The following is a 57,671-nucleotide window of genomic DNA, read 5'->3' as shown; positions in this document are numbered from 1 at the left end:
CGCCCGAAGCAGCGACCAGCAGGACCATCCGGCCAGGCGGACGACGGCGACGGCACGCGCGCCGGTGGGCCGCGAGCGCCACGGTGACGCTGGCCGCGCTGGCCGGCGCCGCGCCGGTCCAGGCGGCGCCGAGCTCCGGCATCCTGCCCGGTTCGCGGCTGACCGTCAGCGCGGCCGTCGAGGCGACGGCGCAGCACGGGGACACGCTGTACCTGGGCGGGCCGATCAACGACATCGGCGTGCGGGCGTCGGGCCTCGCCGCGACCGACGCGGCGACGGGCGCGCTCGACCGGGCGGTGCCGGAGCTGGAGAGCGAGTCGGTGACGACCCTCCAGGCGGCGACCCGGGTGGCGACCGACGGTCGTGGCGGCGCCTACGCGTTCGGCGTCCGGCCGAAGACGACGCTGAACGGGGCGCCGGCGCGCGCCAACTGGCTCCACTTCGGCGCCGACGGACAGGTCGACCGGGCGCTGACCCAGCGCTTCACCAGGGGCGACGGGCTGATCGCGAACGTCAACGACGTGGCCGTGGGCGCGGACGGCACGACCTACGTCACCGGCGACTTCGCCGCCGTCGACGGACAGCCCCGCGACGGACTGGCGGCGCTGGCGCCCGACGGCACCCTCGCGGCCTGGGCTCCGGCCGTCTCCGGGGGTGCCGTGCAGCGCCTCTACCCGGCAGGCGACGGGATCCTGCTGGTCGGGAGCTTCACCGCGGTGCTCGGACAGGCCCGGTCGGGCCTCGGCCTGGTCGCCGCCGCCGACGGCGGTCTGCGGCCGTGGTCGCCGACGGTCGACAGCAGCGCGGGTGTCGCCCTGACCGCGGTCAACGCGGCCAGTGGGGTCGCCACCGACGGACAGACCGCCTACCTGGCCGGCAGCGGCGGGATCTACGCCGCGCCGCTGACCGGTACCGGGATCGCCCGCGACCTCGGCGTGCGGCCCAGCGCCGGGATCGCTGCGATCGCCGCCGGGGCCGCCGGCCGGATCTACGTCGGCGGCAGCTTCAGCGCGATCGGATCGCAGCCGGCCCAGCCCTCGCGGTCGGGGGTCGCCGAGATCGACACCACCAACGGGACGGCCACGAGCTGGGCCCCGGCGTCGGCGTCGAGCAGCGGCGCGGCGCTGGCGGTGACCGCCGACGCGGTCTACGTCTCCGGCTCGCCGAGCTCGTCCAGCTGCGGCACCGCGGCCTTCCGGCGCAGCGACGCGACGAAGACCGGGTGGGACCCGCGACTCGGCCTCGGCAGCGATTGCCGTGGTGCCCAGTCGCTGGCCGCCTCCGGCGATCGGGTCTGGGCGGCCGGCGGGTTCCGCTACGCCAACCGCCAGGCCCGCGACGGTCTGGCTGCCATCGACGTGGCGCGCGACGAGATCCTGCCGTGGGCCCCGCGCTCCGGTGGCGCGGCGACCTTCGACATGGCGACCAGCACCGACGGACAGACCGTCTTCCTGGCCAACGCCGGCGGCCCGGTCAACGGGGTCGCCCGCAGCGGGGCGGTCGCGGTCAAGGCGACCGGCGCGGCCAGCGCGGCGGCCGACGTGCTGGCGTGGGACCCGGTGCCGGACGGCCAGGTCAACGAGATCGTGCCGGCCGCCGACGGCCAGACCGTCTACCTCGGCGGGAGCTTCGGCGACCTCCACGGGACGGCCCGGGCGAACCTCGCCGAGGTCTCCGCGAGCAACGGCGACGCGACCGCCTGGAACCCGAGCCCGGACGGCCCGGTCGACGCGCTCGAGCGGAGCCCGGCGGGCACCCTCTACGTCGGCGGCAGCTTCACCCAGATCGGGACGACGCCGGTCCCGCGCCGGTTCCTCGCCGCCTTCGCCCCGGGCTCGGCGAACCCGACGGGCTGGGATCCGCAGCTCGATCCCGCCGCCGGCGACTTCGCCACGGTGATGGACCTCGCGATCGGCGACGGCGTCGTCTACGCCGCCGGCAGCTTCGACGGGTCGATCGGCGGGCGGACCCGGCGGGGCGTCGCCGCGCTCGATCCGGCCACCGGGGCGGCGAGCACCTGGGACGCCGAGGTCGACGGCGACGTGGGGACGGTCTCGACGGCGACCGACGGAACGGTCTATCTGCTGGGCACCACGGCGGGGCTCACCGGCTCGTTCTTCACGACCGTTCGCGGCGAGTCCCGGCCGAGCGGGCTGGCGGCGGTGACCGCGGCGGGTGCCGTGACGGGCTGGAACCCCGGCGTCACGAGCGCGGGCGAGTCCTACTACTCGCCGCCGGACCGGTCCGAGACCAGCTGGTCGACCGAGATCCGCGAGGTCGCGGGCCGGCTCGTGGTGCCGATGGGCACCGTCAGCGGCTCGGGCTTCGACGGCGTCCCGCAGGCGGGCGTGCTCTCGTTCGCGCCGGCCTCGGCCCCGACCGCCGCCGATCCGGCGGTGCCTCCGACCGTGACCGGGCGGCGCCTGGTCGACCAGCGGCTGACCTGCGCCCCGGGCGTCTACGGCGGCAGCCGGCCGCTGACCCGCGCCTACCAGTGGCTCGTCGACGACCAGCCCGTCTCCGGTCAGACGACCACGACCTACGTCGCGCGGCCGGGGGACGCCGGCAAGGCGGTCGCCTGCCGTGAGAGCGTCACCAACGCCGCCGGCAACCTGGCCACGAAGAGCGCCGGCGTGGTGGTCAGCAGCGGCCGGCCGACGAACGGCCTCGCTCCGGAGATCACCGGCGGCCGGCGCTCCGGCGACCGGCTGACCTGCACCGAGGGGCTGTGGGCCAACTTCCCGGTCGGCTACGACTACGCCTGGTTGCGGGACGGCCAGCCGATCGGCGGAGAGACCGGCTCCGGCTACACCGTCGCCGGGGGCGACGCCGGGCGCGTGATCGCCTGCGAGGTCGTGGCGTTCAACGACGGGGGACGGTCGCAGCCGGCACGCAGCCCCGGGCTGACGATCGAGCGGCGCGACGACGGCGGGGGCAGCCCGACGACGCCGACCACGCCGACGACCCCGACCACCCCGGGCGGTCCGCCGCCGTCCCCGCCGACCCCGACGACGACCGCTCCGGCACCCCCGCCGAACCAGCCGAGGACGGGACCGAAGGCGACGGTCACGATCGTCAGGACCGCGGCGGCCGGCAAGCGCCGGCTGACCGTCACCGTCTCGCCCTCGGTGGCCGGCAGGATCACGCTGACCGCGAGCGTCAAGCGTGGCCGCAAGCAGCTGTCGGTCGCCACCGGACGCGCGACGGCGAAGCAGGCGGGGCCGCTCAAGCTCACGCTCTCGCCGACCCGGAAGGGCCGCAGCAGCCTGCGACCCGGCAGGTCGGTGACGCTGAGCCTCGAGTCGACGTTGACCGTCGCCGACGGCACCGTCGTCAAGACCACGAAGACGGTCAAGGTCAAGGTCCGGCGCTGAGGCAGACCGCGCGGGCCGGCTCGTCGGAGCCGGTCCGCGTCGCGGCTCCGGCTCCGGTTGACCAGAAGGTATCCGGAAGGCCACGCGATCTTCACGAGACGGGGGCCGGGGGAGACCAGAGTGCGCCTGGTCCGGACGGCGCCGTCGTCCGCGTCCAACACCCCCTCAGGAGCAGATCTCACGATGAGGATCACCACGGGCCTGCGCGTCGGCGCGGCCGCGGTCGGCGCGCTCAGCGCCCTCGCCATCCTGCCCAGCGGCGCGAGCGCCGCCTTCGACGGAGCGCACGCCAACCCGTGCTCCAACCCGGCCAGCATCGCCGGCCGCGGGGCGTCGTTCCAGCGCCAGGCCCAGCTCGCCTGGGGCTCCCAGCTGCTGGCTCCAGACCCCGGCGCGGCCGAGGCGAACGGCTTCGGCTACGCCACGACCCCGCAGGGTGGCTGCGCCGCGTTCGCGCTCGGCGGCAGCTTCAAGGTCACCTACGAGCCGCTCGGCTCGGGCGACGGTCGCAAGGCGTTCGGCGCCTCGACGGTCAACGCCAACCCGGGGGCGACCCCGCCGGTCGCCCAGGAGGCGGGCATCCGCGACACCCGGATCCAGTTCGGCGGCGCCGACGAGCCGCCGACGGCCGCCCAGCTGACGCAGGCCAACAACGGCCCCGACCACGTCGCCGGGACCGGCGACGACGCCGTCCTCCAGACGATCCCGGTCGCCCAGTCCTCGGTCGCCGTGGTCGTCAAGCTGCCCGCCGGCTGCGCGGTGCCCGCCGCCGGCCGCAAGATCTCGCGTCCGGCGCTCGACGGGGCCTTCGGCGCCTCGGTCGCCTTCCGCACCTGGGGCGCGATCCTGCCCGGGATCAGCGGTGCCGGCTGCAGCGACAAGCCGCTGACCCGCGTCGTTCGGCTCGACAGCTCGGGCACGACCTTCGCGTTCAAGAACTACCTGCGCGCGATCGCCCCGACCAGCTGGCCGACCTCGCTGGGCAACACCGCCTGGGGCAACGACAGCGGCGCCACCGCGACGGTCCGCCCGGCGGCCAACGGCGCCGGCTCGCTGCTCGACACGCTCAGCGCCCAGACCGCCAACGGCGGCATCGGCTACGCCGACCTCGCCTCCGCTCGCGCCCGCGGCTACGACTCGGCGACCGTCAGCGTCGGCGGCACGCCGCAGGCCGACGAGGCCGACAGCACGTTCTGGCTCTCGGTCGAGCGCAAGGACGGCGCGTACCAGAGCCCCGCGCTGAACGACCTCAAGGGGACCGCCGCGACGGGCTCCAACTGCCGCAACGTCAGCTACAGCGACCCGGCCACGGGCCTCCTGCCGAGCGTCACCGAGAGCTGGGCCAACGTCGACGGCACCGCGACCGTCGCCGACTACCCGCTCTGCGCGCTGACCTACGCGCTGGCGTGGGAGGACATGGCCAAGGCGTCGGTCGGCCACGCGGCCGGTCGTCCCGACTACACCCAGGACCAGGCCCGCGCCGTGCGGGACTACCTCGGCTACGTGCTGAACGTCAACGGCGGCCAGGCCGCCCTCGCGCCGAACGGCTACCAGGCGCTGCCGTCGGTCGACGCTGGCAGCGGCGCCCCGGCCGCCGGCAGCGTGCTGGCGATCGCCCAGGCCGGCCAGGCCAAGCTGACCTGGAACAAGCAGACGATCGTCGATCCCGGCCCCGGCGACGGTGGCGACCCCGATCCGGGCCCCGGTAGCGGCGGCGGAAAGCCGCCGGTCGTCACCCCGCCCGGCCCCACGCCCCCGGTCGTCGTCCCGCCGGTCGTCAAGCCGCCGGTCGTCACGCCGACGACCCGCGCGAGCGTCAAGCTGGCCAAGGCCGCCGGCGCCAAGGGCCGCGCCCTCGCGCTGACGGTCAGCCCGTCGGGCGCCGGCACCGTCTCGGTCTCCGCCACAACCGGGACCGGCAAGAAGCGGATCGTGGTCGGGACCGGGAAGGCGACGGCGAAGTCCGCCGGCGCGCTCAAGCTGACGATCAAGCCGACCGCCAAGGGCCGCAAGGCGCTCAAGGCCGGCCGCACGGTCAAGCTCTCGTTCCGGGTGACGTTCACCGCCGCCGACGGGACGAAGACCACGTCGACGACGTCGCTGAAGGTCAAGATCAAGCGCTAGTCCGCCGCTGATCGACGAGGCCCCGGGCCGGCGCGGAACCGCGCCGGCCCGTCGTCGTTCCCGGGGCCGGACGACGGCGTCTCCGAGCGCCGCGAGATCGCCACCGAGAGTTCCCATGATCTTCACCGGGGGCGATCAGGGCGACCGTAACCTTGCCGCTCGGTGCGCCGTCCACGATCGATACGAGCCCGGCGCGACGCGTCACTGCGCGGGCCGCTCCACCCCTGGATCGGCATCTCGCTGGTGGTCGGCGGCGTCCTGCTGGGCGCCCCCGTGGCCCCGGCCGGCGCCGCCTACGGGCCGGGGGCCGAACCCGCCTCCGCGCTCGGCAGCACGCTCGCCGACCAGCGCAGCGACGGGCCGCTGGTCTCCGCCGACGGCCGCTATGTGGTCTTCCGCACCAGCTCGTCGGTGCTGATCGGCAGCCCGCCGAATCCCGACGAACGCTACTCCGGCGGGATCGTCCGCAAGGACCTGCAGACGGGTGAGGTCGCGATCGTCGCGCCCCCGCGGCGGGTCCTCCGCGCCGACGGCCAGCCGGTCGAGGGCGACGTCGGCACCGATGTCGCGCCGTCGGGCATCAGCCACGACGGGCGCTACGTGCTCTTCGGCAGCAGCGCCCGGCTCTCGGTCAACGACGCCAGCGGCCAGAGCCCCGACGTCTACCTCCGGGACATGCACGGGCCGCTCTCCGGGCAGTCGTCGTACGAGCTCGTCTCCGCTCGCGACGGGTCGACGCAGGGCGCCGGCTACGCCGACGTCGCGGCCGGCGGGCGGCCCGGGATCGCGGGCTTCGCGCTGAGCTCCGACGGCCGCCGTGCCGTCTTCATCACCTCCGGCGCCTCCGACCTGCCGGACCGGAGCGACACGACGGCCCCGCCGTGGCAGGTCTGGGTCCGCGACCTCGACGCCCGCACGACCCGGCTGGTCAGCCGGGCCAAGGAGGACGACTCGCCCCGCGGAACCCCCGCGGTGGTGCCGGCCGATCCGACCGGGTTGCCGCAGGCGGCGATCAGCGGCGACGGCACGAAGGCGCTCTGGACCGCGGGCGAGGCGCAGCGGCAGACGCGGACCCTGCCCGGCGAGCCGGCCTTCGGCCCGTCGCCGTCGCTGCTCTGGCGGGACCTCGACCGGATCGCGGCTCCCGCGCGCCGGGTCGCCGGCGCCGCGGACCTCGACGACCCGGCCTGCGCGGCCACGACCGTGTTCGTGCCGAGCGACACGGCCACCGGCCCCTGCTACGGGCCCTTCACGGCGCCCGAGGGAGTCGACGCCAACGGCCAGACCTCGGTGCCGCAGATCGCCGGGATCAGCCGCGACGGCGGCCGCGTGCTGTTCTCGTCGTCGTCCGCGCAGCGGCCGCTCGACGCCACCGCGCTGCGGGCCGGCTCGACCTACCTCGCCGACATGACGGCCGGCCTCCCGCGGAAGCAGGGGGTCACGCTCGCCTGGTCGTTCCCGAACCTGACGGGCCGCTACTCGATCGACGGCGGCTGGCTGTCGGCGGGCGGCCGCTACGCGCTCTTCAGCTCGCGCGATCGCCAGTTCGACGGCCTCCAGCCGGTCGGGCCGTTCCCGAGCGGGGAGCTGCTGACGTTCAACGTCTACCTCGTCGACCTCCAGGCCCGCACGGTCGAGCGGGTGACCTCCGGCCACGACGGCGGCGACTACTCGACCGGGCTGATCATCCAGCAGGCGCCGAGCGACCTGACCGCCTCGGCGGATCTCGCCAGCGTCGGCTTCAGCGCGCCCGACGGCAACCTCTTCCTCGGCGACGCCAACGGCGTGGCGGACGTGCTGGTCGCGAGCCGACGCCGGACGACCGACCTCGACACCAGCGGCCGGGTGCTGCCCGGGCCGGCCCCGCTCGCGGGAACCGACGCGCGGCCGCTCGCGCCGCTCGGGTCGCGGTTCGTGGCCACGCTCGGACCGATCCGGGTCTCGAAGCGGACCGGGACGGCCAGCGTCCGCGTCTCGCTGCCCGCCGCCGGCGCGCTGGTCGGCACCGCCACCGGGACCGCGAAGACGACCCGCAAGCGGACGACGCCCGCCGGGCCACGGGCCGCCGACCGCGCGACCGCGGGGGCCAGCCGCAAGCCCACGGTCGTCGTCGGCCGCACCCGCAGGACCGCGAAGCGCGCGGGCACGATCACCGTCCGGATCCCGGTCGGCAGCGCGGCGCGGAAGCTCCTGCGCGGCTCGGTCCGGTCGCTCGCCGTTCGGCTCGAGCTTCGGTTCAGTCCGCGCGGAGCCGCGCCGACCACCACCACCCGCGCCTACGCGCTCCGTCGCACCGACGTCCTGCCGAAGCCGAGGGCCAAGGCCAAGTCCAAGACCACGCCGCGGCAGCCGGGCGCGACGCCCCGCACCGCGACGACCGGAGCTCCCCGATGAAGCGCCTCCTCACCGTCGTCGCCTCGGCCGCGCTCCTGGCCTGTGCCGGGACAGCGTCCGCGGCCGAGTGGCGGAACGTTCCGCTGCCCGCTCCGCCGGGCGGCCACTTCTCCGTCCCCGCCGGCTACGTCGGCGACCTCTCGTTCTGGTCCCCGAACCGGGGCCTGATGACCGTCGCCGGCAACGCCAGCGTGGCGGCCGGGCTCTACAGCTGGGACGGCGAGTCCTGGCACCAGCTCTCGACGGTCTGCGGCGGCGGGATCAACGCCCGGATCGCCTGGGCGGGACCGACCGAGTTCTGGACGATCAGCGCGCCGAGCGTGGGGTTCAAGATCAACGGCGCCGGCCTCTGCCACTACAAGGACGGCGCGGTCGTCGGCTCGTACAGCTACTTCAACGTGCCCGAGTTCGGGCCGATCGTCAACGCCGCGACCTGCCGGACGGCCGACCACTGCCTGTTCGGCGGGGTCGGGGCGCAGAGCACCGACGGCAGCCGGATCGGGGCCTTCCACCTGCTGTGGGACGGGACCGACCTCAAGCCGGTCTGGAACGGCCAGGGGCGCGGGGTCAGCGACCTGATCACCCGCCGCGGGACGATCCTCGAGAGCACCTTCGTCGGGACGCAGGCCGGTGGGCAGGGGACGATCCCCTTCCTCCGCCAGCCGGAGCCGGTGCCGGCACTGCTGCACCGCAACGCCGGGACCGCCTTCAGCAACGACCCGTTCGTTCCGCGACCGCTCGAGGGCGTGCCGGCCGCCGGCACCGAGCTGCGGGCGATGGACACCGACGGGACCACCGCCTGGGCCGTCGGCGGGGGTGCCGGATCCGGCCCCGCGACCGCCGACGGCAACGTCCAGCGTCCCCCGATCGCGCTGCGGATGGACGACGACCAGTGGCAGGAGCTGACGCTGTCCGGCGCGTCGCTGCCGTCGAGCCAGTGGTTCGGCGCGGTCACCGCCGTCCCGGGGAGCCGCTCGGCCTGGGCGACCCTCTCCGACATCGAGACCGCCGGCGCGGGCACCAGCACCTCCGGCGAGTACGGCCGGCCGACCGTCGCCGCGATCGCGCCCGACGGGCAGGTCGAGGTCGAGACCCTCGACGCCAACGACGGCCCGGCCGCCCGCGGCGCCGCGACCGCGATCGCCTGCCCGGCCGCCGACGACTGCTGGGTGGCCACGGCGAAGGGCTACCTCTACCGGCGCACGAGCGCGGGGCCCTACGCGCGGGACACCGATCCCGCGTTCCAGGGCACGATCTCGATCCGTCCGAACGAAGGCGCGTCGCAGGTGATCCCCGATGACCCGCCGGTCGACGACTCCCGGCTGCTGGCCCCGCCGGTGGAGCTCCCCGACCCGTCGCAGGACGGCCCCGCGACCTGCACCGACCTCCCGGCGCTGGTCTCGAAGGTCAAGGCGACCGGCAGCAAGCCCTCCGGCAAGCAGGCCCGGCAGGCGAACCCGAGGCTGCGGCTGACCGTCCGCTTCCGGCTCGCCCGTCCCGCCCGGGTCGGTCTCCGCGCCCGCCGCGGTGGGCGGACGGTGGCGACCGCCAAGCCCCGCCGCATGAAGCCGGGGACGCGCAGCGTCAGCGTCCAGGTCCGCCGCAAGCAGTGGCCCAAGGGCCTGCGGTTCGTCCTGACCGAGCTGACCAAGCCCGACTGCGGTGCGAGCTCCGGCGCGAACAGCGTCGGCACCGGAGCGACCCGGTGAACCCCGTGATCCGGAGGCGTCGCCGCGCTGCGGCGGCGCTCGTCGTCCTGCTCGCGCTCGTGGCGCTCGTGGTCCTCACCAGCCGCGACTCCGCCGTCCACGCGGACGAGGCGGCCGGGCCCGTCGGGATCGAAGCCCAGATCGGCCCCGGCAACGGAGCGATCCTGCTCGGGCCCGCGACGCAGACCGGCACGGCCGCCGAGACCTGGGCGATCACCAGCCAGGACAGCACGATCCCGCAGCCGAAGACCGTCGACGGGCACGAGCTGCCCGTGACCAAGCAGTACGTGCTGCGCTACCGCCCGGCCGAGGGCTGGCGCTACGTCCAGGCCCCGCTCGACGAGCAGGGCCGGCCGTACGCGGGCACGATCGCCGACGGCCGCGTGACCGCCCGCGGCGGCCTGCTGCTGGCGGGGACCGACACCACCCGGCCCGACGGCGAGCAGCGGACGATCCTCGTGCGCGACGCGGAGGGCCCGACGCGGGTCGTGCCCGCACCCGCCCCCGGAATCCTGAAGCCGCGCCAGGGCAGCGAGCCGGCCGAGACGCTCTCGGCCTCGGCGATCGCCGCCCGTGCCGGCGGCGACGGCCGGACCGAGGGCTTCGTCGCGATCGCGGGCCCGGCGCTCGAGTCCGGCATCGCCCGCTGGGACGGCTCGAGCTGGACCCGCGAGCCGATCTGCGTGGCCGAGGACGGCAGCACCGCGCCGGCCGGCTGCGCCGCCGCGGACACGCTCGAGGACTCCGGCTTCGGCCTGACCGCGGTCGCGCTCGCGACCACCGAGGGCGGAGACGCCTGGCTGCTGGCCCGCGCCCACGGCGACGCCGACCGCGGGCTGGTCCTGTTCGAGCGCCACGGCGACGGCAGCGCCGCCCGCTGGCGGCTCCGCGACCTCGGCGCTCCCCGCTTCGCGGCCGACGCGACGCCGGCCGACGCGATCACGGCCGTCACCCCGCTGGCCGGTGGCCACGCCGCGACGGCTACGACCGATGGGGTCTGGCTCGACGGGAGCTTCCAGCAGGACGGCCGCGAGCGCAGCGTGACCCTGAAGGTCACCGACTCGGGCACCACGAGCTGGTGCGACGGCGGGCTCTGCGACGCCCCGCTGGGCTTCGCGCTGCAGACCGTCGGCCGTTCGCAGGCGTGGGCCGGGACCGGCCCGGGCACCCGCGTGATCGGCCCGGTCGGCACCAACGCGGGCCGCTACGCGAGCTTCGACGGCACCAGCTGGTCGGTCTCGGCGGCCTTCGGCAACGCCCCGCTGGGGATCGCCTTCTCGAGCCTCGGCGAGGGCTGGCTCGGCGACACCCACCTGACCCGCGACCGCCCGCCGTCGCCGTTGGCGGCCTGGTCGATCCCGGTCCGCCGGCCGCTGACCGCGATCGCCAGCGCGCCGGGGACCCCCGGCGACCCGGCCACCCCCGCGCTCGCGGTCGGGCTCGAGGGCAACGTCCTCCGCTACACGCCCGGCCAGGGCTGGGACAGCGAGGTCCGCCTGACCGCCTCCGGCGTCGCCCGCGACAACCTCCGCGGGGTCGCCTGGCCCGAGCCGAGCACCGCGTTCGCGGTCGGCGACCAGGGCACGATCTGGCGCTGGCGGAAGCAGACGGGGCTCTGGGAGAGCGACCCGGCCGCCCCGTTCGACTTCACCGGCCACCTGACCGCGATCGGCTTCCAGCCCGGCGACCCCGATCGCGGCTTCGCGGTCGGCCGCGACGGCGTGCTGCTGCAGTACGGCAAGAGCTGGCAGCAGATGCCGCTGCCGGCCGAGGTCGAGACCAACGGACCCGGCGGCGGCCGGGCGGACCTCTACGCGGTCGCGTTCGCGGGATCGCAGGCGCTGGTCGCCGCCGGACGCGGGGGCGTGCTGGTCGAGAACGGCGGCGGCTGGAGCGTCGACGAGGGCGTCAAGGCCCTGCTCGCGCGCAGCGGCAACGGCTCGATCCTGACCGTCGCCGGGCTGCCCGACGGCGGTGCGGTCGCGGCCGGGATCGCCGGCGACCGTGCGGCGATCGTGCTCGAGCGGGACGGTCCGGACGGCCCCTGGCGGTTCAGCGACCAGCCGCTCCCCGCGGCCGTGATCGCCGCGTCGGCGTTCCGCGAGGACGGCCGGGTGCGCGCGCTCGTCTCGGTCTCGCCGATGGTCTGGCCGACCAACGTCGATCTTGCGATCCCCCCGAGCGACCCGGCGTCCCCGGCACCGCGGCGGGACCCCTTCAGCCTGCCCGCGGACGGCTACCTGATGCGCGAGACCGCGCTCGGCTGGCGCGACGAGGAGCGGACCAAGCTCGACTCGCCGACGACCGAGAAGCCCCGCAAGTCCGACCCGATCCTCGCCCTGCTCGGCGACGGTGCCGGTCGGGCCTGGACGGTCGGCGGTTGGAACGGGGCCACCGACTCGCAGTCGCGGGGACCGGACAGCGCCTCGACCGGGCTCAACGCCGCTCAGACCGCGTCGGTCAGCCGCTACGACCCGGCCGGCCCCCAGGGCTCCAGCAACGTCACCGTCCAGGCCCCGGCGATGGATCCCGGCCGTGCCCGGCTGCTGGTCGGCGGTCACGCCCAGTGCGCCGACGCCTGCGCGGACCTGGCCCCGATCGACACGATGCCCGACCGGACCCTGACCCGCGCGGTCGGCCTCGCCGATCAGCTCGGCGCCCAGCCGAACGGGCCGCGGGCGTTCGTCTACACCGGCGGGCGGATCGCCGGAACCGGCAACGTGCCGGCCAGCAACGTGGAGGCCCTGCGCTACGCCGGGCTGCTGATGGGCGGCGGCCTGCCGACCTTCCCGGCGCTCGCCGCGGGCGAGGCGACCGGCGGCAGCTCGTCGGCCTTCGAGTCGGCGTTCGCCGGCTACCCGGCGCCGCTCGGCAACGGGGTCGCGGCGGCCGGGACCACGCCGGTCGCGATCGGCGCCGCCCCGGCGCCCGGCCGTGCCCGCACCCACTACGCCGTCGACGTCGCCACCGGCGAGGGCGTCGTGCGGCTGGTCGTGATCGACAACGCGAGCGGCTCGCTCGCCCTCCGCAACGACGTCGGCAGCCCAGTCGAGGACCAGGGCGCCTGGCTCGCCGCGGTCCTGGCCGACGCGAAGGCGAAGCGGATCGCGACGGTCGTCTCCGGCAACCGCAGCCTCGACCCGCGCGACGTGGGGGCGGCCAGCGACGGGACGGCGGTCGCGGTGCTGCTGCGCGACGGCGGGGCCTCGGCCTACGTCTACGACGGCCGCGGCGAGCAGCGCCGGAGCGCGATCCCGGCCGGCTCGGCGGTCACGATCCCGACCTACGCGAGCGGCACGCTCGGCTACCGCACCGAGAGCGACGGCGAGGGCCGTGGCGTCCCGGGCCTGCTGCTGCTCGAGCTGGACCTGGCCCGGCGTGACGCGGTCACCAACCGCGCTCCGGCCGCGGTGCGGCTGGTGCCGGTGCTCGACGACCTCGCGCTCGAGGCGGTCGACGGGCGCGTCCTCAACCGCAGCACCCCGGCGCTCTTCGAGGGCCTCGGCCGGCGGCCACGGGCCGGCGCCAACTGGACCCTCGGGGCAGCCAACGCCGAGGGCACCGGCGCCGATCCGTACGTGACGTTCCCGAGCCCGATCTGCACGGTGCTCCGGCGCGAGACCTGCATCCAGACCCGGCTCGATCCGGACGTCCGCTTCCACTCCAGCGATCCCGACATCGCCGACTTCGTCCGGGTCGATCCGACGTCGACCAACCCCCGCAAGCCCTACGTCGATCCGGCGACCGACAAGCCGGTCCCGGACGCGAGCTCCGGGCTGGTCTGCCCGTTCAACGCGGGCACGACGACGATCTCGATCGAGGCCGGCGGCCTGCGGTACCAGACGACGATCAGCGTCCGGGCGGGCAGCGTGCTGCGGCCGTGCGGCACGGTGCCGCTGAACCCGTCGCGCTTCCCGGCCGCCAACGGCACGGCGAGCCCGCCGCCTCCGCCGCCCGCGCCGCCGGGATCGACGCCGTCGTCGACGCCGGCCGTCGCCCCGCCGCCGGCCCCGGCCGTGGGCCCGGTCGGCGCCCCGCCGGCACCGGTGACCCCGGCCGCGGCGACCCCGGCGGCGAAGCCCCTGGCCGCGATCCCGGCGGCGCTGCCGGCCTTCATCGCGCCGATCCTGACCCCGCCGCTGGCGGTCCCGCCGCCGCCCGCGGCCGCCTCTCCGGCCCCGCCGCCGGGCACCAGCGGCGCCAGCATCAACGTGCCGGTCTCGCAGCCCGTGACCCAGGCCGAACGGCAGAAGGACGAGGAGGTCGCCGAGGAGTCCTCGAAGGCCTACGCCCGCTACGACCCGCTGGCGGCGGCCAACCAGGGCTCCGGACCGGGGGACGGGGCGGCGATCGTCGCCGCCGTGCTGCTGGCCGCGCTCGGCGGCGGCACCGCGCTCGGCACCCGCCGCCGTCAGCGCACGCCCTACGTCTACGCCCGCGAGTCCGTACGGACCCGCGATCCCGAACGCCGCAACAGGAGGCCCCGATGAGGACCACCCCGCACTCGTCCCCGTCCGCCACGCTGCTGGCGGCGGCCGCGCTGACCGTCTCGGTCGTCGCGCTGGTCTTCGCGATGACCGGGATCGGCGACGCGAAGAAGCCCAGCGGCCTGCCGCAGACGGCCAGCGCGACCCCGCAGCCGAACGGGATCCTGCGGCTGGGCGGCGACCGTCGCTTCCCCGCCCGCGCGATCCCGACCGTCGACCGGGCGCGCACCGCCGACCGGCTCGGCAACGCCAGCGAGTCGGACCTGACCCAGACCTGCCCGGCGGCGACGATCGACCTCGGCAGCTGGTGCGTCCAGAGCAGCACCCAGGCGGTCGACACGGCCGACGCCGGCCGCAACGACTACTTCTACGCGACCCAGAAGTGCGTCGAGCTCGGCGGCTGGCTGCCCAGCGCCGAGCAGCTGATCGGCGCCGCCGACCAGATCAAGCTCTCGAGCGTCGTGACCGACAACCAGACGACGGCCGGGACCGACATCACCCCCGACGACGGCCTCAAGGACCAGCGCGAGATGAGCGCGACCCTGGTCACCACGACGGCGGGCAGCACGGCCGCCGGCAGCCTCGGTGCGAGCGCCGGGGCGAAGGGCGACCCGGGTGCGGGCGAGCCGGATCCGATCCCGCTTCCCGCCGACCCGGCCCCCGACACGCTCCAGTACGTGACGGTCTTCGACAACGGCAACAAGGGCGGCTTCGCCGGTGGCAAGCCGGTCTCCAGCCCGGAGCGGTTCCGGTGCGCGTTCGCCAAGAAGCAGGGCCCGAACAGCGAGGCCGACTGAGCATGCGCCACCGTCTGCCGATCGTCGTCGCCGTCGCACTGCTCGCGGCCCCGTCGACGGCGGTCGCCCTCGCCAGCGGTCCGGCCGAGACGACCACCACCAGCGACGGCAGTCCGCGGGGCGGCACCGTGACCACCCCGGACCCGGGGACGACGACCGTGGCGCCCGCCGCACCGGATCCGGCCGCCGCGGTCCCGGACGCGCCGGCCGCGACCGCGACGACCCCGGCCCCGGACGCCCCGCCGGCCGCGACCAACCGCCCGTCGGGGCCGCAGGACCCGGCCGCGGCGATCGACCCGACCCGGCTCGAGCCCGACCGTCCCGCGACCCGCCGGGAGGACACCGACCCGCGGACCGAGACCGGCGGGGGACGCGGCGAAGCCGCCCGCAAGCGCGACGCCAAGCGCCGCAAGCGGGCCCGCGAGGGTTCCGCACGGAACGCGGACGAGCCGAGGACGGCGAGCCCGGAGGAGACCGCCCAGGCGCTGCTCGCGGCGCCCGCCACCGGGCTCTCGGCGCTGTCGGTCGCCCGCTTCCGGATCCCGCCGTTCCTGCTGCCGGTCTACCAGGCGGCCGGGGTCCAGTACGGGATCCGCTGGGAGATCCTCGCGGCGATCAACGAGATCGAGACCGACTACGGCCGCAACCTGAGCGTCTCGACCGCCGGCGCCCTCGGCTGGATGCAGTTCATGCCCGCGACCTGGGCCCAGTACGGGGTCGACGCGACCGGCGACGAGACCAAGGATCCGTACAACCCGGTCGACGCGATCTTCGCTGCGGCCCGCTACCTGAAGGCGGCCGGCGGCGAGACCGACATCCGCAAGGCGATCTTCGCCTACAACCACGCCGACTGGTACGTCGAGGACGTGCTGCGGCGGGCAGCCTCGATCGCGAGCCTGCCCGCCGACGTGATCGCCTCGCTGACCGGCCTGACCCTGGCCCAGCTGCCGGTCTACGTGGCGCCCGCGGCGCCGGAGGCCAAGCCGGCGAAGGCCCGCGACCGGGTCGTGATCGCCGACGGCCCGGCGAAGCCGTGGGCCGAGGTCCGTGGTCCCGCCGACGCGCCGGTGGTCGCCGTCCAGGACGGCACCGTCACCCGCCGGGGGACGAGTCCCCGGTTGGGTCGCTTCGTCGAGATCCGCGACGCCTACGGCAACCGCTACACCTACGCCGGGCTCGGGACCCTGGCCAGCGAGCACCTGGTTCCGCGCCGGAGCGGGGACGCCGCGGACCGGCCGGAGCACGAGCACGAGCGGGCGACCACGCCCGCCGCGGCCGAGACCCCGGCGGCGACGAGCACCACGACGTCGCCGGCCGTCGGTCCCGCACCGCCCCGGGTGACGAGCGCGCCGGGCGGACCGATCGCGCCGTCCGCGCCGACGCCGGAGGGGGTAGACGCCGGTCTCGGCGTGCCACCGGTTCCCGTCCCGGCGACGACGGTTCCGGCGACGACGGTCCCGGCGACGACGGTCCCGACGACGACCGTCCCGACGACGACCGTCCCGACGACGGTGACACCCCCGGCCACCGCGGAACCGACCGCTCCGGCCTCGCTGCTGACCCCGTTCCCGCTGCTCCCGGCGCCCAGCAGCCTCGCTGCCGAGCCCGACCGCGACGGCCTCGGCGTCCCGCTGACGGCCCCGATCGCCCGCGCCCTGGACGGGTTGCGGGAGGCCGCGGCGGACGCGACCGCGGAGACGGTGCCCGACGCCGCCCCGCGGGTGACCGGGCAGATCGACCGCTATCTGGTGCGGGCCGGCAGCCTCCGCCGCTCGGACGTGCGGCTGCGGTCGCTGCGGGTCGGCAGCAAGGTCCTCGCGGGGACCGTGCTGGGGACGATGGCCCCGGACGACGAGCGGTCGGCCGCGGCAGGGGCGAACGACGATCCGTCGACGCGGCCGGTCGCCGCCGGCGGTGACCGGGCCGCGATCCGGTTCGCGATCCGGCCTGCCGGCGACGGCGCTCCGCGGATCGATCCGCGACCGATCGTCGAGGGCTGGCGGTTGCTCGACGACGCGGCCGTCTTCGGCCAGCCCGACGACAGCGCGCTGGTCGCCGACCGTGGTGACGAGCCCGACGTCGGCCGGCTGCTGCTGATGAGCAAGGACCAGCTCCAGCGCCGGGTCCTGGCCAACCCGTCGCTGACGATCTACCCGTCCGGGGTCGCCGACATCCGCGCCGGGATGATCGACCGGCGGGTGCTGGCGACGATGGAGTACCTGACCGCCAACGGGCTGAAGCTGTCGATCTCGTCGCTGAAGTCGGGCCACAGCATCCTCAGCGCCTCGGGCAACGTCTCCGCCCACAGCTACGGCTCGGCGATGGACATCGCGGTCGTCGACGGCACCCCGATCCTCGGCCACCAGGGCGCCGGCTCGATCACCGACCGGACGATCCGGCTGCTGCTGCGGCTCCAGGGCACCAGCAAGCCGAACCAGATCATCTCGCTGATGACCTACCCCGGCACCGACAACACGCTCGCGATGGCCGACCACGCCGACCACATCCACGTCGGCTTCCCGCGGGCGGCCGGCACCGGCACGGTCACCCTCGGCCGCCAGGTCGCGGCCGTGCTCGCACCCGGCCAGTGGGACGAGCTGGTCACGCGGCTCGGCCGGATCGAGAACCCGAAGGTCCGCCGCAGCGTCTCGGCGGCCGCGCTGCCCGCGAAGCCGAAGACGGCGCGTCCGGACGCGAAGCAGCGGTGACGCGCGGGACCGGTCGCGGACGCGGACGGCCGGGCGACGCCGGCGCGGAGCCTTGCGGCGGCCCGTGCCGTTGGGCCCGTACGCGGCCTGGGCTAGGATCGCGACCGTGATCCCCGCCCCGCCCGCCCGCTCCTGATGGCCACCGAACGCCGCCCCGCGATCGTTGCCGTCGACGACGAACCGACGGTCCTAGCGGCGGTCTCTCGCGACCTCCGCCGCCGGTTCGGCGAGCGCTACCGGGTCCTGCGGGCGAGCTCCGGCCCCGAGGCGCTGGAGCTGTTGACCGAGCTGCGGACCCGCGGCGACCAGGTCGCGCTGCTGATCGCGGATCAGCGGATGCCGGGGATGTCGGGGACCGACTACCTGGTCCAGGCGCGCGCGATCGTGCCCGACGCCAAGCGCGTCCTGTTGACCGCCTACGCCGACACCGAGGCGGCGATCGCGGCGATCAACGACGTCGCGCTCGACTACTACCTGTTGAAGCCGTGGGACCCGCCGGAGGAGCAGCTGTTCCCGGTCGTCGAGGACCTGCTGACGACCTGGGAGGCGGGCACCGCGCTGGAGGTCGGCGGCACCCGGATCATCGGCCACCGGTTCTCGAAGCAGTCCCACGACCTCCGCGACTTCCTCGCCCGCAACCGGGTCCCCGCCCGCTGGCTCGACGTCGAGCGCGACGGCGAGGCCCGCGAGCTCTTGCGGGTGGTCGGGATCGAGGCCGACCGGCTGCCGGTCGCGTTGCTGGAGGACGGCTCGGTGCTGGAGCGGCCGACGGTCCTGGAGCTGGCCGAGCGGCTCGGCGTGACCGGCCAGGCGACGCAGGACCACTACGACCTGGTGATCGTCGGCGCCGGTCCGGCGGGGCTCGCCGCCGCGGTCTACGGCGCCTCCGAGGGGCTGCGGACGCTGATCGTCGAGCGCGAGGCGCCGGGCGGCCAGGCGGGCCAGTCGAGCCGGATCGAGAACTACCTCGGCTTCCCGATGGGGCTGAGCGGCTCGGACCTCGCCCGCCGCGCCACCGACCAGGCCCGTCGGCTCGGGGCCGAGCTGCTGACCGTCCAGGACGCGGTCGGGCTGCGGGCGGAGGGTGCCGGCCGGCTGGTCGAGCTCGCCGACGGACGGACGCTCAGCGCCAACTGCGTGCTGGTCGCCTCCGGGGTCTCCTACCGCCAGCTCGACGCGCCCGGCTTCGCGGAGCTGACCGGGGCCGGGATCTACTACGGCGCGGCGATGACCGAGGCCCGCGCCTGCGCCGACCAGCACGTGGTCGTGATCGGCGGGGCCAACTCGGCCGGGCAGGCCGCGGTCTACTTCAGCTCCTACGCGGCGCGGGTGACGATCCTGGTCCGCGGGCCGGGGCTCGAGGCGTCGATGTCGCACTACCTGATCCAGCAGCTGGCGGCGCTGCCGAACGTGACCGTCCGGACCGGCAGCCAGGCGATCGCGGCGGAGGGTGAGGACGATCACCTGCGACGGCTGACGATCCGCGATCGCGACGGCACGGAGGAGGTCGTCGACGTCGACGCCTGCTTCGTCTTCATCGGCGCCTCGCCCCGGACCGACTGGCTCGACGGGACCGTCGCCCGCGACGAGCGCGGCTTCATCCTGGCCGGGGCCGACGCGCACGCCGCCGGCTGGCCGCTGCCGCGCGATCCCTATCTGCTCGAGACCACCGTGCCCGGGGTCTTCGTCGCGGGCGATGTCCGCGCCCGCTCGTTCAAGCGGGTCGCCAGCGCCGTCGGTGAGGGCTCGATGGCCGTCTCGCTCGTCCACCAGTACCTGGTCGACGGATGAGCGACGAGCCCGATCCCACGGCGGCCGAGGGCACGCCGTCGCCCGCCGTGCCGGCGCCGGTGGTCGAGGTCGCGCAGGATCCCGACGTCGCCCCGCTGACGCTCGCGGAGCTGCGGACGATCGACCTCTTCGACGACCTCGACGACGCGCAGCTGGGGGAGTGGCTGGCGGTCGCGACCGTCCGGGAGGTGCCGGCGGGCACGGTGATCGCCGAGCCGGACGGGGTCCCGATCGGGGCCCAGCTGCTGCTCGAGGGCGCGGTCCAGTCGCTGCTCGTCGACGGTACGCGGACCGAGCCGGTCGGCGCCCAGCACGCTCCGACCTGGATGGGCGCGATCGCGGTCCTCTCCGACGCGCTGCTCTACGTCCGGATGCGGACGACGACCCCCTGCCGGATCGCCCTGATCGGCGGCGAGCGGTTCCGCGCGCTCGCCTTCGCCCACCCGGCCGTCCACCGGCGGGTGATGCAGCAGGTCGCGCCGGTGATGGGCCGTCTGGCCAGCGTCGAGCAGGATCGCGAGCGGCTCGCCTCGCTCGGCACGATGGCCGCCGGCCTCGCCCACGAGCTCAACAACCCGGCCGCGGCCGCCCAGAGCGCCGCCGGGCAGCTGGCCGACGTGCTCGAGGTCGTCTCCGGCGCGTTCGGCCGCTTCGTCGAGGCCGGGGTCGAGCGGATCGACGCGGAGGGTCTGGTCGTGCTCCACGACGAGGCGATCGCGGGCGCCGCCGGCCGCACCGCGCTCGATGCGCTCGACGCCGCCGACGCCGAGGACACGCTGCTCGACCTGCTCGACGATCTCGGCGTCGCCGAGGCCTGGAAGGTCGCCGAGCCGCTGGCCGCGGCCGGGGTCGACGAGCAGTGGGTCCGGCGGGTCCAGGCGCTGGCCGGCTCCGCGACCGACGCGGCCCTGGCCTGGGTCGCCGCGGCCCTGACCGCCCGGGGCCTGGTCGAGGAGCTGCAGGAGTCGACCCGGCGGATGTCGAGCCTCGTCGGCGCGGTCAAGTCGTACGCCTACCTCGACCACGGCGAGATGGTCGAGGTCGACGTCCACGAGGGCCTCGAGACGACCCTCGCCGTGCTCGGGCACAAGCTCAGGCACCACACGATCGAGGTCGTCCGCGACTACGACCGCAGCCTGCCGAAGCTCACGATCCACGGCTCGGAGATGAACCAGGTCTGGACGAACCTGCTCCACAACGCGATCCAGGCGCTCGGCGCGGCGGAGGCGCCGGGCGGGACGATCACGATCCGGACCCGCCACGACGACAACTGCGCGATCGTCGAGATCGAGGACGACGGCCCCGGGATCCCGTCGGCGGTCCGCGACCGGATCTTCGACGCCTTCTTCACCACCAAGGAGGTCGGCGAGGGCACCGGCCTGGGGCTGGCGACCGTCCGCCGGATCGTCGTCGACCGCCACGCCGGATCGCTGAGCGTCGACTCGCGCACCGAGCCGCCGACGGGCACGGTCGTCCACGTGCGGCTGCCGATCTCGCCGGGCTGAGCGCGCGGTCGCGTCGGTCACCGATCGCGGGGCGAGCGAGCGGGACGAGCGACCCGCCGTTCCGGCTAACGCTGCTTGGCCTTCGGCAGCGTGATCACCGGGACCGCGTCCGCCGCAGCGTCACCGGGCGGCTTCAGCTCCAAGGCCTCGGCCGCGAAGCGGGTCAGCGCGAGCTGGTCGAGCGGGGTCGCGAGCGTGGCCCCGGGCCGCGCGTCGGCGCGGAGGACGACGGTCGGGGCGAGCGGCGGCGCGGGCGCGGGGGCGGCCGGGTCGACAGGCGGCAATCCCGGGGTGGGCGCGGCAGGGGCCGTGCCGCAGGGGTCGGTCGCGCCGACGGTGGTCACGATCAGGCTGCCGCGCTCCTGGTACTCGGTGCTCGACGTGATCGTGGCGACCGCGTCCTCGAGCTCGTCCGGCAGCGCGACCGCCGTACGGTCGGCCGGGGCGCAGCCGCCGAGCGCGGCGTAGGAGAAGGCGGGGATGTCGTCGCCGGCCGAGAGGTCGTTGCCGAGCGCCTCGAGGCTGGTGGTCGCGCCGGCGCAGCGGTCGCCCTGCTGGAGCGCGGCGATCCGGCCGAACGGGAGCCGAGCGGCGAGCGCGGTCGCGGCGGCGTCCCCGGCGGGCGCGACGGTGCAGGCCCCGGCCGGCACCGGCCCGCCGGTCGCCAGGCTGTCGACGTAGGCCCGCCAGCTGCGGTCGCCGGCGAGCAGCTGCTCCGGGATCGAGGGGGCGGGGACGGCGGCGCCCGGCGCGGTCTCCGGGGGCACGGCACCGGCGACCGGCCGGATCCCGGTCACCAGCGCGCTCGCGTTGGTCAGCGCGTCGCTGCCCAGCGCGCTGACCCCCGTCAGCCGCACGCCCTGGGCCGCCACGCGGTCGATCGCCTCCTGCGCCCGCGGCCCCTCGAGCGCCAGCATCCAGACGCGGGGCACGGTCGGGGCGGGGTCGGAGGCGGAGTCGCCCGGATCGTCCGCGGGGGCGTCGCTGCTGCCGCCGTCCGTCTCCGTCGGGTCGGTGGCGACGGGCTCGTCGGTCGCGGCCGGCGTCGCGTCCGCGGTCTCGGCGGGGGCGTCCTCCGGCGCGTCGGCGGCCGGCGTCGTGTCCTCGGCGCCGGTGTCGTGCTCGCCGTCGGCGGGTGCGACCGCGGGTGCGACGACCGGAGCCGCGGCGACGGTCGGGGTCGCCCGCAGCACGATCGCGGCCCGCGCCCCGCTTCCCCCGGTGCCGGTGACCAGCATCCCGCTGACCCCGGCGACCAAGATCGCGGCGGCGGCCGCGGCGAGCGGGACCGCCCGGGGCGCTGCGCCCGCGGAGGCCACGGTCTCGTCCCCGCCGGTCGCCGCCGCCAGCGCCGCTCGCCGGTCGGCGAGGACGGCCAGCGGCTCCAGCCGCCGCTCGCCGACCCGCGCCCCGCAGGTCAGGCAGTAGCGCTGGTCCTCGGCGGTCGGCGACCCGCAGTCGCGGCACGGCGTCCCGGGCGCGGGAGCGCTGCCGGGGGTGCCACTGGAGCCGGGGGCGACCATTCGACCCGGGAGCGTGGCAGCTTGCCGACGGCCCGTTGTGAACGTCTCGTCATCGACGATCGGGAGCTTCCGCGAGGGGCGCCAACCGGGTGAGAACGGGACGTCCACGCAACGTTCACACCAACACCACCGGATGTTCACAGACGGGCATCCGCGGATCCGCATGATGGTCGACTGACGCGCACCGCCCCTAGCGGGCGCCGTCCGTCTCGATGTTGCTCCTCCCTCTACTCGGAGACCGATTGACCATGCGCATTTCCGTTCCCGTCACCCGCCTCGCGACCGCTACGGCCCTGGCTGCCGCGATCGCCGCCCCGGCGGTCGTCGCTGCCCCCGCCTCGGCGGCCAAGAAGCAGACCATCACGATGAGCGGCTCGACCTCGGTCTACCCGCTGGCCAACGCCCTGCAGGCGAAGTACAAGAAGCTGAACAAGAAGGTCGACTTCCGGGTCGCCCAGGGCGGGTCCGACAAGGGCGTCACCGACGTCGCCAAGGGCGCCGTCACGATCGGCAACTCCTCGCGCGATCCGCGGGCCGGCAGCGACCCGAAGGGCCTGGTCTTCAACCGGATCGCCCGCGACGCGGTCTGCATCATCACCAACCCGGCCAACCGGCTCGCCAACGGGCTGAACCAGCAGCAGGTCGCCGACATCTTCTCCGGCAAGATCCGCAGCTGGTCGGACGTCCCCGGCTCCTCGCAGTCGGGCACGATCAGCCTCCAGGCGCGCAACGAGGCCTCGGGTACCCTCGACGCCTTCGAGAACCTCTTCATGGGCGGCGCGTCGCTCTCCTCGACCGCAGCGCGGCTCGGCAGCAACGGCCTGATCCAGGCCGCCGTCAAGCGCGACCCGGCCGCGGTCGGGTTCGTCTCGATCGAGTTCACGACCGGCGTCAGCACCGCGACCTACCAGGGCGTCAGCTGCACCGCCGCCAACGCGAAGTCGGGCACCTACAAGGGCACCCGCTCGTTCTGGATGGTCACCAAGGGCAAGCCGAGTGGCGAGACCGCTCGCTTCATCGCCTGGATCCAGACCAGCGCCGCCGCGCGCAAGGTCCTGATCGCCCAGAAGGCGGTCCCGCTGAAGTAGCCCCCGGTCGTCCCGCCACCGACCACGAAGCAGGAAACCCCGCGTGCTGCGCAGCCTCCGCCGCCCGCTGACCGACCGACGTGCCGAGCGACTGCTCGGTGCGTCCGCGGTCGCGGTCGTCCTCATCATCGTCGCGATGGTCGTGTTCATCGCGATCGCCGCCTGGCCATCGTTCCGCCACAACGGCCTCGCCTGGTTCGGGTCCGGCGGTGACGTCGACGCCGAGCTGGGCGACATGATCAACGCGGGGGCCGACGCGGGTGCCGACGCCTACCGGCTGCGGGCCTGGCCGCTGGTCTACGCGACCGCGCTGACGACCGTCCTGGCCGTCGCGGCCGGCGTGGTCACGGCCGTGCTGGCGGCGATCTTCATCGTCGAGCTGGCGCCGCCGAAGGTCCGCGCGCTGATCGTGCCGGTCGTGCGGCTGCTGGCCGCGGTCCCGTCGGTGATCTACGGCCTGATCGGGATCCTGGTCCTGGTCCCGTTCGTCAACGACGACCTGATCAACGAGGGCCAGCGCGAGTCGGTCGCCTACGTGATCCCGCTGACCGGGCCCGGGCTGCTCGTCTCGGTCGTGCTGCTGACGCTGATGATCACGCCGATCATGATCGCCCTGATCGTGGACGCGCTGAGCTCGGTCCCGCGCGGCTGGCGGGAGGGGGCGCTCGCGCTCGGGGTGACCCGTTGGCGGGCGATCATGTCGGTCTCGGTCCGGGCGATCCGGCCGGCGATCGTGGCCGCGGCGGTGCTCGCCAGCGCTCGTGCGCTGGGCGAGGCGATCATGCTCTCGATGGTCTCGGGCTCGAAGGGCTTCGCCCCGCGGCCGTGGGACGGGATGCTCTTCCTCTTCGAGCCGCTGCGACCGCTGGCGGCGACGATCGCCGAGCAGGCCGAGGGCATGCAGGCACCGGCCCTGAAGGCGAGCGTCTACGCGATGGCGCTGGTGCTGCTGCTCTCGTCGCTGATGCTCTCGGTCGGCGGCTCGATCATCAAGCGCTCGTTGCGGCTGGGGTCGGCACGATGAGCGCGCCGACGATGACCCCGCCGCCGGTCACGGGACCGCCGACCACCCGCGGGCGCTGGGAGCGGCTGCGCGGCGAACTGCGCCTCTGGCGCCCGCTCGACCTGCTCGGCGTCGCGGCGGCCTGGTTCGTCGGGCTGCTGCTGATCGCGGTCGCGGCCTCGTTGATCGGCTACATGGGCTTCCGCGGGATCCAGTACCTCAACCTCGACCTGCTGCTCTCGCGCCCCCAGGCCGGAGCCGACCAGTCGGACACCGGCGGGATCCTCGACCCGATCGCGGGCACGTTGATCATCATCGTGATCGCGACCGTGATCGCGCTGCCGCTGGCGGTCGGGACCGCGGTCTGGATCGTCGAGTACGGCCGGCCCCGCTGGCTGGCGCGGGTCGTCGAGTCGTCGATCGAGGTGATCGCGGGCGCGCCCTCGATCGCGATCGCGATCTTCGGCCTGGCGATCTTCCAGCTGCCGCCGATGTCGTGGGCGTCGTTCGCGGCCTCCGACGGCGGCGGCGTCTTCGGGCGCAGCTTCATCGCCGCCGGCACGGTGATGTCGCTGATCGCGCTGCCCTCGATCTTCGCCACCACCCGCGAGGCGCTGCAGTCGGTCCCGCGGCACGTGCGCGAGGCGAGCTACGGGCTGGGCAAGACCCGCTGGGCGACGATCCGCCGGGTCCTGCTGCCGACCGTCCGGCCCGACATCGCGACCGGCACCGCGCTCGGGATGGGGCGGATCGCGGGCGACACGGCGATCATCGTGCTGCTGCTCGGCGCGACCCTGCAGCTCCAGGCGGGCAGCGAGATCCCGGTGGTCGGGACGCTCCAGGGAACCGGCTCGACGCTTACGAGCTACGTCTACAACAACTCGCCGACCGGTGAGGGCAACGCGCCGGAGAAGGCCTACGCGGCCGCCTTCGTGCTGATGCTCCTGATCATCGGCCTCAACCTGCTCGTCTCGGCCTTCGGCCGCCGCCGCGCGGGCAACGACCTCCCGAGGTAGATCGCATGGCCACTCCTCCGTCCTCCGGCTCCTACCCGCCGCCCGTCCGCCGGATCGCCGCCGACCGCGAGCCCCAGATCGTCGACCCGGGCGACCGCGGCGGGGTGCCGGAGCCGATCGCGCGCGCCGTGCGTCCCGCGCTCGGCCCGGAGCGGCTGCGGATCGACGGCGTCTCGATCCACTACGGGGATGCGCCGCGACCGGCGGTCAACGCGGTCACGCTGCCCGTCCGGCAGGGCGAGGTGCTGGCCCTGATCGGCCCGTCGGGCTGCGGCAAGACGACGCTCCTGCGCTCGCTCAACCGGCTGGTCGAGCTGACGCCGGGCGCCCGCCGCGAGGGACGGATCCTGCTCGACGGCGAGAGCGTCGACGAGCTCGAGATCACCCGTCTGCGGCGCCGCGTCTCGATGATCTTCCAGCAGCCCAACCCGTTCCCGATGTCGATCTTCGACAACGTCGCCTACGCGATCCGCGAGCAGGCGATGCGGCGGCCCGGCAAGAGCGCGCTGCGGCCGCGGGTCGAGACGGCGCTGCGCCGGGCCGGGCTCTGGGACGAGGTCGCCGACGACCTCGGGCGGCCCGCGCTGCGGCTCTCCGGTGGCCAGCAGCAGCGGCTCTGCATCGCCCGCGCCCTGGCCGTCGAGCCCGACGTGCTGCTGATGGACGAGCCGTGCTCGGCCCTGGACCCGATCTCGACCGGGGTCGTCGAGGGCCTGATCCACGAGCTGCGCGAGAGCCTGGCGATCGTGATCGTGACCCACAACCTGGCCCAGGCGCGGCGGGTCGGCGACCACGTCGCCTTCATGTACCTGGGCGACCTGGTCGAGTACGGACCGACCGCCGAGGTCTTCGAGCGTCCGCGGGCCGACCGCACCCGCGAGTACGTGCAGGGAGCCTTCGGGTGAGCCGGGCCTCGGCACCCGGCCGGCTCGCGCTCGGCGCGCTCCTGGCCGCCGGGTCGGTGCTCGCCCTGACCGCCTGCGAGACGACCCAGGACCAGAGCGCACGGCTGAAGGCGAAGGCGACCGCGGTCGCGCAGCCGGGGCAGGTCGCGCTCGGCCGGCCCGACGCGGCGGTGCGGGTGCTCGGCCACCACGAGCTGCGGACGGGGGAGAAGACCGCGATCGTCGTCGAGCTGGAGAACCGCAGCGCGCGTCCGCTGGCCGGGGTGCCGGTCGGGATCGAGGCGGTCGCGGGTGGCAAGCAGCAGTACACGAACCTGCTCGAGGGCACCGACGACCTGCTGCTGCGGGTTCCGGTGCTGCCGCCGCGGACCCGAATCGCCTGGGTCAACGCCGACCTGCCGCCGCTCGCCGAGGGCGTGCGGGTCACGGTCCGTCCGGGCGCGGCCGTCCGCCGGCTGCGGACGAGCGTCCCCCGGCTGCGGATCAGCGGTCTCGCCCGTGACCCCGGGGCCCCGACCGCGGACGGGACCCTCGTCCACGGCACGGTCCACAACGACGGCCGTACCGAGCAACGGAACGTGCCGGTCTTCGTCGTCGCCCGCGACGGCACCCGCCCGGTCGCCGCCGGTACCAGCCGGATCGACCGGATCCCGGCCGGTGCACGCCGTCCGTTCCAGGCCTATCTGATCGGCGACGGGCGCGGTGGGCGTCTGGACGCCGTCGCCCTGCCCACGAAGCTGCGATCCCCGAGGTCCTCCCGATGAGCACCACTCCGTTCCTGCCGGCCGACGACCCGCGCGCCGGGACCTGCGGCTCCTGTGGCGCGCTGCTCGCCGCCGACCAGCGCTACTGCCTCTCCTGCGGAGCACGTCGCGACCACGCGCGCCTGCCGTTCCAGGACGCCCTGGTCCCGGCGGTGACGGCCCCCGCGATGGCCGGTCCGCCGCCCGCGCACTGGTACCCGCCGCCGGCCTCGGGACTCTCGATGCCGACGCTGCTCTCGGCGTTGGCCTGCGTGCTCGTCGCCTTCGGCGTGGGGCTGCTGGTCGGCGGGGGCGGGGGCAACGACCAGCAGCAGCCGATCGTCGTCGGTGCGACCCCGGGGGCCACGGCGGCCCCGGTTGCCGCGCCGACCACGACCGACGCGGCCCCGACGACCGACACGGCGAGCAAGACCACGACCGACGAGAGCGACGCGGCCGCGGAGAAGCAGGCGGACGCGAAGCGGACGCCGTCCGAGAAGCAGGAGGCGGCCGAGGTCGCCAAGACCCCGGCGAGGACGAAGGCGCCCGTGGCGATCGACGAGAAGACCAAGAAGGACCTGACCAGCAAGGACCCCGAGAAGGCCCGGGAGGCGTCGCAGGGGCTGCCCGACGCCGTCTCGACGGGAGGCTGAGGACGATGGCCGAGCATGCACGTCTGCCGTGGCGGCGCCCGCCCGCCGGGACCCCCGCACCGATGATGAGCCCGCAGCGGGCCGCGCTGGAGGAGGAGCGCCGGCGGCTGGCGGAGCAGGTCGCCGAGCGGACCTGGGACCTCGGTGGCCTGGCCTACGAGATGGCCGTCCGCGACCACTTCCGGGTCGACGTCCTGAGCCGCCGGGCGGCTGAGCTGCAGCGGATCGACGCCCAGCTCAGCGAGGTCGAGCGGCTGGTCGCCGACCACGCCGGGATCGCCGGCAGCTGCCGCTTCTGCGGATCGCCGCACGGTCGTTCGGCGGAGTTCTGCTGGAGCTGCGGCGAGCGGCTGATCGTCCGCCAGGCGCCCGACACGCTCGAGGGGACGGCGGCGACCGAGCCGGTCGTCCCGTAGCCTCAAGCCTGATGCCCGCCTGGTTGCCCGCCTACCTGATCCACGGCGACGACCACGATCGCGTCGGCGAGCGTCGGTCGCGACTCAAGGCGACGGCGGAGGCCGAGGTCGGCTCCGAGGGCGTCGAGCAGCTCGTCGACGACCAGGCGACCCCGGCCGCGGTCGCGAACACCCTGTCGGCGATGACGCTCGGGATCGGCCGCCGGTTCGTGCTGGTCGAGGGCGTCGAGCGCTGGAAGGAGGCCGACGTCGCCGCCGCGCTGGTGCCGGTCCTGCGGGCGCTCGACCGCGAGACCACGACGGTCGCGTTCGTGGCGATGGAGGACAAGAAGCTCCAGGCTCCGCCCGCGCTGGCGGCGGCGGTCGAGAAGATCGGCGGGACGCTGGTCTCCGAGCAGTCGCTGAAGGCCCGGGATCTGCCGCGCTGGGCGGTCGAGCAGGCCAACCGGCTCGGGGTCGAGCTCGACGGGGCGGCGGCGCAGGCGCTCGTCGCCCAGGTCGGCGAGCGGCGGGTGCGGCTGGAGCGGGAGCTGGAGAAGCTGGCGCTGGAGCACGGTCCGGGGGCGCGCCTCTCGACCTCCGACGTCGAGGGTGCCGTCGCCGACGGGGCCGAGCGCCAGGTCTGGGGCCTGGTCGACGCGATCATGGCCGGCGACCGCAACGGCGCCGTCTCCGCCTACCTCGCGTTGCGGGCGCAGGGCGAGCCGCTCGCCCGGCTGACCGGCCTGCTCCAGTCGCGGATGCGGGTCGCGCTCGAGATCGCCCGCCGGCTCGAGGCGGGGGAGGACCGGAGCACGATCGCCAAGACCGTCCGGATGCCGCCCTGGCAGCTCGACCGCCGGATCAGCGAGGCCCGCGACGCCGGACGGGCAGCGCTCGCGCTGGCCGTCGACCGGCTCGCCGGACTCGAGCTCGCCTCGCGCGGCGCGAGCACGCTCGACCCCGACACCGAGGCGATCCGGACCATCGGCGCGATCACCGCCCGACGCTGACCGCCGGCCGGCCCCGCGCAGCCGCCACCGCGAGCCGCGGGGTGTGGGTCATCGGGTCGGGTCAGGTCAGGCCGGCCGGGGGACGCTGTCGGGCCGGACACGGGTGGGACGGGACGCTGTCGAACCCCAACACCGATGGGACCGGATGCGGTCGGTCACGACACCTGGCCGGACCGGGACCGGGCCAGAACAGCGGTGGGACCGGACGCGGTCGGCCAAGACACGTGGCGGGACCGGACGCGATCGGGACCGAACGCCGGTGGGACCGGATGCCGTCGGACGGGCACCTGGCCGACGGCATTGGGCCGACAAGACGCCACCGAGCAGACGCCGGTCAGGGAACGAACGACGGCCCGTCGAGACGGGCCGTGGAAAGCAGGCGCCTACGACGGGCGCCAAAGGGGCGAGCGCGAGGCTCGCCCGGGCGGCTCAGGCCGCGGTCGCCGCCTTGACCAGGCGAGCGGAGCGGGCCTTCTTGCGCGAGCCGGTGTTGCGGTGCAGGGCACCGGACTTCACCGACTTGTCGACGAGGCTCGTGTACTTGCTCTGAGCAGCCTTGATCTCGTCCGCGTTACCGGCCTTGATCGCAGCCTCGAGCGAGCGGAACTGGGTCTTGAGCGCCGACGTGTAGCGCCGGTTCTCGAGCCGCTCCCGCTCGGAACGGAGGATGCGCTTCTTCTGCGATGCGATGTTTGCCATAAGCCGACGAGGGATAGTAGCGGCGACACGGTCATCGGTGCGTAGCGGTCCGGGCGTCGCTCGTTGCGACGGTGGTTCGCTTGGCGGGGAGCAGACCACCGCGGGCCAACCGCCGTGCCCAGTTCCGGGCTACGCCTCCGCGGCACGTAGGATCCCGCCTCGGTGAACTCGTCGACCGTACGCAACCGCGCTGCCGCGTCGGCCGCCCTCGCTTCGGAGCACGGAGAGACGGGGAGCATTCCCGCGGTCGAGGAGCGCGAGAGCGCGGAGGGCCGGGCCCGCAACACGATCATCTTCTCGATCGCGACCGGCCTCTCGCGGATCGCGGGCCTGGTGCGCGAGATGGTCTCCGCGTCGATCTACGGCGGCGGGGCCGTGGCGAGTGCGTTCACGCTCGCGTTCACGATCCCGAACCTGCTCCGAAGCCTGTTCGCGGATATGGCGCTCTCGGCCGCATTCGTGCCCGTCTTCACGGAGCTGCTGGAGCAGAAGAAGCGCCGAGAGGCGCTGCTCCTGATGTCGACGCTCTTCTGGGTCCTGCTGATCGGGCTCGGGGCGTTGTGCGCGGTGGCGATGGTCACGGCGCCCCTGTACGTGCCGCTGCTGACCAGCGACGCGCTGCGGGCGGAGGTCTCGAACATCGATTCGGTGACGGTCGTGCTGTCGCAGATCATGCTGCCGACGGTGCTGTTGCTCGGCCTGAACGGCCTGTTCGTGGGCGCGCTCAATGCGTACGACCACTTCACCATTCCGGCGCTTTCGCCGCTGGTGTGGAACGTCGTGATCATCGCGGTCAATCTGTCGCTGCTCTCCAGCTTCGGGCCCGAGGGGAGCCCGGAGCGGATCTACGCGCAGGCGATCGGCGTGCTCGTCGGGACGATCGTGCAGCTGCTGATGGTGGTCCCGGTCCTGCGGCGCTACGGCATACGACTGGTTCCGCAGATCCACCTGCGCGACCCACGGGTCAAGCAGGTGCTCGTCCTGATGGTCCCGGTCGCCCTGAGCCTGGGCCTGATCAACTTCAGCGCCGCGGTCGACGCCAAGCTCGGCGGCGAGGTCTCGGAGGAGGGACCGCGGGCGATCGAGGTTGCGTTCCGGTTGTACATGCTCCCGCAGGGGGTCTTCAGCGTCGCGATCGTGACGGTCCTCTTCCCGGTCATGGCGCGTGCGGTCGCTCGGGCCGATCACGAGGCCCTCCGGGGGCTGGTCAGCAGCGGGATGGCGCAGATCCTGGTGCTGCTCGTGCCGGTCGGCCTGCTCTTCAGCAGCCCGCCGATCGCGCACGACATCATCACCGTGCTCTTCCAGCGCGACCAATGGACCACGAGCGACACGGACGCGGCGACCGTCGCGCTCGTGTGGCTCGGGGCGAGCCTCGCGCTCAACGGCGTCAGCCTGCTCCTGAGCCGGACGTTCTTCGCCCTCCAACGGCCTTGGGCGAACACGGGCCTGGCCCTCGGGAGCCTCGTCGCGAACGTCGTGGCGTCGCTGGCGCTCTACCGGCCGCTCGGGATCGCGGGCATCGTGCTCGGGACGTTCGTCGGCAACGTCGTCCTCGTCACGCTCCAGATTCGACTGCTCCGGCGCGAGACGGGAGGACCTCTCGGTCTGGCACCGGTCCTCCGCTCGCTGCTCCAGGTGTTGGTGGCGTCGGTCCTGGCGGTGTTCGCGGCGACGGGCGTCGTGGTGGTCGGAGGGGTCGGCAGCGAGGCGATCGGTGGCGGGACGCCGGGCTCGATCGTCACGATCTTCTACCTCGGTCTGGCGGTGGTCGCTGGCGCGGTCGTCTACGTCGGGATCGCCCACGAGATCGGCCTGACCGAGTTGGAGCGGGCGGGCGGCCGCTTCGTACGCCTCGGAATCCGGCTCCGGGCGCTGGGGTCGCGGTTGCCGGGGGCGTCCGGGCTGGCTCGCGCCGGTCGGCGATCGGCGGTGCGACGGGTGCGGCACGTGGTGGTCTCGGTGATGGAGATCCTGGCGCTGCCGCTCCGGCTCGTCTCGGTCGTCGCGGTCGTGCTCTCTCGGGTGCTCGTCGGTCTGGTTCCGGCCTCGGCGGTGGCGATCGCCGGCCCTGCGGCCTCCGCCGGGATCGGTACGGGTCGAGCGGGCGGTGCGGTGTCCCGCCGGGGTACCGGGCGCGCGCGACGGGGGGCGACGCCGGGCGGAGGCGAGCGACCCCGAGCGGATCGCGGGGCATCGCGGTACGACGAGGCCGGGACCGAGGCGCCCACCGCGGACGACCGCTTCACGGAGGCGCCCTACGGCGACGGGCCGCACGCCGACGCGCCGCACCGCGAGGAGCGCGGTGCCGGCGAGCAGGCTGGCGCGGGGGAGCCCGGGCTCTACGATGCGGCGGACGACTGGCCGACGGCCGCCCATCGCGGCGGCGGCGAGACGCTCGACGTGCCGTGGCCGGCGGGCGAGGTGCCGGCGGGCGAGCCCTCCGCGCAGGAGCTGCGCCACGAGGAGGCGCTGCGGATGATCGCCGAGCGCGAGGCCGCGCTCGAGCGGATCGCCGAGCGCGAGCGTCGCCGCCGCGAGGGCCCGCCGCCCCGCGGCGGCGGTCGCCGCGGCCGCCGCGGGCGCTGAGAGCCCGCTTCGGTGCCTACGCCTGGCGCTGGTACTTGCCGAACGCGCGGTTGGCGACGATCAGGCAGAGGATGACCAGGAGCGCGAGCGCTCCGACCCGCAGGCCGATCGCGCCCCAGTCGGCGCCGCCGGCCGCGGCGAGATTGGTGGGGACGTCGAGCGACGCGCTGCGGCTGGCCTCGATCGCCCAGTTCAGCGGGTTGAAGTTGGTCGCCGTCTGCATCCAGTCGGGCATCAGCTGCTTCTGCTGGAACGCCGTCGAGACGAAGACCAGCGGCAGCATCACGAAGTTGAGGATCGCGATCAGGGTCTCCTCGCTGCGGGTCACGAGCGCGAGCGCGTAGGAGAGCGCGCCGACCGCGGTCGAGAGCAGCAGGCAGATCAGCAGCAGTACCGCCACGCCCACGACGCCGCCCGGGAAGGTCGCGCCCAGCAGCAACGCGAGCATGACGATGATCAACGACTGGATCAGCACGCTCAGGGCACCCTGAGCGACCGCGCCGAGCAGCATCGCCGTGCGGGTCGCGGGGGTCACCAGGAAGCGGTCGATCACGCCCTCGTTCATGTCGTTGAGGATGCCCATCCCGGCCCAGCCGGAGGCCATGAAGCCGGTCATCACGATCACGCCCGGCGCGATGAACTGGACGAAGTCGTCACCGGCGAAGCCGGGGATCTCGGTCGTGCTCTTGAACAGCGCGCCGAACAGGACCAGCCACACGATCGGCTGGACGAGGGTGATCGCGATCCACCACGGCTGGCGAATCAGCGATCGCAGTTGGCGACCGGCGAAGAAGCCGGTCTGGGCGACGATCGTGCTCATCGGGCGTCCTTCGGGTCGTTCTGGGCTGCGGTGCCGGCATCGGCCTCGGCGAACGCGCGGCCGGTGTAGCGGAGGTAGACGTCGTCCAGCGAGGGCCGGGAGACGGTGATGGTGGCGACGGCCAGCGACGCGCCTTCGAGTGCCTGGAGGACCTGCGGGGTCGCGGTCGCGCCGTGGTCGACGCGGGCCCGGACGGTCCGTCCGTCGACGGAGATCTCGCCGATCCCGGCGACCGCGCCCTGGAGCAGGCCGACGACCGATTCCGGCGCCGGTTCGGCCAGCTCGACCGTGATCGCATCGCCGTGGAGCTCGCCCTTGAGCTCCTCCGGCGAGCCCTTGGCCACGATCTGGCCGCGGTCGACGATCGCCAGCTGGGCCGCCAGCTGATCGGCTTCCTCGAGGTAGTGGGTGGTCAGCAGGACGGTCATCCCGTCGTCGCTGAGGCCGCGGACGATCTTCCACAACTCGGCACGGATCTCCGGATCGAGGCCGGTCGTCGGCTCGTCGAGGAACAGCACCTGCGGCCGGTGCATCAGCGCGGTGGCGATGTCGACCCGCCGCTGCATCCCGCCGGAGAATCCGCGCACGACGCGGTTCTTGGCGTCGCCGAGCGCGAACCGGTCGAGCAGCTCGTCGGCGCGGGCCTTGGCGTCGGCGGCCGACATCTGGTGGATCCGGCCCTGGAGGACGAGGTTCTCCCGCGCGGTCAGGGCCTTGTCGGTGCCGGACTTCTGGGAGACGACGCCGATCCGGGCGCGGACCGCGGCCTGCTCGGTGCGGATGTTCGCGCCGGCGACGGTGGCCTGGCCGTTGGTCGGCGCGGCGAGCGTGGTCAGGATCTTGACCGTCGTCGACTTGCCGGCGCCGTTGGGGCCGAGCAGGCCGAAGACGGAGCCGGTTGGGACCTGGAGGTCGAGGCCGCGGAGGGCCCGGACCTCGCCGTAGGTCTTGACGAGCCCGCGGGCGTCGATCGCCAGCGTCGGATCGACGGCGGGGGAGCCGGTGGCGGGAGCCGTGGTCGAGGCGGTGCTCATGTGATCGGGGTCCTCTCGGTCGGGAACGGGACGGGGGAGGCTGGTTCGGGGGTCGGGCCGCGGTCGCGGCCGTGGCGGCGTGGGGCGTCGGTCATCGGGGTGGGACCTTGCCGTCGATCGAGGACGACTTCGGTCCGCGATCCCTCGGTGTGGTCGTGACCGGCTTCAGGTGGTCGGGCGCCCGGAGGATCGCCGCGGGGTCGCAGAGCGCGTCGATCTGGGCGTCGAGCTCGTCGTGCCAGGTGATCTCGGCGGCGAGGCGCAGCTCCCACTGGCGGAACGAGAGCTTGGCGGTGGCCGGGATGCTGGCCAGGCGGGTGTCGCGCTCGCGGTGGTGGACGAGGTCCTCGTGCTGGACCTTCAGTCGCATCCTGCGCTCGTTCAGCAGCTCGCGGAGCTCGTCGGGGTCGCTGCCGGGGGCGGTGAAGACCAGTGCGAGGTTGACCGCGGGATCGAGGCTGGCCTGGCTGAGGGCGATCTCGCGCAAGCGGCGCAGCTGGTACTGCCCGGCCTCGGTCAGGGCGTAGACGGTCCGGGGCGGCCGGTTGCCCTCCTGCTCGCTGCGGAGGGGGACGATCTCGCCCTCGGCAGCGAGCCGGCGGAGGGTGTTGTAGATCGCCCCGGTCGAGACCTCGGCCCACTGGCTGAGGTTGACGATCTCCGAGATCCGGCGGATCTGGTGGCCGTGCATCGGCTCCGTGTTCAGGAGCGCGAGCACGACGAGGGTCGCGTGGTTGACTTTCACACGACTAGTTTTGCAGAACTAGTTCCCGAAGTGTGGAGGGGCTGGGGCGTCGGGGATCGGCATGGCGGAGTCGACCGGCCGGCGCGGGATCCGGTGGTGGGCCGCGGGCCGGCCGGCGTCGGCCGCCCGGCGGGGCGGTCGCGCGATCTGCGGTCGCCCGGGCGGTCGAGGGAGATGCCCGATGTGCGGCAGCGGCCCGGGGCGCAGGATCGGGTCGATGCGAATCGATCCCGAAGCTCGTCCCGACCGTCGGCCGCCGCGACGCCGTCGGCCGACCTACTCCGGCGTGGTCGCCACGATCGCGCTGTTCGTCGCACTCGGCGGGACCTCCGTCGCTGCCGTCCAGCTCGGTCGCGGGCAGGTGCAGACCCGCCATCTGGCGAGCGGCTCCGTGACGTCGGGGAAGGTCAAGGACGGCTCCCTGCGCAGCCGTGACTTCCGGAAGGGCGAGCTGAAGGCGGGCGTCGCTGGGCCCGCCGGCGCCGTCGGTCCGGCCGGAGCGACGGGCGCGAGCGGTCGTGCCGGCGAGCGGGGCGAAGCGGGGGAGCGGGGGCCACAGGGGGAGGCGGGAGCTCGTGGTCCCGAGGGGCCGAGCACCGGGCCGGCGGGCGGGGTCCTGACCGGGACGTTCCCCGCTCCGGGCCTGGCGGACGGGGCGGTCGGGTGCTCGGCGCTCGCCGCCGGAGCGGTCGACACGTCGCGGGTCGCCAACGGCAGCCTGCGACTGGAGGACCTCTCCGTCTGGTGGGACGCACTCCAGGTCGGGCCGACCACGATCGCCCCCGGCCGCTGCGACACGGTCGGCTACGACCGGCCGGTGGGCGGGCAGATCCGTCTCGGTGACGTGGTCGTCGTCACCACCGGGAACGACCCGCCGCCGCCGGGAATCGCCGTCGACGGCGGCCTGGTCCGGCGCGGGGACAAGCTCGAGGCCGAGGTCCACATCTGCAACCACGCTGAGACCGCGATCACGATCCCGTTCCCGTTCGTGCCCACCGCCCACGGCCTGCGTATGCGCGACTCAGCGGGCTGAGGCGGAGGCGGCGACCGATCCGGGCTGGCGGTGCGCCCCGTGGGAGAAGTCGGCGTGCTCGACGCCGCGGACCGGGGCGTGCTGCTTGCTGAGGCGGCCGAGCGCCCGGTCGACGTCGGACAGCAGCAGCTCGGCGAGGTCGTCGCTGAACCCGTTGCGGATCACGATCCGCAGGACGTGCAGGTCGTCGCGGGCCTCCACGAACGGGTAGGCGGGGATCAGCCAGCCGCGTTCGCGGAGGGTCGCCGAGACGTCGTAGACCGAGAACGCGTCGACGTCGTCGGCGAGCGTGACCGCGAAGACCGGCAGCTCGTCGCCGCGGGTCAGGGCCCGGAACGCACCCGTCTGCTCGAGCGCGCCTGCGATGTGCGTCGCGGTGTCGCGGCAGCCCTGGTGCACGCGACGGTAGCCCTCGTGACCGAGTCGCAGGAAGGTGAAGTACTGGGCGACGACGTAGGAGCCGGGGCGGGAGAAGTTGAGGGCGAAGGTCGGCATCTCCCCGCCGAGGTAGCTGACCCGGAAGACCAGCTCGTCGGGCAGCGCCTCGGCGTCGCGCCACAGGGCCCAGCCCACGCCGGGGTAGACCAGCCCGAACTTGTGGCCGGAGGCGTTGATCGACGCGACCCGCGGCAGCCGGAAGTCCCAGACCAGCTCGGGGTCGAGGAACGGCGCGATGAACCCGCCCGAGGCCGCGTCGACGTGTAGGGGGATGTCGAGTCCGGTCTGCTCCTCGAGCGCGTCGAGGGCGGCAGCGATCTCCGCGATCGGCTCGTAGCTGCCGTCGAAGGTCGAGCCGAGGATCCCGACCACGCCGATCGTTCGTTCGTCGCACTGGGCGACGGCGGTCTCGGCGTCGAGGTGGAAGCGCTCGCCCTCCATCGGCACCAGGCGCGGCTCGACGTCCCAATAGCGGGCGAACTTGTCCCAGCAGACCTGGACGTTGGCGCCCATCACGATGTTCGGGCGGTCGATCGGCTCGCCGGCAGCGCGGCGGCGCGCCTCCCAGCGGCGCTTGAGGGCGAGGCCGGCGAGCATCGCCGCCTCGCTCGATCCGGTCGTCGAGCAGCCGACGGCGGTCGTCGACGGGCCGGACTCCGGGGCCGACCACAGTCGGCCGAGGATCGCCACGCAACGGGACTCGAGCTCCGCCGTCTGCGGGTACTCGTCCTTGTCGATCATGTTCTTGTTCAGGCAGCGCGCGATCAACGCCTCCGCCTCGGGCTCCATCCAGGTGGTGACGAAGGTCGCCAGGTTCAGACGGGCATTGCCGTCGAGCAGGAGCTCGTCTTCCACGATCCGCTCGGCGAGCCGGGGGTCCATGCTCGAGTCGGGCAGTGCGTATCGCGGGACGGATCCGACCCGGGACTCGTAGAGCGGATTGACGGAGAGCTCGGTCGTGACGTGCTTGCGGGACGGCTGGTGGAGGGCCATGCGCCGACCATACGCCGTCCACGTGGGGCAATCGCGGAGTCCGCGAAGTTGGCACGGTCTCGGTGCGTGATCGGCACCGTCTGCCCTTGTCTCGGTGCTGGGCCTCGCGGCATCGTGGGGCCATGACGTCGCCCGCTTCCCCGGATCGCTCGGATCCTGCCGGCAAGCTTGCTTGGCCAACCTGGCCAAGTAGTGGTAGCGTCGAAGCCATGCCTGATCCGTTCAGCATCGGCGAGGCCAAGACCCAGCTGTCGCGGCTGATCGCAGCCGCGGAGCGGGGGGAGGACGTCACGATCCGTCGTGGCGATCGGCCGGTCGTGCGGCTCGTGGCGATCGACTCCGTCGGCACCCCGCGCCGCTCGCCGATCGGAGCGCTGGCCGGCCGGATCGAGATCGCGGAGGGCGTCGACGAGCTCGGGCCGGAGTGGGATCCGTACCGGTGACGGCGCGGTTGCTGGACACCCACCCGCTGTTGTGGGCGCTGGCGGGTGACGCGCGGCTGCCCGCCGCGCTGGCCACGGCGATCGCCGACGATCCGTCGCGATTCGTCGTCAGCGATGTCGCGTTCTGGGAGATCGGGATCAAGCGCTCGGTCGGGAAGCTGCGGGTCCCCGAGGACCTGCCCCGGCTGGTCGCCGAGCTCGGCTTCGGTGCGACGCCGATCACGCGGAGTCAGACCTGGTCGGTGGCCGAGCTGCCCCTGCATCACCGGGATCCGTTCGACCGACTCCTGATCGCGCAGGCGCTCGACCTCGGGATGTCGGTGGTCACCGCCGACGCGGCCTTCGCGGCCTACGGGGTGACGGTCGACTGGCCGGGGGAGGGCGCTGCGGGGTCGGGCCTGGGCGACGATGTGTAACTCGGGGGTTGCATGTGCGGGGCTGATGTGTAACCCTGCGGTGACACAAGGCGGTTCGCCGCACGACGCAAACGAGGAGCTTCACCATGGTTACCGATCAGATCGAACGTGAGATCAGCATCGCCGCCCCGCTCGAGCGGGTGTGGGAGCTGATCACCGAGGCCGAGCACATCGGCAGCTGGTTCGGGGACGCCGGCGCGACCGTCGACCTGCGGCCCGGCGGCGCGATGGCCTTCCACTGGAAGGAGCACGGCACGGCCCTGGCCGAGGTCGTCGCGATCGAGCAGCCGCGGCGGTTCGCCTACCGCTGGGTGCCGGTCCCCGGGGTCCGGAACGTGGCGCCGACGGCGACCAACTCGACGCTCGTCGAGTTCACGCTCGAGGCCGAGGGCGACGGGACCCGGCTGCGGGTCGTGGAGAGCGGCTTCGCCTCGCTCGAGATCGCCGAGGACCAGCAGCTGCAGGCGGTCGAGGGCAACACCCGCGGCTGGCGGGCGGAGCTCCAGGAGCTGGTCGACTACGCCACCCGTGTAGCCGCATGAGCGCGGTCGCCCCCGCGACCGTCCCGCCGCCGACCAACGAGGTCTTCGCGGCCCTCGCCGACCCGACCCGTTGGTCGGTCCTGAGCCTGCTCGCGGAGCGGGGCGAGGGGACGGCGACGACGCTGGCCGGCGAGCTGCCGGTCAGCCGGGTCGCGGTGGTCAAGCACCTCGGTGTGCTCGACCGGGCGGGGCTGGTCGAGGGGCGACGGCGGGGGCGCGAGGTCCGCTACAGCGTGCGTCCGCAGCAGCTCGACGCGACCGCGCGCTGGATGGCGGAGCTCGCGTCGCAGTGGGACACGCGGCTGGCGGCCCTCAAGCGACTGGCCGAGCAGTAGCCGGCGCGCTCGCTGCGAAGCGAGCGCGCACGTCGATCGGCCGAGCGGCGGGCGGGGCTGGCAGCACGTCCGTCGCGGTCGCCCGTGCCGCTCGCGGCCACCGACGACGTGGCTTCCGCACGCCCCGTCGCGGTGACCGCCGGGCAGGCGGGGTGGGGGCGCACGTACTCTGTGTGGTTCCAGATGGCTGACCAGTCCAAGATCCGCAACTTCTCGATCATCGCCCACATCGACCACGGGAAGTCGACGCTGGCCGATCGCATCCTCGAGCTGACCGACACGGTCGCCGACCGCGACATGCAGGAACAGCTGCTCGACTCGATGGAGCTGGAGCGCGAGCGCGGGATCACGATCAAGTCGCAGGCGGTCCGGGTGTACTTCGACGCCGAGGACGGCGAGACGTACATGTTCCACCTGATCGACACCCCCGGGCACGTCGACTTCACGTACGAGGTCTCGCGTTCGCTCCAGGCCTGCGAGGGCGCGCTGCTCGTCGTCGACGCCTCGCAGGGCGTCGAGGCCCAGACGCTCGCCAACACCTACCTGGCCGTCGACGCGGGGCTGGAGATCATCCCCTGCCTCAACAAGATCGACCTGCCGGGCGCCGAGCCCGAGCGGGTCGGGGGCGAGGTCGCCGACCTGCTCGGTGAGGACGCCGACTCGATCCTGCGGATCTCGGGCAAGACCGGCGAGGGCGTCGACGCGGTCCTCAACCAGCTCGTCAAGACCGTGCCGGCCCCGGGCGGCGACCGCGATGCGCCCGCCCGCGCCCTGATCTTCGACTCCGAGTTCGACCAGTACCGCGGCGTCGTCGCCTACATCCGGGTCGTCGACGGCGTCTTCAAGAAGGGCGACAAGATCGCCGCGATGGCCGCGGGCACCGAGGCCGACGTCGACGAGCTCGGCATCTTCAGCCCGCAGATGGTCCCGATCTCGGAGCTGGGCCCCGGCGAGGTCGGCTACGTGATCACCGGGATCAAGGACGTGATGCTGCTGCGCGTCGGCGACACCCTGACCCACCGCCCCGGCGTCCGCGGCGGTGGCGAGAAGCTGGTTCGCGCCGAGGAGCCGCTGCCCGGCTACCGCGAGATCAAGCCGATGGTCTTCTGCGGCCTGTTCCCGACCGACACCGCGCAGTACCCCGACATGCGCGACGCGCTCGAGAAGCTGTCGCTGAACGACGCCGCGCTGGCCTGGGAGCCGGAGACCTCGGACGCGCTCGGCTTCGGCTTCCGGATCGGCTTCCTCGGCCTGCTGCACATGGACATCGTCCGTGAGCGGCTGGAGCGGGAGTACGACCTCGACCTGATCGCGACGATGCCGTCGGTGGGCTTCGAGCTCCAGCTCCAGGACGGCACGATCGAGGAGATCCACAGCCCCTCGGCCTATCCGGATCCGACCTTCATCAAGGAGATCCGCGAGCCGTTCGTGAAGCTGAACGTGCTCACGCCGACCGAGTACGTCGGCACGACCATGGACCTGTGCCAGGACAAGCGCGGCGAGCACCAGGGGATGCAGTACATCTCCGCCGACCGCGTGCAGCTGAGCTACGACGTGCCGTTGGTCGAGATCGTGCTCGACTTCTTCGACCAGCTGAAGTCGCGGACCCGCGGCTACGCGTCCTTCGACTACGACCCGATCGGGCTCCGGGCGAGCGATCTGGTCAAGCTCGACATCCTGCTCTCCGGCGAGCCGGTCGACGCGCTCTCGTTGCTCGTCCACCGCACCAAGGCGCAGGAGATGGGCAAGAAGTTCACGGAGAAGCTCAAGGAGAAGATCCCGCGTCAGCAGTTCGACGTGCCGATCCAGGCGGCGATCGGCGGCCGGGTGCTGGCCCGAGAGACCGTCAAGGCCTACCGCAAGGACGTCACCGAGAAGCTCTACGGCGGCGACATCTCGCGGAAGAAGAAGCTGCTCACGAAGCAGAAGGCCGGCAAGAAGCGGATGAAGCAGGTCGGCCGGGTCGAGGTCCCGCAAGAGGCGTTCCTCGCCGTGCTGGAGCTGGGCGACTCGAAGTAGGTCGCGGCGCCCGGCCGATCGGCCGGCTGCGCGAAGATGGCGGCATGGACCTGGAGCTGACCGGAGAAGCCGTCGTCGTGACCGGGGCGTCGAGCGGGATCGGTCGCGCGACGGCCGAGCGGCTGGCGGCCGAGGGCGCGCTCCTGCTGCTGGTGGCCCGGGACGGCGGGCGGCTGGAGCAGGCCGTCGCCGCGCTGCCCGGCGGCCCGCACGCGACGCTGGCGGTCGACGTGACCGCGGACGGCGCGGGGGAGCGGATCGCCGCCGCCTGTCTCGCGGCCCACGGGCGGCTCGACGCGATCGTGGCCGCGGCCGGCACCTCGCAACGGATGGCGCCGGAGGACCTGACCGCCGAGGAGTGGGACCGGCAGTGGCGGCTGAACGTGCTCGGCCCCAACGCCCTGCTGCTGGCCGCCGCCGATGCGCTGGCCGCCGCGCCGGGCGGCGGGCGGGCGGTGCTGGTCTCGTCGTCGTCCGGCAAGCGGCCGTCCTCCAGCAACATGGCCTACGCCGTGACCAAGGCCGCGCAGCTCTCGCTCTCGCGGGCCTGGGCCGAGCACCTCGCCGGCCGCGGGGTGCGGGTCAACGCGATCGCTCCCGGCCCGATCGACAGCGAGCTGTGGATGCAGCCCGGCGGGCTCGCCGAGCAGGCCGCCGAGGCCGCCGGAGTGACCAAGGACCAGGCGCTGGCGGCGGCGAAGGGGCGGGTCCCGCTCGGCCGCTTCGGGACCCCGGAGGAGATCGCCGACGTGATCGTCCTGCTCGCCTCGCGCCGTGGCGGCTACGTGACCGGTGCCGCCTGGTCGGTCGACGGCGGCTCGGTGCCGAGCATCGTGTAGCCGGCCGCTCGCTCGCGGGCTCCGGCCGGGGTGGCGTCAGTCGACGGTCGGGGTCGGGACCGCCGCCGGGACGCTCAGGCAGGCCTCGATCGTCTGGGCCAGCAGCTCGCAAGCCCGTTCGCGCTCGAGCAGCCCGGCGAGCCAGCGGGCGGCGAGGCCCTCGACCGTGGCGGTCAGCCGCTGGGCACAGGCGTCCGCGTCGATCCGCCGGTCGATCGAGCCGTCCTCGCGCCCGATCTCGATCGTGCGGGCCACGAGCGCGGCCCACGCCTCGCTGGCCGCCCGCAGCGCCTCGCGGATCTCCGGATCGAAGACGGCGGAGGCAACGACCTCGCCCCAGACGACAGCGGTCTCACGTGTTCGCTCGTCGTCGTCCAGCTCCGAGAGCAGGGTCGCGTCGACCAGCTCGCGACCGTTGCGCCCGTGGGCGGTCGGGACCCGCATCGCCTCGATCGCCCGGTCGTTGGCGTGCTGGAGCGTCGCCCGGACGAGGCCCGCGCGGCTGCCGAAGTGGTAGTAGAGCAGCGAGACGGCGACCCCAGCCTCGGCGGCGACGGCCTCGACCCGCAGCGCCCGCACGCCGTGCTGCGCGACCACGTGGATCGCCGCGTTGAGGATCGCGGTCCGGCGGTCGGTCATCTAGCGCCAGGGTAGAGCACCGTCGGCGCGCGAAGGCCGTCCGCGCCGGGGCTCGGGGGAGGGCCGGCTCAGCCCGGCGACGGAACGGTCAGCAGCCGGACGATCTTCGTCTTCGACTTCTTCGGCAGCTTCACCCGCACGCGCAGCTGCGGCCCCGGGGTCGGGTTCCCGCGCTGGCCGCTGCGGACCTTGACGACCTTGCCGACGGCCCGCGGGGGCAGGCCGGAGAGCAGGGCGACGTAGGTCGCGCCGGTCGGCGACTTGAGCGTCAGCTTGCGCTTCAGCGCGCCCGCCGACAGCTCCTGGCCGACGACCAGGTTGCCGCTCGTCCCGATCCCGTAGGTCGGCAGCCGCAGCTCCGCGGTGATCGCGCTCTTGCGCTCGTTGGTGACCGTGTAGGTCGTGCGCACGGAGGAGCCGGTGAGGGTGTGGGAGACCTTCAGCAGCACGCTGTCGGCGCTGTCGGCCCCGGTCACGGTCAGGCGCTTGCCGAGCGGCTTGGACGCGTTCTTGGCCGCCTTCGGGAGCTTGAGCCCGGACTGGGCCTTGCGGCGGACGCCGGGCTGGGTCTCGATCAGGGTCGAGGGGCCGGCGGACAGTCGCAGGCCGAGGCTGCCGTCGCGGTTGCCTCCGACGCCGGTCAGGGCTCGGCCGCGGGCGTCGAACAGGCGCGACGGCTCGAGCCCGCCGACTTGCAGCGGCGCCCACGGGGCGAGGAAGGCCGTGGCGTAGCGGGAGGTCGAGACCGCCAGCCGGCCGAGGTCCTCGTCGTGCGCGTAGGCGTTGGGCAGGCGGGTCGCGGGGCCGTTGACGGCGGCGAGGCCGCGCTCGGCCAGCTCGGCGGTGGTCGAGGCCAGCCGGGCGGTTCCGGTCAGGCCGTCGAAGTTGTCGGAGACCAGCGCGCTGCCGCTGAACCCGTAGGCGCTGGCGGGCAGGATCACCGAGTTGCTGTCGGCCGCGGCCTGCTGGTAGTGCTGGATCGCGGCCTGGGTCAGCCAGCGGGCGGTCGCCTGCTGGTTCGGGAGCAGGCCGCCCCCGATCGCCCCGGTGGTCCCGGCGGCGAACCCGCGCAGGGCCAGCATCCAGTACTGGGTCAGGTACAGCCGCTGGACGCTCTTGCCGGAGTCCCAGTTGAGGTAGCCGGCGGTCGTCCAGTTGCCGTACGCGATCCGCCGGGTCCAGTCGCGCAGCAGCTGCTGGTCCTTCGGCGGCAGCGGCTGCATCCCGGCGGCGAGCGCCTGGTCGTAGTAGGCGAGCGCACCGAGGGTGATGTTCGCGTACTCGGCGGTGTCGGAGAGGTTGGTCTGGTTGGTCGGAACGCGGTTGGGCAGGTAGTGGAAGCCGAGGCCGCTCGCGAGGTTCGAGGTGCCGTTCGGGTACGCCGGCCGGCGGGCGCTCTGGATGAACCAGAGCAGCTGCTGGCGGTAGTCCTGCTGGAGCAGGACCGGATCGCCGGTCACGGTCGCGTCGGCCGCGTAGACGTCGGCGTTCCAGTTGATCTGGTTCAGCAGCCGGCTCGGGGAGCGCCAGAACGGCGAGCGGGCGACGGAGACGACCCGGTCGTAGATCAGGTTGCGGGCATCCTGCGAGAGGCCGGCGACGTCGCGAGCGCGCCAGGCCGCGGCCAACGCGCGCATCACGATCGCATCGAGCGCCTGGTGCTGGGTGACGACGGCCCCGCCCGGCTCGGTGAAGCCCGGGCCATGGACGGTCTGGCTGTGGCCGCGATCGGGGGCGGGGGTGACCTTGCCGTCGAGGGTCGCGAGGTACATCGGGCCGGTCAGGAGTCGGACGAGCGGCTCGATCCGGTCCGGGCGACCGGTCACGCCCTGGTGGCCGGTGAGGGCCGCGTAGGAGTGCGCCAGCAGCATCTCGGCGTTGAGTCGCGCACGGGGGGCGTTGCGGATCAGGTACGCGCCGCGCTCGGCGCTCCAGAGCGCGTCGATCGGGGTCGCGGCGGCGTCGGAGACGGCCCACAGGTCGCCGGGGGCGGCGGCCTGGAGCCGCTGCTCGCCGGTGATCAGCGCGTTGGGGTCGGCGCCGGCGGTGCCACCCGGAGCGGCTGGATCGCGGTCGGTCGCGCGCGGGCTGGCGAGCCCGGACGACAGCTCGTGCGGGTCCAGCTCGCCGCCGGCGGGATCGCTGGCGGACGCCGCCGATGCGCCGACGAGCGGCACGGCGAGGGCGAGCACGAGAAGCGACCGGCGGAGCGGGGGGAACACAGGCACGACCGGGGATGGTGCCGGATCGGCCGGCGGCGGCGCGCCGCTCGGTACGCGGCCTGCGGGTCGGGGGCGTGTCGCCTGGTGCTTGGCCGGTGGGTCGGGGCGTGCCGATCGGTGGGTGGGCCGCGGGTCCGGCGGTGTCGATCGGTGGGCGGGCTGCGGGTCCGGGGTGTGTCGATCGGTGGGCGGGCTGCGGGTCCGGGGTGTGTCGATCGGTGGCGGGCCGCGGGTCCGGGGTGTGTCGATCGGGCTTCCGGTGTTCCGCGTCGGGGAGGTCGCCCGTTCGCTCGCGCAGCGACGGCGTTCTCGTGGCCTGAAGTCTGACTTGACTGAATTTTCAGTTCGGATAGGCTGGCGCCCATGACGACGATCGATCCCTTGTCGCGGTGGGCGGAGTTCGGGGAGAAGCCGGACTATGCGGGCCTGTTGAGCTTTGCGGGGGTGCCGTACTCGGAGGATCCGGCGGACCTGGTCGGGGTCGACGTCGCGGTCGTCGGGGCGCCGATGGATGATCTGGTCTCCGATCGTCCGGGGACGCGGTTCGGGCCGCGGGCGATTCGCGCGGCGAGTTGCCCGTCGGGGCCGCATCTGGAGTGCGGTGTCGATGCGTTCGACGTGTTGCGGGTGATCGACTTCGGGGATGCGCCGGTGTTGCCGGCGGATCCGGTCAGGTCGCATGCGGCGATCGAGGCGACCGTCGCGCAGGTGCTGGCGGCCGGTGCGATCCCGGTGATCCTCGGCGGCGATCACTCGATCGCGGAGCCGGACATGCGGGCCTGTGCGGCGAAGTTCGGGCCCGTCGGGCTGGTGCACTTCGATACGCATACCGACACCGGGCGTGAGGTCTTCGGCGTCGAGCGCTCGCACGGGACGCCGATGTTCCGGCTGGTGGAGGAGGGCGTGATCGACCCGGAGCGGTACGTCCAGATCGGCTTGCGCGGCTACTGGCCGGGTGAGGTCGAGTTCGGGTGGCAGCGGGAGCGGGGGATCACGTCGCTCTTCATGCACGAGATCCGCGATCGCGGGATCCGGGCGGTCATCGCCGATGCGGTCGCGGTGCTGTCGCGTGATGGCGGTGACGCGAAGCCGGTCTTCCTGTCGGTGGATGTCGATGTGCTGGACCCGGCGTTCGCGCCGGGGACGGGGACGCCGGAGCCGGGCGGGATGACCTCCAGCGAGCTGTTGTGGGCGTGCCGTGAGGTGGCGTCCAAGCTGTCGTTGGTCGGGATGGATGTGGTGGAGGTGTCTCCGGAGCGGGTCGGGGCGCGGGACGTGACGGCGCTGGTGGCCGATCGGGTGGTGCGGGAGGCGTTGACGGGGATCGCGATCCGCCGCCGCGGCTGAGCGGCCGTTCGAGGCGGACCGGACCCGGGCGAGAGCGGGCTGATGCGGATTTGCTGTCGTATAGGCGGTAAATCCGCATCAGTCCACCCCGCCACCCGTATCGCGATGTGTTGTCCACCGTGGCGGTGGCGAACACATCGCGAACGCCCCGGTCACCCGCCGCGCCCCTGCCCGCCCATCTCGCCCCCCCCGCGCCGCGCCGGTCGCCCGCCGCGCCGGTCGCCCGCCGCGCCGGTCGCCCGCCGCGCCGGTCGCCCGCGACCCGGGCCTGCCCGCCCGCCGGCAGACCCGACGGGCGTGGGGTGGGCGGGGACCGGCGCGACGGATAGCATCGGCCGCCTTCCGTGGCGGTCTCCGGGCGGTTCGCCCGGCCGCCGCCCATCCGACCCGAGGAACCGTCCAGCGTGGCTGACATCACCGCCCCCGTGGGCAAGCGCTATCCGCCGGTGAGCTACGCCGTCGGCCGCGAGAAGATCCGCGAGTACGCGCGGGCGGTGGGGGAGACGAACCCGCTGCACCTCGACCTCGCTTCGGCCCGTGCGGCCGGCTTCGCCGACCTGGTCGCCCCGCCGATGTTCGTCGTCGTCTACTCGTCGCCGGCGATCGGTCCGGCGATGCTCGATCCCGAGGTCGGGATCGACATGGGGCGGCTCGTCCACGGTGCCCAGGAGTTCGTCTGGGAGCGGGTGCTGGTGGCCGGGGACGAGGTCAGCACCGAGGTGACCCTCGACGAGGTTCGCGTGGTCGACACGGTCGACCTCACCTACTACGTCTTCGGCGCCCGGACGACCGACGCCGACGGCGCGCTGGTCTCGACCGGGACCTGGACCAACATCGTGCGGGGGAACGGCTGATGAGCGACGAGACGACCACCACGCCCGACGCCGAGCCGCTCCCGACCTGGGCTCCGGGCAGCGAGCTGCCGACGCTCGAAGTGCTCCCCGACCGGTACCTGACCGTCCGCTACGCCGGCGCCTCGGGCGACTTCAATCCGATCCACGTCGACGACGAGTTCGCCCGCCAGGTCGGGCTGCCCGGCCGGATCCTGCACGGGCTCTGGACGATGGCCCAGGTGGCCCGTGCTCAGACCGAGGCCGTCGGTGGCAGCGAGGCCCCCGGGTCGTTGCTGCGCCTGAAGGTCGACTTCCGCGGGATGGCCGTGCCCGAGCAGGAGATCGTCGTGACCTCGAAGGTCAAGGCGGTCGAGGAGGACGTCGCGACGGTCACGGCCGTCGCCAAGCAGGGCTCGGCGCGGGTGATCCGCAACGCCGAGGCGCGGGTGCGGTTCCGGCAGAGCCAGCTGCTGGCGCCGCGAGCGGCCGATCCGTTTGCCGTTCCTGGCGGGTCCGCTCGGTAGGGAGCGGGCGTGCACCATCGCCGGTCGGGCTCGCGATGACGCCGCGCCCCGCCGGCGCCGGCAGCGGAGCCGCCACCCCGGGCAACGTCCTCAGGAACGCGTCCTCGGCGTCGTCGGAAACGACGGCTAGGAGGGGCCGGGGCCTCTCGCGGGCTGCGCACCATCCTCGTCGGGACGCCCGACCTCGACCTCGGCGTCGCCGTCGGCCGGCGCCTCGGTGCCGACCGGCGACGATTGGTCGTCGTCCGCCGCCGTCTCGTCCTCGACCGGTGGCGTCTCGCCCTCGGTCATCGCCCTCTCGTCCGCGTCCGCCGCCGTCTCGCCGTCGGTCATCGCCGTCTCGTCCGCGTCCGCCGCCGTCTCGCCCTCAGCCGCCGCCGCTTCGTCCGCGCCCGCCGCCGCCTCGGTGGCCACCAGCTCGGGGTGGCTGGTCCCGACGACCTCCGGCCCATCGGCCTCGAGCACCGCGTCCGCCTCGTCGGCGATCGCGGCGTTCAGCTCGGCGCCGAACAGCAGCGCGCAGCTCGACAGCCAGAGCCAGATCACGACCACGATCGCGCCGGTGAACGCGCCGTAGAGGGCACCGACGTTGACGACGTTGGAGATGTACTGCGAGAGCAGGTACGAGACCAGCAGCCAGGCGCTGACGCCGAGCACGGCCCCCGGCGTCACGAGATGGAACGCTCGGTGCTTGTAGTCCGGGGTCACGTAGTAGATGAACGAGAAGCCGAGCATCGCGCTGGTCACCGCCGCCGGCCAGCGGACGGCGGCCCAGAGCGTGGCGGCCCCGCGGTCGAGCCCGATCAGGTCGAACAGCTCGACGGCCAGCTCCTGCCCGACGACCACGAAGACCATCGTCGCCAGCACCAGCGTCATCAGCACGAAGGTCGAGGCGACGTCGATCGTCTTGCGCCGCAGGAAGCTGCGCCCGCCCTCGACCCGGAAGGCGACGTTGAGCGCCCGCCGCATCGACTCGAGCACGCCGGTGGTCCCGTAGAAGGCGATGAAGATGCTCAGGATCAGCCCGGTGGTGGCCGTGCTCTTGTTCCGCAGGGCGATCCGCAGCGAGCTGTCGATCGGCTGGACGACGGACTCCGGCGCGACGGTCCGCAGGTACTCGACGATCGCGTTGTAGGTCCGCGGGTACTCGCCGACGACGCCCAGCAGGGAGAGCGCGAGCAGCAGCACCGGGAACAGCGACATCAGGCTGTAGTAGGTGATCGCAGCGGCATGCTGCGTCATCTGGTCGCGGTAGAACGCGATCGCGGTGCGCGTGATGACGGCTCGGACGCGGCGCATCGGAACGGAGAAGCTTGAACGACGCAGGCGAATCGGGGGTATACCCCTGCCCGGGCCGCCCGCGAGGTGGGGCGCTAGCTCGCCCGCCGGGGGCCCGGGACGCCGACCAGCAAGCCGCCGACGAGCGCGACGACGGCGGGCGGAGCGAGCAGTTGGGCGAGGAACCGGGCCGGGCCGCCGGCGCCCGTCACCAGCCGCGACCCGTCGGTCGCGTCGAGCCCGCCCCGCCACAGCAGCCAGATGCCGGCCACGAGCGCGAGCACCAGCAGGGCCCGGGGCAGGTCGCGGTGGTCGACCTTCGACGGCAGCAGGCCGACGCTGGCGCTGAGAGCGACGTACAGCCACAGCAGGCCGCCGACGGTCGGGCCGCGGTCGACGAGGGCCGCGGGCAGCCGTTGCGGCAGGTCGCCGACGGCCACGCCCGGCACCAGGGCACAGCCGGCGACGTAGACGACGGCCGGCACCAGCAGCAGCGGCGCGAGGCCGATCGCCGCCCGCCCGACCGGGCCGCCCAGGACCGGCAGCCGCGAGGGTCGGTAGCGGACCTCGCCGAGCAGCACCCCGCCGTCCGGGGTCGGCCGCGGCCGGAACGGGACGAACCGCTCGACCCGCCCCAGCAGCACCGTCGCCATCGCCGCGTGGGCGCCTTCGTGGAGGGCGACGCCCGGAGCCAGGAAGGCCCAGACCAGCCCGCGGCGGAGCCCGCCGACCCGCACGGCGTGGCCGACCAGGCGGTCGAGCAGCCGGCGGCCGAGCACGTAGATGCAGACGAGCTCGAGCGCCAGCAGGGCGAAGACGATCATCGGCCCGCCACGATCGCAGGCGTACCGAAGGGCGCGATCAGCGATGGGGCCGCACCGGCGGCTCGGACGTCGCGATGACAGCCGCCGTGGCCTGGGCAGAGGGACGCCGCGGGGGCTCGGTACGATCGCAGGACGAATGCTCACCCCCCGCCAGGAGCTGATCCTCGGGAAGGTCGTCGCGCGCTTCCGCGAGACGGGTCTGCCGGTGGGCAGCAAGCTGCTCTCCGCCGATCCGGATCTCGACTTCGGTCCGTCGACGATCCGCAACGAGCTGGCCCTGCTCGAGGAGCGGGGCCTGTTGGCGCACCCGCACACCTCGGCGGGGCGGTTCCCGACCGACGCCGGCCACCGCTACTTCGTCGACCACCTGCTGCCGGCGACGTCCGAGGGACCGGGCGTCGAGCTCGAGATCGTCCAGCGCGAGGTCGACGCGGTGATGCGGATGACCAGCGAGACGCTCTCGACGGTCACCGACCTGCTCGCCGTCGTGACCGCGCCGCCGGTCTCGACCGCGACGATCCGCCACGTCGAGGTCTTGCTGCTCCAGCCGCGCGCGGTGATGGTCGTCGTGATCACCTCCGCCGGCGAGGTCGCCAAGCGGGTCGTCGGCTTCCCCGGACCGGTCGACTCGGGCCTTGCGTCGTGGGCCAAGGAGTACCTGAACGAGCGGCTGGTCGGGATCGGGCTCGGGGCGCGGATGCTCCGCGTGCGGCTCGACGATCCGGGCCTCGGCGTCAGCGAGCGGCGCTTCCTCGATGCCCTGCGGCCGGCCTTCGACGGGCTCGGGACGACCAGCGGCGACGCCGGCGGCGGGGTCTACATCAGCGGCGCCGCGCGGCTGATGCACGAGTCGCGAGCGGCCGACGTCGCCCATCTCGACGCGCTCGTCGACGAGCTGGAACGACGGGCGACGATCCTGCATCTGCTCCGCCACGCGCTCCAGAGTCCCGACGTCGTCGTGCACATCGGAGCAGAGAACCCCGTCCCGGCCCTACGATCCCTGGCCGTGGTCGCGGCCGGGTATGGCCCGCCGCAGCGCAAGTTGGGCAGCGTGTCGGTGATCGGCCCCGTTCGGATGGACTACCCGCAGGCCATCCGCGCGGTACGTGATGTCGCCTTCCAGCTGTCCCGGTATGTCGAGGAGCTGTACGAGAACGTATGAGTCAAACCGTCCCGCGTGACCCGTACGAGGTGCTCGGCGTCGATCGCGACGCCGACGAGGCGCAGATCAAGAAGGCCTTCCGGCGCCTGGCCCGGACGCTGCACCCGGACGTCAACCCCGACGATCCCGACGCGCAGGACCGCTTCCGCGAGGTCGCCGAGGCCTACGAGATCCTCTCCGACGGCGAGCGCCGGGCGACCTTCGACCGCTACGGCCACGACGGCCTGCGGCAGCGGGGGATGGGGTCGAACCCCAACTTCGAGGGCTTCGGGTCGATGTCGGACCTGTTCGGGGCCGTCTTCGGGCAGGCGTTCGGTGGCGGAGGCGCCTCGGGCCCGCGGGCCGGGGGCGACCTCGCCGTCGACGTCGAGCTGACGCTGGAGCAGGCCCTGACCGGGGCCAAGGTCCCGGTCGAGGTCGAGATCGTCGGTCGCTGCGAGACCTGCTCGGGCTCGGGCGCGGCCAAGGGCAGCAAGCTGACCCGCTGCTCGCAGTGCGGCGGCCACGGGGTCGTCGACCAGGTCAGCCGGACGCCGTTCGGGGACATGGTCCGCCGCGCGACCTGCAGTGCCTGCGGCGGACGTGGCCAGGTGCCGGAGCAGCCGTGCGACGACTGCGACGGCCAGGGGCTGCGGCAGACGACGCGCAGCCTGACCGTCGACGTGCCGGCAGGGATCGCCGACGGCCAGCGGATCCGGCTCAGCGGCCGCGGTCACCAGGGCGAGCCGGGGGCGCCGGACGGTGACCTCTACGTCGTGGTCAGCGTCACCCCGCATCCGCGTTTCGTGCGCGACGGCGACGACCTGATCACCGTCGTCCCGGTGCCGGCCCCGCGGGCCGCGCTCGGCCAGACGATCACCGTCGAGGCGCTCGACGAGCCGCTCGAGGTCGAGATCCCCGCCGGGACCCAGCCGGGCAAGACGATCCTGCTCAAGGGCCGCGGGATGCCGCGGGTCGGCGGCGGTCGTCGCGGCGACCTCCACGTCGTGGTCGACGTGGTGATCCCGCGCCGGCTCAGCGAGCGCCAGCGCGAGCTGCTGCGGGAGCTCTCCGACTCGCTCGACGAGCAGCAGCTGCAAGAGGGCGACGAGTCGGTCGTCGGCCGTCTCCGGCGTCTGTGGCGCAAGTCATGATCCGCCGCGCGGTGCGGGTCCGTCGCGACGACGCCGAGCTGGCGTTGGCGGCACTGATGGACCTGGCACCGGCCGGGGTCGACGAGCGCGACCTCGGCGAGGTCATCGAGTACGGCTTCTACGGCAGCGAGGACGAGCTGCCCTCGACGGCCACGCTCGAGGCGACGCTGGGCTCGGCACTGGTCGAGATCGTCGGCGAGTCCGTCGCCGACGACTGGGCCGACCGCTGGCGCTCGTTCCACCAGCCGGTCCTGATCGCGGGCCGGCTGCACGTGCGTCCGCCGTGGTCGCCGGCCTACGACGCCGCGGCCGCCGGCGACGCCGAGCCGGCGCAGCCCGTTCGCGAGCTGATCGTCGATCCCGGCCGCGCGTTCGGGACCGGCGGGCACTCGACCACCCGGCTCTGCCTCGAGCTGCTGGTCGCGCTCGCCGACGAGCCCGGCTTCGACGGTGGTCCGGTCCTCGACCTCGGCTGCGGCTCGGGCGTGCTGGCCGTGGCTGCGGCCCAGCTCGGCTGGTCGCCGGTCCACGGCGTCGACAACGAGCTGGCGTCGGTCGCGGCGACGTTGGAGAACGCCGCGGTCAACGGCGTCACGGTCACCGCCGACCAGTTCGACCTGCTCCGTGACGGGGCCTCCGGGATGGGGCCGCTCGACGACGGTACGCGGGCTCCTCTGGTCCTCGCGAACCTGCTGCGGCCGCTGCTGCTGCGGGTCGCCGCCGACGGCTTCGTCGGGACCCCTCCGCACGCGCTGATCGCCTCGGGGCTGCTGATCCACGAGGCGGACGCGATCGCCGCGGCGTTCGTGCCCCAGGGCCTGATCGAGAGCGAGCGCCGCACCGACGGCGACTGGGCCGCGCTGCTGCTGCGGCGCCCGGCCTGAGCGGCTTCGGTGGGCGCATCGCGTCCGTCCGGGGCGCGCGTATGATCGGTGGTGGATGATCTGCATCGCGACCGGCGCAGGATGGCCCCGCTTCACCGATCGGCTCGGTGCGGCGACTCGCGACGCTACGAACTCAAGGGGATTCCACTGAGGCGACGGCTCGAAGTGCCGTATGAGGTCGCCGTTCAGCTCAGCGACGGCGGCGACGCCGGCCTGCGCGCGCTGGAGGAGCACGTCGACTGCGACGTCTTCCTGCGCGGCAACCTGCTGACGCTCGACGGCGAGGCGGAGGCGGTCCAGTCTGCAGCGACCGTCGTCCGCGAGCTGATCACGCTGGCCGAGGGCGGCCACCGGCTGGAGCCCGGGACGATCCCCGGGGTCGGCTCGGCCCTGGACGCGTCCGAGAGACCGGCAGAGGTCCTGACCGACATCGTCTGGCAGAACCCCTCGCGCAACGTGCGGGTGGCGCCGAAGACCGCGCTCCAGAAGCGCTACGTCGACGCGATCCGCCAGAACACCGTCACCTTCGGGATCGGCCCGGCCGGCACCGGCAAGACCTTCCTCGCGGTCGCCGCCGCGGTGGCGGCGCTCACCCGGCGCGACGTCAAGCGGATCATCCTGACCCGCCCGGCGGTCGAGGCGGGGGAGCAGCTCGGCTTCCTGCCCGGCGACCTCATGCAGAAGATCGACCCGTACCTGCGGCCGCTCTTCGACGCGCTTCACGACATGCTCGATCCGGAGCGCGTGGCCGGGTACATGGAGAAGGGCGTGATCGAGGTCGCACCGCTCGCCTTCATGCGCGGGCGGACCCTCAACGACGCCTTCATCATCCTCGACGAGGCGCAGAACACCACGCCCGAGCAGATGAAGATGTTCCTCACGCGGCTGGGCTACCGGTCGAAGATGGTCGTCACGGGCGACATCACCCAGGTCGACCTACCGCGCGAGCAGCGGTCGGGCCTGGTCGCCGTCGCCGACGTGCTGGAGGAGGAGGTCGACGACGTCGAGTTCGTCCGCTTCCAGCGGGCGGACGTCGTGCGCAACAGCCTCGTCCAGCGGATCGTCGAGGCCTACGAGGGCCACGCCGAGCTGCAGGCCCCTGAGCTGCGCCCGGCCGAGCGGCGCGCCGGGCGACGTCCCGCGTGAGCGAGCAGGACCCCGGGCCCGACCCCGACCTCCACGAGGCGGCCCCGGAGCTCTCGCAGCCCGTCGAGGCCGGCCCGGAGCTCGAGATCGAGCTGGAGCTCGACGGCCCCGCGCCGCCCGGTCTCCCGCTCGGCGACGACCTCAGCCAGCTGGTCGCGACCGCCGCGGCGGCGGCCGGCGTGAGCGACGGGCACGTCGCGATCACGATCGTCGACGCCGAGGCGATCCACGCCCTCAACCTCGAGCACCGGGGCAAGGACAAGCCGACCGACGTGCTCTCGTTTCCGATCGACGGAGCCGGTCCGGTGGCCGGCCCGCGGGAGATCGGCGACGTCGTGATCTGCCCCGAGCACACGGTCAGCCTGCGCGAGGCCGTCGTGCACGGCATCCTCCATCTCGTGGGATTCGATCACGAGACAGACGCCGGCGAGATGCTCGCCGTGCAGGCACAGATCCTCCGATGGCTGCCGGGAGAGCCTTCCCACCCGTCCGGCGAGCCGGCCGCGGGGGCCGAGGGATGACCTCCATCGACGGCATCGACGGTCCCGACGAGCGGCCCGCGGACGAGGCGAGGCAGCCCGACGAGGCGACCGCCCCGGTCGATCACGACGCCGATCACGACTCCGACGTGGACGAGGACGACGGCCCGCAGGTCGAGGTCTACGGCCCCAACGACGGCGTCGAGCTGCCCGTCCCGGTCTACGACCCGAGCGTGCCGCCGTTGACCGATCCGGACCTCGACCCCGAGGCCAAGCGGTCGGGCTTCGTCGCCTTCGCCGGCCGGCCGAACGCCGGCAAGTCGACGCTGACCAACGCGCTGGTCGGGGCGAAGGTCGCGATCACGTCCGACAAGCCGCAGACGACCCGACGGGCGATCCGCGGCGTGCTGACCCGTTCCGACGCGCAGATCGTGCTCGTCGATCTGCCCGGCGTGCAGCGGCCGAAGGACTCGCTGACCGGCCGGATGCAGCGGCGGGTCGATTCCGAGATCCGTGAGGCCGATGTCACCCTGATGGTCCTCAACGGCCAGGAGGGCGTCGGACCGGGGGACCGCTACATCGCCAGCCAGCTGCGCCAGGTCCGCGCGCCGACGGTGATCGCGGTCAACAAGATCGACAAGCTCAACCGGGCCGAGACGCTGAGCGTGCTCGTCGCCGCCGCGGAGCTGGAGATCGGCGAGGACGTGTTCCCGATCTCGGCCCGCACCGGCGCCGGCGTGCCGGCGCTGCTCGAGCACCTGGTCGGCCTGCTGCCCCGCGGCCCGTTCTACTTCCCGGACGACGAGAGCAGCGACCAGCCGCGGCACGTGCTGCTGGCCGAGCTGATCCGCGAGCAGATCCTCCGCCGGACCTTCCAGGAGGTCCCGCACGCCGTCGAGGTCGCGATCGAGGAGATCGAGCGCCCCGGCAAGGACCTCCACGTGATCGTGGCCAACGCCTGGGTCGAGTCGGCCTCGCAGAAGGGGATCCTGATCGGGGCCGGCGGCAAGATGGTCCGGACGATCGGGACCGCCGCCCGCAAGGAGCTGGAGCGCGAGCTGGGGACCAAGGTCCACCTCGATCTCCAGGTCAAGGTCCGGCGCAACTGGCGCAGCGACGACACGATGCTGGACCGGCTCGAGATCGACTGAGCCGGCCGCCGCCCTCAGCGGGCGGCGGGTCGCAGGACCCGGGTCAGCTCGATCCGGCGCGCGGTCCGGAAGCGGATCGTCGCCTCGGATCCGGGCCGCGGGGCGGTCGAGCGGGCCTTCGGACGGGTCAGGCGGACGCGGGCGCCAGCCGGCAGCCCGTCGATCCGGACCCGCATCGCGCCGCCGCCGGCCGAGCGCACCAGGTACTCCTGGCCGACCGTGCAACCCGGCATCCGCGCGGCTGCCGACTCGCGGTCGCCGGGGGTGCAGCGGACGGAGCCCTGACGTCCGGTGCTCGGGATCCGCAGCGAGACGTCGACCGTCCGGCGCGGGTCGATCACGTAGCTGGTGCGGATCGCGTCGGCGCTGAAGCGGTGGCTGATCCGGACGACGCTGCGGCCGGCCACGATCCGTCCGGTGAAGCTGTCGGGCTGGTCGGCGAGCGGCTCCAGCGCCATCCGTGCCGAGCCGCCGAGGCCCGGCTGGGTGTCGAGCAACGTGCGACGGGTGCGACCGGGAACGTCGAGCCGGAGGCCGAGCGAGCCGTCGCCGCCGCCCCCCAGCGCGCTGAGCATCGTGCCGTTGGCGTCGAGGATCCAGGCCGGCTCGAGCCCGCCGCCGTTCGGCATCGCGGTCGGCGAGATCGCCGTCGCGTAGCGCGGGCCGCTGACCGCGAGCCGGCGCAGCTCGGGGTCGAGCGCGACCCGCAGTGGAGCGGTCTCGCCGGCGGGGGCGGGCAGCGTACCGGCGCAACCGCAGCCGGCCGACCACTCGGCGAGCGTCGCCGCCAGCCGCACGCTGGTCGTCACCCGGTTGTTGCGGACGCTGATGAAGCGCGACGGGAAGCCGAACGCGGTCGCCGGCAGCAGGATGGTCCCGGCCTCGCCGCTCCAGCGCCGGAAGAGGCGGTTGCCGCGGGCGAGGACCCGGTCGCCGTCGGCGGCGGGCCGGCCGGTCAGCTGGCTCGCGCCGCGCAGCGCCATCGTCGCCCCGTCGAGGGCGAGCGCCCAGTACTGCCGGAGGTGCAGACGGCTGGCGCCCTTGCCGGTCTCCCAGTTGAGGTAGCCCGAGGGGGTCCAGCCGGCGTCGATCGTGTGCGTCGCCCAGACCCGCATCGCGAGCGCGTCGTCGGGGTCGAGCGCCTGCATCCCGGCCCGGCGGGCCTCGTCGTAGTAGCGCAGCGCCCCGAGCACGGCGTTCCCGTACTCGACGGTGTCGCTGCGGTTGACGGTTGCTCCGGGCGCGCCGTCGGGGCGGTAGTGGAAGCCACCGGCAGCGGTCAGGTTGGGCAGCAGGCCGGGGCCGACCGGCTTCTGGGCGTGCTCGGCGAACCAGACCAGCTGCTCGCGATAGTCCTCGCGCAGCAGCTTCGGGTCCTCGCTGACCGTCGCCGCGGCGGCGTAGAGGTCGGCGTTCCAGTTGATCTGGTTCAGCAGCCGGCTGGGCGCGCGGAACGCCGGCGAGGTGGCGACGGCGACGACGGTCCGCTCGATCGCGTCGCTCAGCTTCGCGTCGAGGCCGACCTTGCCGCCGACGAGCCAGGCCGTCCGCAGGCCACGGGCGACGGTCGCGTCGATGCTCGGGTGCTGGTTGACGATCGGCGACGACGACTGCCGCCAGCCGGGGATGTGGATCGAGTTGTGGCGCGACCCGCCGAACCGCTCGCCCTTGCCGGTCGCGAGGTAGGCCGGGCCCGTCAGGTAGGCGACGAGCCGGGGGATCCGGTCGTCGTGGCGGGACGGGCCGCGGTGGCCGGCGCGGGCCGCTGCCGCGTGGATCCGCAGCATCTCGGCGTTCAGGCGGGTGCTGATCTCGCCCCCGGAGGAGACGTAGGCGCCGCGGCGGGCGTTCCAGAGCCGCTCGAGCGGCCGCTGGA

The 57,671-nt window shown here is 74.0% G+C and carries 45 protein-coding genes (1 of these 45 running past the window's edge); 34 read left to right on the top strand and 11 right to left on the bottom strand.

Annotated features, from left to right (window positions below):
* Positions 1-83 precede the first annotated feature (83 nt).
* The 9 genes from ACVUH9_RS02510 (at position 84) to ACVUH9_RS02470 (ending at position 20,889) form a co-directional block, all read left to right on the top strand.
* Positions 84-3,374 carry a hypothetical protein gene (locus ACVUH9_RS02510; RefSeq protein WP_475753614.1) on the top strand — a complete coding sequence of 1,097 codons (3,291 nt, stop codon included), beginning with the start codon at positions 84-86 and terminating at the stop codon, positions 3,372-3,374.
* A gap of 183 nt (positions 3,375-3,557) precedes the next feature.
* Entirely contained in the window at positions 3,558-5,498 is a 1,941-nt protein-coding gene (locus tag ACVUH9_RS02505; protein ID WP_475753613.1) for a substrate-binding domain-containing protein, read from the top strand.
* Positions 5,499-5,660: 162 nt separating this feature from the next.
* Positions 5,661-7,892 carry a hypothetical protein gene (locus tag ACVUH9_RS02500; protein WP_475753611.1) on the top strand — a complete coding sequence of 744 codons (2,232 nt, stop codon included), beginning with the start codon at positions 5,661-5,663 and terminating at the stop codon, positions 7,890-7,892.
* Entirely contained in the window at positions 7,889-9,601 is a 1,713-nt protein-coding gene (locus ACVUH9_RS02495) for a hypothetical protein (protein ID WP_475753609.1), read from the top strand. The genes ACVUH9_RS02500 and ACVUH9_RS02495 overlap by 4 nt, the downstream gene beginning before the upstream one ends.
* Positions 9,598-14,091 (top strand): hypothetical protein, encoded by a 4,494-nt coding sequence (locus tag ACVUH9_RS02490; protein ID WP_475753607.1) that lies wholly within the window; start codon positions 9,598-9,600, stop codon positions 14,089-14,091. Before ACVUH9_RS02495 ends, ACVUH9_RS02490 begins: the two co-directional genes overlap by 4 nt.
* A complete protein-coding gene (locus tag ACVUH9_RS02485; protein WP_475753605.1) occupies positions 14,088-14,885 on the top strand; it encodes a hypothetical protein in 798 nt (265 codons plus the stop codon). Before ACVUH9_RS02490 ends, ACVUH9_RS02485 begins: the two co-directional genes overlap by 4 nt.
* Before the next feature lie 2 nt (positions 14,886-14,887).
* On the top strand, positions 14,888-17,593 hold the full coding sequence (locus ACVUH9_RS02480) for a lytic murein transglycosylase (RefSeq protein WP_475753603.1): 2,706 nt from the start codon (positions 14,888-14,890) through the stop codon (positions 17,591-17,593).
* 135 nt (positions 17,594-17,728) lie between these two features.
* On the top strand, positions 17,729-19,384 hold the full coding sequence (locus ACVUH9_RS02475) for an NAD(P)/FAD-dependent oxidoreductase (RefSeq protein ID WP_475753601.1): 1,656 nt from the start codon (positions 17,729-17,731) through the stop codon (positions 19,382-19,384).
* Entirely contained in the window at positions 19,381-20,889 is a 1,509-nt protein-coding gene (locus ACVUH9_RS02470; protein WP_475753599.1) for an ATP-binding protein, read from the top strand. Before ACVUH9_RS02475 ends, ACVUH9_RS02470 begins: the two co-directional genes overlap by 4 nt.
* 65 nt (positions 20,890-20,954) lie before the next feature.
* Here the strand turns inward: ACVUH9_RS02470 and ACVUH9_RS02465 are convergent, their stop codons facing one another.
* Positions 20,955-22,412, bottom strand: coding sequence for a hypothetical protein (locus ACVUH9_RS02465; RefSeq protein WP_475753597.1), 1,458 nt, complete (start codon positions 22,410-22,412; stop codon positions 20,955-20,957).
* A gap of 248 nt (positions 22,413-22,660) precedes the next feature.
* Here ACVUH9_RS02465 and ACVUH9_RS02460 point away from each other — a divergent pair, with 248 nt between their 5' ends.
* The 8 genes from ACVUH9_RS02460 to holA all read left to right on the top strand — a co-directional run bounded on the left by ACVUH9_RS02460 (position 22,661) and on the right by holA (position 29,228).
* Positions 22,661-23,500, top strand: a complete 840-nt coding sequence (locus ACVUH9_RS02460; RefSeq protein ID WP_475753595.1) for a phosphate ABC transporter substrate-binding protein — start codon at positions 22,661-22,663, stop codon at positions 23,498-23,500.
* Positions 23,501-23,543: 43 nt separating this feature from the next.
* Positions 23,544-24,524: a phosphate ABC transporter permease subunit PstC gene (gene pstC / locus ACVUH9_RS02455; protein ID WP_475753593.1), complete on the top strand. Its 981-nt coding sequence runs from the start codon at positions 23,544-23,546 to the stop codon at positions 24,522-24,524.
* On the top strand, positions 24,521-25,519 hold the full coding sequence (locus ACVUH9_RS02450; protein WP_475753591.1) for a PstA family ABC transporter permease: 999 nt from the start codon (positions 24,521-24,523) through the stop codon (positions 25,517-25,519). Before pstC ends, ACVUH9_RS02450 begins: the two co-directional genes overlap by 4 nt.
* A gap of 155 nt (positions 25,520-25,674) precedes the next feature.
* Complete coding sequence (locus tag ACVUH9_RS02445) at positions 25,675-26,424, top strand: phosphate ABC transporter ATP-binding protein (protein WP_475753987.1); 750 nt, start codon at positions 25,675-25,677, stop codon at positions 26,422-26,424.
* Complete coding sequence (locus tag ACVUH9_RS02440; RefSeq protein ID WP_475753589.1) at positions 26,421-27,188, top strand: hypothetical protein; 768 nt, start codon at positions 26,421-26,423, stop codon at positions 27,186-27,188. The genes ACVUH9_RS02445 and ACVUH9_RS02440 overlap by 4 nt, the downstream gene beginning before the upstream one ends.
* Positions 27,185-27,820, top strand: coding sequence for a hypothetical protein (locus ACVUH9_RS02435; protein ID WP_475753587.1), 636 nt, complete (start codon positions 27,185-27,187; stop codon positions 27,818-27,820). Before ACVUH9_RS02440 ends, ACVUH9_RS02435 begins: the two co-directional genes overlap by 4 nt.
* Before the next feature lie 5 nt (positions 27,821-27,825).
* Positions 27,826-28,236, top strand: coding sequence for a hypothetical protein (locus ACVUH9_RS02430; RefSeq protein ID WP_475753585.1), 411 nt, complete (start codon positions 27,826-27,828; stop codon positions 28,234-28,236).
* Positions 28,237-28,247: 11 nt separating this feature from the next.
* On the top strand, positions 28,248-29,228 hold the full coding sequence (gene holA, locus ACVUH9_RS02425) for a DNA polymerase III subunit delta (RefSeq protein WP_475753583.1): 981 nt from the start codon (positions 28,248-28,250) through the stop codon (positions 29,226-29,228).
* Positions 29,229-29,657: 429 nt separating this feature from the next.
* Here holA and rpsT read toward each other — a convergent pair whose 3' ends face one another.
* Entirely contained in the window at positions 29,658-29,927 is a 270-nt protein-coding gene (gene rpsT, locus ACVUH9_RS02420; RefSeq protein ID WP_475753581.1) for a 30S ribosomal protein S20, read from the bottom strand.
* 162 nt (positions 29,928-30,089) lie between these two features.
* On the opposite strand from rpsT, the gene murJ reads away from it, so the two are divergent.
* Positions 30,090-32,516, top strand: a complete 2,427-nt coding sequence (gene murJ / locus ACVUH9_RS02415) for a murein biosynthesis integral membrane protein MurJ (RefSeq protein WP_475753579.1) — start codon at positions 30,090-30,092, stop codon at positions 32,514-32,516.
* Positions 32,517-32,532: 16 nt separating this feature from the next.
* On the opposite strand, the gene ACVUH9_RS02410 is transcribed toward murJ, so the two are convergent.
* The 3 genes from ACVUH9_RS02410 to ACVUH9_RS02400 all read right to left on the bottom strand — a co-directional run bounded on the left by ACVUH9_RS02410 (position 32,533) and on the right by ACVUH9_RS02400 (position 35,115).
* On the bottom strand, positions 32,533-33,336 hold the full coding sequence (locus tag ACVUH9_RS02410) for an ABC transporter permease (protein ID WP_475753577.1): 804 nt from the start codon (positions 33,334-33,336) through the stop codon (positions 32,533-32,535).
* Positions 33,333-34,370, bottom strand: a complete 1,038-nt coding sequence (locus ACVUH9_RS02405) for an ATP-binding cassette domain-containing protein (protein ID WP_475753575.1) — start codon at positions 34,368-34,370, stop codon at positions 33,333-33,335. The genes ACVUH9_RS02410 and ACVUH9_RS02405 overlap by 4 nt, the downstream gene beginning before the upstream one ends.
* Before the next feature lie 91 nt (positions 34,371-34,461).
* Positions 34,462-35,115: a PadR family transcriptional regulator gene (locus tag ACVUH9_RS02400; protein WP_475753573.1), complete on the bottom strand. Its 654-nt coding sequence runs from the start codon at positions 35,113-35,115 to the stop codon at positions 34,462-34,464.
* A gap of 217 nt (positions 35,116-35,332) precedes the next feature.
* Here ACVUH9_RS02400 and ACVUH9_RS02395 point away from each other — a divergent pair, with 217 nt between their 5' ends.
* A complete protein-coding gene (locus tag ACVUH9_RS02395) occupies positions 35,333-36,148 on the top strand; it encodes a hypothetical protein (RefSeq protein WP_475753571.1) in 816 nt (271 codons plus the stop codon).
* Here ACVUH9_RS02395 and gad read toward each other — a convergent pair.
* Entirely contained in the window at positions 36,137-37,579 is a 1,443-nt protein-coding gene (gad, locus tag ACVUH9_RS02390) for a glutamate decarboxylase (protein ID WP_475753569.1), read from the bottom strand. The two genes, ACVUH9_RS02395 and gad, sit on opposite strands and share 12 nt — an antisense overlap.
* 209 nt (positions 37,580-37,788) lie before the next feature.
* Here gad and ACVUH9_RS02385 point away from each other — a divergent pair, with 209 nt between their 5' ends.
* The 6 genes from ACVUH9_RS02385 to ACVUH9_RS02360 all read left to right on the top strand — a co-directional run bounded on the left by ACVUH9_RS02385 (position 37,789) and on the right by ACVUH9_RS02360 (position 42,173).
* The gene (locus tag ACVUH9_RS02385) at positions 37,789-38,022 is read left to right on the top strand and encodes a type II toxin-antitoxin system Phd/YefM family antitoxin (protein WP_475753567.1); all 234 of its coding nucleotides are present in this window, start codon (positions 37,789-37,791) and stop codon (positions 38,020-38,022) included.
* Complete coding sequence (locus ACVUH9_RS02380; protein WP_475753565.1) at positions 38,019-38,438, top strand: type II toxin-antitoxin system VapC family toxin; 420 nt, start codon at positions 38,019-38,021, stop codon at positions 38,436-38,438. Before ACVUH9_RS02385 ends, ACVUH9_RS02380 begins: the two co-directional genes overlap by 4 nt.
* An 86-nt stretch (positions 38,439-38,524) precedes the next feature.
* Positions 38,525-38,980, top strand: a complete 456-nt coding sequence (locus ACVUH9_RS02375) for an SRPBCC family protein (protein ID WP_475753563.1) — start codon at positions 38,525-38,527, stop codon at positions 38,978-38,980.
* Complete coding sequence (locus tag ACVUH9_RS02370; protein ID WP_475753561.1) at positions 38,977-39,315, top strand: ArsR/SmtB family transcription factor; 339 nt, start codon at positions 38,977-38,979, stop codon at positions 39,313-39,315. The genes ACVUH9_RS02375 and ACVUH9_RS02370 overlap by 4 nt, the downstream gene beginning before the upstream one ends.
* A 183-nt stretch (positions 39,316-39,498) precedes the next feature.
* Entirely contained in the window at positions 39,499-41,334 is a 1,836-nt protein-coding gene (lepA, locus tag ACVUH9_RS02365) for a translation elongation factor 4 (protein WP_475753559.1), read from the top strand.
* A 44-nt stretch (positions 41,335-41,378) separates the two neighbouring features.
* Complete coding sequence (locus tag ACVUH9_RS02360; protein ID WP_475753557.1) at positions 41,379-42,173, top strand: SDR family NAD(P)-dependent oxidoreductase; 795 nt, start codon at positions 41,379-41,381, stop codon at positions 42,171-42,173.
* Positions 42,174-42,209: 36 nt separating this feature from the next.
* On the opposite strand, the gene ACVUH9_RS02355 is transcribed toward ACVUH9_RS02360, so the two are convergent.
* Both ACVUH9_RS02355 and ACVUH9_RS02350 read right to left on the bottom strand, forming a co-directional pair.
* Positions 42,210-42,812: a TetR/AcrR family transcriptional regulator gene (locus tag ACVUH9_RS02355; protein ID WP_475753555.1), complete on the bottom strand. Its 603-nt coding sequence runs from the start codon at positions 42,810-42,812 to the stop codon at positions 42,210-42,212.
* 68 nt (positions 42,813-42,880) lie between these two features.
* A complete protein-coding gene (locus tag ACVUH9_RS02350) occupies positions 42,881-45,040 on the bottom strand; it encodes a hypothetical protein (RefSeq protein ID WP_475753553.1) in 2,160 nt (719 codons plus the stop codon).
* A gap of 357 nt (positions 45,041-45,397) precedes the next feature.
* On the opposite strand from ACVUH9_RS02350, the gene speB reads away from it, so the two are divergent.
* The 3 genes from speB (at position 45,398) to ACVUH9_RS02335 (ending at position 47,738) form a co-directional block, all read left to right on the top strand.
* Positions 45,398-46,381 (top strand): agmatinase, encoded by a 984-nt coding sequence (gene speB, locus ACVUH9_RS02345; RefSeq protein ID WP_475753551.1) that lies wholly within the window; start codon positions 45,398-45,400, stop codon positions 46,379-46,381.
* A gap of 404 nt (positions 46,382-46,785) precedes the next feature.
* Positions 46,786-47,235, top strand: a complete 450-nt coding sequence (locus ACVUH9_RS02340; protein WP_475753549.1) for a MaoC family dehydratase N-terminal domain-containing protein — start codon at positions 46,786-46,788, stop codon at positions 47,233-47,235.
* Positions 47,235-47,738, top strand: a complete 504-nt coding sequence (locus tag ACVUH9_RS02335; protein ID WP_475753547.1) for a MaoC/PaaZ C-terminal domain-containing protein — start codon at positions 47,235-47,237, stop codon at positions 47,736-47,738. Before ACVUH9_RS02340 ends, ACVUH9_RS02335 begins: the two co-directional genes overlap by 1 nt.
* Before the next feature lie 126 nt (positions 47,739-47,864).
* On the opposite strand, the gene ACVUH9_RS02330 is transcribed toward ACVUH9_RS02335, so the two are convergent.
* Together ACVUH9_RS02330 and ACVUH9_RS02325 are read right to left on the bottom strand one after the other, a co-directional pair.
* The gene (locus ACVUH9_RS02330; RefSeq protein WP_475753545.1) at positions 47,865-49,037 is read right to left on the bottom strand and encodes a YihY/virulence factor BrkB family protein; all 1,173 of its coding nucleotides are present in this window, start codon (positions 49,035-49,037) and stop codon (positions 47,865-47,867) included.
* A 74-nt stretch (positions 49,038-49,111) separates the two neighbouring features.
* A complete protein-coding gene (locus ACVUH9_RS02325; protein ID WP_475753543.1) occupies positions 49,112-49,840 on the bottom strand; it encodes a hypothetical protein in 729 nt (242 codons plus the stop codon).
* 136 nt (positions 49,841-49,976) lie between these two features.
* Here ACVUH9_RS02325 and hrcA point away from each other — a divergent pair, with 136 nt between their 5' ends.
* From hrcA to era, 6 genes are all read left to right on the top strand, one after another.
* Complete coding sequence (hrcA, locus tag ACVUH9_RS02320; RefSeq protein WP_475753541.1) at positions 49,977-51,002, top strand: heat-inducible transcriptional repressor HrcA; 1,026 nt, start codon at positions 49,977-49,979, stop codon at positions 51,000-51,002.
* Positions 50,999-52,135, top strand: coding sequence for a molecular chaperone DnaJ (gene dnaJ, locus ACVUH9_RS02315; protein ID WP_475753539.1), 1,137 nt, complete (start codon positions 50,999-51,001; stop codon positions 52,133-52,135). Before hrcA ends, dnaJ begins: the two co-directional genes overlap by 4 nt.
* The gene (locus tag ACVUH9_RS02310; protein ID WP_475753537.1) at positions 52,132-53,019 is read left to right on the top strand and encodes a 50S ribosomal protein L11 methyltransferase; all 888 of its coding nucleotides are present in this window, start codon (positions 52,132-52,134) and stop codon (positions 53,017-53,019) included. Before dnaJ ends, ACVUH9_RS02310 begins: the two co-directional genes overlap by 4 nt.
* An 81-nt stretch (positions 53,020-53,100) precedes the next feature.
* Positions 53,101-54,165, top strand: a complete 1,065-nt coding sequence (locus tag ACVUH9_RS02305; RefSeq protein WP_475753986.1) for a PhoH family protein — start codon at positions 53,101-53,103, stop codon at positions 54,163-54,165.
* Positions 54,162-54,686: an rRNA maturation RNase YbeY gene (gene ybeY, locus ACVUH9_RS02300; protein WP_475753535.1), complete on the top strand. Its 525-nt coding sequence runs from the start codon at positions 54,162-54,164 to the stop codon at positions 54,684-54,686. Before ACVUH9_RS02305 ends, ybeY begins: the two co-directional genes overlap by 4 nt.
* Positions 54,683-55,795, top strand: a complete 1,113-nt coding sequence (era, locus tag ACVUH9_RS02295; RefSeq protein ID WP_475753534.1) for a GTPase Era — start codon at positions 54,683-54,685, stop codon at positions 55,793-55,795. The genes ybeY and era overlap by 4 nt, the downstream gene beginning before the upstream one ends.
* Positions 55,796-55,809: 14 nt before the next feature.
* Here the strand turns inward: era and ACVUH9_RS02290 are convergent, their stop codons facing one another.
* On the bottom strand, positions 55,810-57,671 hold the 3' portion of the coding sequence (locus tag ACVUH9_RS02290) for a hypothetical protein (protein ID WP_475753532.1). The gene runs 253 nt beyond the window's last position; 1,862 of the gene's 2,115 nt are visible here — the last part of the coding sequence; its start codon lies beyond the right edge, outside the window — the gene reads right to left on this strand; the stop codon is at positions 55,810-55,812.

The organism is Patulibacter ginsengiterrae (assembly GCF_056269115.1).
The sequence above is the reverse complement of the archived record's forward strand: the minus strand, read 5'-3'. Positions and strand labels throughout refer to the sequence as shown.

What these genes read in the sequence shown, in the direction of transcription:
- ACVUH9_RS02360 (WP_475753557.1), top strand. Translation starts at nt 41,379, where the DNA reads ATGGACCTGGAGCTGACCGGAGAAGCCGTCGTCGTGACCGGGGCGTCG.
- ACVUH9_RS02305 (WP_475753986.1), top strand. Translation starts at nt 53,101, where the DNA reads ATGGCCCCGCTTCACCGATCGGCTCGGTGCGGCGACTCGCGACGCTAC.
- speB (WP_475753551.1), top strand. Translation starts at nt 45,398, where the DNA reads ATGACGACGATCGATCCCTTGTCGCGGTGGGCGGAGTTCGGGGAGAAG.
- gad (WP_475753569.1), bottom strand. Translation starts at nt 37,579, where the DNA reads ATGGCCCTCCACCAGCCGTCCCGCAAGCACGTCACGACCGAGCTCTCC.
- ACVUH9_RS02325 (WP_475753543.1), bottom strand. Translation starts at nt 49,840, where the DNA reads ATGATCGTCTTCGCCCTGCTGGCGCTCGAGCTCGTCTGCATCTACGTG.
- ACVUH9_RS02495 (WP_475753609.1), top strand. Translation starts at nt 7,889, where the DNA reads ATGAAGCGCCTCCTCACCGTCGTCGCCTCGGCCGCGCTCCTGGCCTGT.
- ACVUH9_RS02430 (WP_475753585.1), top strand. Translation starts at nt 27,826, where the DNA reads ATGGCCGAGCATGCACGTCTGCCGTGGCGGCGCCCGCCCGCCGGGACC.
- ACVUH9_RS02465 (WP_475753597.1), bottom strand. Translation starts at nt 22,412, where the DNA reads ATGGTCGCCCCCGGCTCCAGTGGCACCCCCGGCAGCGCTCCCGCGCCC.
- ACVUH9_RS02355 (WP_475753555.1), bottom strand. Translation starts at nt 42,812, where the DNA reads ATGACCGACCGCCGGACCGCGATCCTCAACGCGGCGATCCACGTGGTC.
- ACVUH9_RS02450 (WP_475753591.1), top strand. Translation starts at nt 24,521, where the DNA reads ATGAGCGCGCCGACGATGACCCCGCCGCCGGTCACGGGACCGCCGACC.
- ACVUH9_RS02480 (WP_475753603.1), top strand. Translation starts at nt 14,888, where the DNA reads ATGCGCCACCGTCTGCCGATCGTCGTCGCCGTCGCACTGCTCGCGGCC.
- ACVUH9_RS02310 (WP_475753537.1), top strand. Translation starts at nt 52,132, where the DNA reads ATGATCCGCCGCGCGGTGCGGGTCCGTCGCGACGACGCCGAGCTGGCG.
- ACVUH9_RS02410 (WP_475753577.1), bottom strand. Translation starts at nt 33,336, where the DNA reads ATGAGCACGATCGTCGCCCAGACCGGCTTCTTCGCCGGTCGCCAACTG.
- lepA (WP_475753559.1), top strand. Translation starts at nt 39,499, where the DNA reads ATGGCTGACCAGTCCAAGATCCGCAACTTCTCGATCATCGCCCACATC.
- ACVUH9_RS02375 (WP_475753563.1), top strand. Translation starts at nt 38,525, where the DNA reads ATGGTTACCGATCAGATCGAACGTGAGATCAGCATCGCCGCCCCGCTC.
- ACVUH9_RS02370 (WP_475753561.1), top strand. Translation starts at nt 38,977, where the DNA reads ATGAGCGCGGTCGCCCCCGCGACCGTCCCGCCGCCGACCAACGAGGTC.
- ACVUH9_RS02335 (WP_475753547.1), top strand. Translation starts at nt 47,235, where the DNA reads ATGAGCGACGAGACGACCACCACGCCCGACGCCGAGCCGCTCCCGACC.
- ACVUH9_RS02385 (WP_475753567.1), top strand. Translation starts at nt 37,789, where the DNA reads ATGCCTGATCCGTTCAGCATCGGCGAGGCCAAGACCCAGCTGTCGCGG.
- ACVUH9_RS02505 (WP_475753613.1), top strand. Translation starts at nt 3,558, where the DNA reads ATGAGGATCACCACGGGCCTGCGCGTCGGCGCGGCCGCGGTCGGCGCG.
- ACVUH9_RS02485 (WP_475753605.1), top strand. Translation starts at nt 14,088, where the DNA reads ATGAGGACCACCCCGCACTCGTCCCCGTCCGCCACGCTGCTGGCGGCG.
- ACVUH9_RS02395 (WP_475753571.1), top strand. Translation starts at nt 35,333, where the DNA reads ATGCGAATCGATCCCGAAGCTCGTCCCGACCGTCGGCCGCCGCGACGC.
- hrcA (WP_475753541.1), top strand. Translation starts at nt 49,977, where the DNA reads ATGCTCACCCCCCGCCAGGAGCTGATCCTCGGGAAGGTCGTCGCGCGC.
- ACVUH9_RS02330 (WP_475753545.1), bottom strand. Translation starts at nt 49,037, where the DNA reads ATGCGCCGCGTCCGAGCCGTCATCACGCGCACCGCGATCGCGTTCTAC.
- ACVUH9_RS02435 (WP_475753587.1), top strand. Translation starts at nt 27,185, where the DNA reads ATGAGCACCACTCCGTTCCTGCCGGCCGACGACCCGCGCGCCGGGACC.
- ACVUH9_RS02405 (WP_475753575.1), bottom strand. Translation starts at nt 34,370, where the DNA reads ATGAGCACCGCCTCGACCACGGCTCCCGCCACCGGCTCCCCCGCCGTC.
- era (WP_475753534.1), top strand. Translation starts at nt 54,683, where the DNA reads ATGACCTCCATCGACGGCATCGACGGTCCCGACGAGCGGCCCGCGGAC.
- ACVUH9_RS02475 (WP_475753601.1), top strand. Translation starts at nt 17,729, where the DNA reads ATGGCCACCGAACGCCGCCCCGCGATCGTTGCCGTCGACGACGAACCG.
- ACVUH9_RS02470 (WP_475753599.1), top strand. Translation starts at nt 19,381, where the DNA reads ATGAGCGACGAGCCCGATCCCACGGCGGCCGAGGGCACGCCGTCGCCC.
- dnaJ (WP_475753539.1), top strand. Translation starts at nt 50,999, where the DNA reads ATGAGTCAAACCGTCCCGCGTGACCCGTACGAGGTGCTCGGCGTCGAT.
- holA (WP_475753583.1), top strand. Translation starts at nt 28,248, where the DNA reads ATGCCCGCCTGGTTGCCCGCCTACCTGATCCACGGCGACGACCACGAT.
- rpsT (WP_475753581.1), bottom strand. Translation starts at nt 29,927, where the DNA reads ATGGCAAACATCGCATCGCAGAAGAAGCGCATCCTCCGTTCCGAGCGG.
- ACVUH9_RS02460 (WP_475753595.1), top strand. Translation starts at nt 22,661, where the DNA reads ATGCGCATTTCCGTTCCCGTCACCCGCCTCGCGACCGCTACGGCCCTG.